Annotated in this window: 47 protein-coding genes, 1 tRNA gene and 1 riboswitch; of the genes, 29 read left to right on the top strand and 19 right to left on the bottom strand. The window is 69.8% G+C overall.

Annotation, left to right across the window (positions count from 1 at the left end; all coding sequences use genetic code 11):
* Positions 1-65: 65 nt before the first annotated feature.
* Entirely contained in the window at positions 66-497 is a 432-nt protein-coding gene (locus ACIA03_RS26795) for a winged helix-turn-helix transcriptional regulator (protein WP_396988285.1), read from the top strand.
* 18 nt (positions 498-515) lie between these two features.
* Here the strand turns inward: ACIA03_RS26795 and ACIA03_RS26790 are convergent, their stop codons facing one another.
* On the bottom strand, positions 516-977 hold the full coding sequence (locus tag ACIA03_RS26790; protein ID WP_396988283.1) for a DUF3817 domain-containing protein: 462 nt from the start codon (positions 975-977) through the stop codon (positions 516-518).
* Between the two features lie 65 nt (positions 978-1042).
* Between ACIA03_RS26790 and ACIA03_RS26785 the strand changes: the two genes are divergently transcribed.
* The 3 genes from ACIA03_RS26785 (at position 1043) to ACIA03_RS26775 (ending at position 2768) form a co-directional block, all read left to right on the top strand.
* Complete coding sequence (locus ACIA03_RS26785; RefSeq protein WP_396988281.1) at positions 1043-1594, top strand: Dps family protein; 552 nt, start codon at positions 1043-1045, stop codon at positions 1592-1594.
* A 9-nt stretch (positions 1595-1603) separates the two neighbouring features.
* Complete coding sequence (locus ACIA03_RS26780) at positions 1604-1999, top strand: hypothetical protein (RefSeq protein ID WP_396988279.1); 396 nt, start codon at positions 1604-1606, stop codon at positions 1997-1999.
* 94 nt (positions 2000-2093) lie between these two features.
* Positions 2094-2768 carry a DUF6766 family protein gene (locus tag ACIA03_RS26775; RefSeq protein WP_396988277.1) on the top strand — a complete coding sequence of 225 codons (675 nt, stop codon included), beginning with the start codon at positions 2094-2096 and terminating at the stop codon, positions 2766-2768.
* Between the two features lie 201 nt (positions 2769-2969).
* Here the strand turns inward: ACIA03_RS26775 and ACIA03_RS26770 are convergent, their stop codons facing one another.
* The gene (locus ACIA03_RS26770; protein WP_396988275.1) at positions 2970-4109 is read right to left on the bottom strand and encodes a glutamate--cysteine ligase; all 1140 of its coding nucleotides are present in this window, start codon (positions 4107-4109) and stop codon (positions 2970-2972) included.
* A gap of 35 nt (positions 4110-4144) precedes the next feature.
* Here ACIA03_RS26770 and ACIA03_RS26765 point away from each other — a divergent pair, with 35 nt between their 5' ends.
* Both ACIA03_RS26765 and ACIA03_RS26760 read left to right on the top strand, forming a co-directional pair.
* Positions 4145-4969: a class II glutamine amidotransferase gene (locus ACIA03_RS26765; protein WP_396988273.1), complete on the top strand. Its 825-nt coding sequence runs from the start codon at positions 4145-4147 to the stop codon at positions 4967-4969.
* 167 nt (positions 4970-5136) lie between these two features.
* Positions 5137-6297, top strand: coding sequence for a S1C family serine protease (locus ACIA03_RS26760; RefSeq protein WP_396988271.1), 1161 nt, complete (start codon positions 5137-5139; stop codon positions 6295-6297).
* A gap of 6 nt (positions 6298-6303) precedes the next feature.
* On the opposite strand, the gene ACIA03_RS26755 is transcribed toward ACIA03_RS26760, so the two are convergent.
* On the bottom strand, positions 6304-7818 hold the full coding sequence (locus ACIA03_RS26755) for an amino acid permease (protein WP_396988269.1): 1515 nt from the start codon (positions 7816-7818) through the stop codon (positions 6304-6306).
* Positions 7815-8030 (bottom strand): hypothetical protein, encoded by a 216-nt coding sequence (locus tag ACIA03_RS26750; protein ID WP_396988267.1) that lies wholly within the window; start codon positions 8028-8030, stop codon positions 7815-7817. Before ACIA03_RS26750 ends, ACIA03_RS26755 begins: the two co-directional genes overlap by 4 nt.
* 167 nt (positions 8031-8197) lie before the next feature.
* On the opposite strand from ACIA03_RS26750, the gene ACIA03_RS26745 reads away from it, so the two are divergent.
* The gene (locus ACIA03_RS26745; protein ID WP_396988265.1) at positions 8198-9076 is read left to right on the top strand and encodes a family 16 glycosylhydrolase; all 879 of its coding nucleotides are present in this window, start codon (positions 8198-8200) and stop codon (positions 9074-9076) included.
* Positions 9077-9083: 7 nt separating this feature from the next.
* On the opposite strand, the gene ACIA03_RS26740 is transcribed toward ACIA03_RS26745, so the two are convergent.
* The 4 genes from ACIA03_RS26740 to ACIA03_RS26725 all read right to left on the bottom strand — a co-directional run bounded on the left by ACIA03_RS26740 (position 9084) and on the right by ACIA03_RS26725 (position 12989).
* Positions 9084-9845, bottom strand: a complete 762-nt coding sequence (locus tag ACIA03_RS26740) for an ABC transporter ATP-binding protein (RefSeq protein WP_396988263.1) — start codon at positions 9843-9845, stop codon at positions 9084-9086.
* Positions 9842-10987, bottom strand: coding sequence for a FecCD family ABC transporter permease (locus ACIA03_RS26735; protein ID WP_396988261.1), 1146 nt, complete (start codon positions 10985-10987; stop codon positions 9842-9844). Before ACIA03_RS26735 ends, ACIA03_RS26740 begins: the two co-directional genes overlap by 4 nt.
* Positions 10984-12021: an ABC transporter substrate-binding protein gene (locus ACIA03_RS26730; protein WP_396988259.1), complete on the bottom strand. Its 1038-nt coding sequence runs from the start codon at positions 12019-12021 to the stop codon at positions 10984-10986. The genes ACIA03_RS26735 and ACIA03_RS26730 overlap by 4 nt, the downstream gene beginning before the upstream one ends.
* 53 nt (positions 12022-12074) lie before the next feature.
* A riboswitch (cobalamin riboswitch) is annotated at positions 12075-12262 on the bottom strand.
* Between the two features lie 28 nt (positions 12263-12290).
* Complete coding sequence (locus ACIA03_RS26725) at positions 12291-12989, bottom strand: NAD(P)H-dependent oxidoreductase (RefSeq protein WP_396988257.1); 699 nt, start codon at positions 12987-12989, stop codon at positions 12291-12293.
* Positions 12990-13167: 178 nt separating this feature from the next.
* Between ACIA03_RS26725 and ACIA03_RS26720 the strand changes: the two genes are divergently transcribed.
* The 4 genes from ACIA03_RS26720 (at position 13168) to rhaS (ending at position 17909) form a co-directional block, all read left to right on the top strand.
* A complete protein-coding gene (locus tag ACIA03_RS26720; protein ID WP_396988255.1) occupies positions 13168-14694 on the top strand; it encodes a sugar ABC transporter ATP-binding protein in 1527 nt (508 codons plus the stop codon).
* Positions 14691-15734 carry an ABC transporter permease gene (locus tag ACIA03_RS26715; RefSeq protein WP_396988253.1) on the top strand — a complete coding sequence of 348 codons (1044 nt, stop codon included), beginning with the start codon at positions 14691-14693 and terminating at the stop codon, positions 15732-15734. Before ACIA03_RS26720 ends, ACIA03_RS26715 begins: the two co-directional genes overlap by 4 nt.
* 76 nt (positions 15735-15810) lie before the next feature.
* Positions 15811-16872: an ABC transporter permease gene (locus tag ACIA03_RS26710; RefSeq protein WP_396988251.1), complete on the top strand. Its 1062-nt coding sequence runs from the start codon at positions 15811-15813 to the stop codon at positions 16870-16872.
* Positions 16873-16877: 5 nt separating this feature from the next.
* Positions 16878-17909, top strand: a complete 1032-nt coding sequence (rhaS, locus tag ACIA03_RS26705; RefSeq protein ID WP_396988249.1) for a rhamnose ABC transporter substrate-binding protein — start codon at positions 16878-16880, stop codon at positions 17907-17909.
* Positions 17910-17990: 81 nt separating this feature from the next.
* Here the strand turns inward: rhaS and ACIA03_RS26700 are convergent, their stop codons facing one another.
* The 6 genes from ACIA03_RS26700 to ACIA03_RS26675 all read right to left on the bottom strand — a co-directional run bounded on the left by ACIA03_RS26700 (position 17991) and on the right by ACIA03_RS26675 (position 24825).
* The gene (locus ACIA03_RS26700; protein WP_396988247.1) at positions 17991-19115 is read right to left on the bottom strand and encodes a glycerate kinase; all 1125 of its coding nucleotides are present in this window, start codon (positions 19113-19115) and stop codon (positions 17991-17993) included.
* A gap of 10 nt (positions 19116-19125) precedes the next feature.
* Positions 19126-19968 carry a sugar phosphate isomerase/epimerase family protein gene (locus ACIA03_RS26695; RefSeq protein WP_396988245.1) on the bottom strand — a complete coding sequence of 281 codons (843 nt, stop codon included), beginning with the start codon at positions 19966-19968 and terminating at the stop codon, positions 19126-19128.
* 79 nt (positions 19969-20047) lie between these two features.
* On the bottom strand, positions 20048-21232 hold the full coding sequence (locus ACIA03_RS26690) for a dihydrodipicolinate synthase family protein (RefSeq protein ID WP_396988243.1): 1185 nt from the start codon (positions 21230-21232) through the stop codon (positions 20048-20050).
* On the bottom strand, positions 21229-22380 hold the full coding sequence (locus tag ACIA03_RS26685) for a Gfo/Idh/MocA family protein (RefSeq protein ID WP_396988241.1): 1152 nt from the start codon (positions 22378-22380) through the stop codon (positions 21229-21231). Before ACIA03_RS26685 ends, ACIA03_RS26690 begins: the two co-directional genes overlap by 4 nt.
* A gap of 287 nt (positions 22381-22667) precedes the next feature.
* Positions 22668-23690: a LacI family DNA-binding transcriptional regulator gene (locus tag ACIA03_RS26680; RefSeq protein ID WP_396988239.1), complete on the bottom strand. Its 1023-nt coding sequence runs from the start codon at positions 23688-23690 to the stop codon at positions 22668-22670.
* A gap of 88 nt (positions 23691-23778) precedes the next feature.
* Positions 23779-24825, bottom strand: coding sequence for a LacI family DNA-binding transcriptional regulator (locus tag ACIA03_RS26675; protein ID WP_396988237.1), 1047 nt, complete (start codon positions 24823-24825; stop codon positions 23779-23781).
* A gap of 140 nt (positions 24826-24965) precedes the next feature.
* Here ACIA03_RS26675 and ACIA03_RS26670 point away from each other — a divergent pair, with 140 nt between their 5' ends.
* From ACIA03_RS26670 to ACIA03_RS26605, 14 genes are all read left to right on the top strand, one after another.
* Positions 24966-25301 (top strand): L-rhamnose mutarotase, encoded by a 336-nt coding sequence (locus tag ACIA03_RS26670; RefSeq protein WP_396988235.1) that lies wholly within the window; start codon positions 24966-24968, stop codon positions 25299-25301.
* A gap of 236 nt (positions 25302-25537) precedes the next feature.
* Entirely contained in the window at positions 25538-26707 is a 1170-nt protein-coding gene (rhaI, locus tag ACIA03_RS26665; RefSeq protein WP_396988233.1) for an L-rhamnose isomerase, read from the top strand.
* Between the two features lie 7 nt (positions 26708-26714).
* A complete protein-coding gene (locus tag ACIA03_RS26660) occupies positions 26715-28745 on the top strand; it encodes a bifunctional aldolase/short-chain dehydrogenase (RefSeq protein ID WP_396988231.1) in 2031 nt (676 codons plus the stop codon).
* Positions 28742-30217: a rhamnulokinase family protein gene (locus ACIA03_RS26655; RefSeq protein ID WP_396988229.1), complete on the top strand. Its 1476-nt coding sequence runs from the start codon at positions 28742-28744 to the stop codon at positions 30215-30217. The genes ACIA03_RS26660 and ACIA03_RS26655 overlap by 4 nt, the downstream gene beginning before the upstream one ends.
* A gap of 25 nt (positions 30218-30242) precedes the next feature.
* Positions 30243-33335 carry a glycosyl hydrolase gene (locus ACIA03_RS26650; protein ID WP_396988227.1) on the top strand — a complete coding sequence of 1031 codons (3093 nt, stop codon included), beginning with the start codon at positions 30243-30245 and terminating at the stop codon, positions 33333-33335.
* Positions 33336-33385: 50 nt separating this feature from the next.
* Entirely contained in the window at positions 33386-33613 is a 228-nt protein-coding gene (locus tag ACIA03_RS26645) for a helix-turn-helix domain-containing protein (RefSeq protein ID WP_396988225.1), read from the top strand.
* A 27-nt stretch (positions 33614-33640) separates the two neighbouring features.
* On the top strand, positions 33641-34426 hold the full coding sequence (locus ACIA03_RS26640; RefSeq protein ID WP_396988223.1) for a (Fe-S)-binding protein: 786 nt from the start codon (positions 33641-33643) through the stop codon (positions 34424-34426).
* Entirely contained in the window at positions 34423-35859 is a 1437-nt protein-coding gene (locus ACIA03_RS26635; protein WP_396988221.1) for a lactate utilization protein B, read from the top strand. The genes ACIA03_RS26640 and ACIA03_RS26635 overlap by 4 nt, the downstream gene beginning before the upstream one ends.
* On the top strand, positions 35856-36461 hold the full coding sequence (locus ACIA03_RS26630) for a lactate utilization protein C (RefSeq protein WP_396988219.1): 606 nt from the start codon (positions 35856-35858) through the stop codon (positions 36459-36461). The genes ACIA03_RS26635 and ACIA03_RS26630 overlap by 4 nt, the downstream gene beginning before the upstream one ends.
* A 252-nt stretch (positions 36462-36713) precedes the next feature.
* The gene (locus tag ACIA03_RS26625; RefSeq protein ID WP_396988217.1) at positions 36714-39479 is read left to right on the top strand and encodes a family 78 glycoside hydrolase catalytic domain; all 2766 of its coding nucleotides are present in this window, start codon (positions 36714-36716) and stop codon (positions 39477-39479) included.
* Positions 39480-39507: 28 nt separating this feature from the next.
* Positions 39508-40347, top strand: coding sequence for a hypothetical protein (locus tag ACIA03_RS26620; RefSeq protein ID WP_396988215.1), 840 nt, complete (start codon positions 39508-39510; stop codon positions 40345-40347).
* A gap of 97 nt (positions 40348-40444) precedes the next feature.
* Entirely contained in the window at positions 40445-40870 is a 426-nt protein-coding gene (locus ACIA03_RS26615) for a ribonuclease domain-containing protein (protein WP_396988213.1), read from the top strand.
* 243 nt (positions 40871-41113) lie between these two features.
* Positions 41114-43339, top strand: a complete 2226-nt coding sequence (locus ACIA03_RS26610; protein ID WP_396988211.1) for a transglycosylase domain-containing protein — start codon at positions 41114-41116, stop codon at positions 43337-43339.
* A gap of 90 nt (positions 43340-43429) precedes the next feature.
* Positions 43430-44392, top strand: a complete 963-nt coding sequence (locus ACIA03_RS26605; RefSeq protein WP_350831959.1) for a GNAT family N-acetyltransferase — start codon at positions 43430-43432, stop codon at positions 44390-44392.
* A gap of 46 nt (positions 44393-44438) precedes the next feature.
* On the opposite strand, the gene ACIA03_RS26600 is transcribed toward ACIA03_RS26605, so the two are convergent.
* Together ACIA03_RS26600 and ACIA03_RS26595 are read right to left on the bottom strand one after the other, a co-directional pair.
* Positions 44439-45284 (bottom strand): EAL domain-containing protein, encoded by an 846-nt coding sequence (locus ACIA03_RS26600; RefSeq protein ID WP_396988209.1) that lies wholly within the window; start codon positions 45282-45284, stop codon positions 44439-44441.
* Complete coding sequence (locus ACIA03_RS26595; protein ID WP_396988207.1) at positions 45274-47346, bottom strand: glycosyltransferase family 2 protein; 2073 nt, start codon at positions 47344-47346, stop codon at positions 45274-45276. Before ACIA03_RS26595 ends, ACIA03_RS26600 begins: the two co-directional genes overlap by 11 nt.
* A gap of 281 nt (positions 47347-47627) precedes the next feature.
* Between ACIA03_RS26595 and ACIA03_RS26590 the strand changes: the two genes are divergently transcribed.
* The 3 genes from ACIA03_RS26590 to ACIA03_RS26580 are packed head-to-tail and all read left to right on the top strand — an operon-like array spanning position 47628 to position 53301.
* Positions 47628-50504, top strand: coding sequence for a response regulator (locus ACIA03_RS26590; protein ID WP_396988206.1), 2877 nt, complete (start codon positions 47628-47630; stop codon positions 50502-50504).
* Positions 50501-50878 (top strand): response regulator, encoded by a 378-nt coding sequence (locus tag ACIA03_RS26585; RefSeq protein ID WP_396988204.1) that lies wholly within the window; start codon positions 50501-50503, stop codon positions 50876-50878. Before ACIA03_RS26590 ends, ACIA03_RS26585 begins: the two co-directional genes overlap by 4 nt.
* On the top strand, positions 50875-53301 hold the full coding sequence (locus ACIA03_RS26580; RefSeq protein WP_396988202.1) for a diguanylate cyclase: 2427 nt from the start codon (positions 50875-50877) through the stop codon (positions 53299-53301). Before ACIA03_RS26585 ends, ACIA03_RS26580 begins: the two co-directional genes overlap by 4 nt.
* A 39-nt stretch (positions 53302-53340) precedes the next feature.
* On the opposite strand, the gene ACIA03_RS26575 is transcribed toward ACIA03_RS26580, so the two are convergent.
* The 3 genes from ACIA03_RS26575 to ACIA03_RS26565 all read right to left on the bottom strand — a co-directional run bounded on the left by ACIA03_RS26575 (position 53341) and on the right by ACIA03_RS26565 (position 55295).
* Positions 53341-53414: transfer RNA gene (locus ACIA03_RS26575), tRNA-Ile, on the bottom strand.
* Positions 53415-53468: 54 nt separating this feature from the next.
* Complete coding sequence (locus ACIA03_RS26570; protein ID WP_396988200.1) at positions 53469-53714, bottom strand: hypothetical protein; 246 nt, start codon at positions 53712-53714, stop codon at positions 53469-53471.
* A 111-nt stretch (positions 53715-53825) separates the two neighbouring features.
* A complete protein-coding gene (locus ACIA03_RS26565; RefSeq protein WP_396988198.1) occupies positions 53826-55295 on the bottom strand; it encodes a protein kinase in 1470 nt (489 codons plus the stop codon).
* 133 nt (positions 55296-55428) lie between these two features.
* Here ACIA03_RS26565 and tyrS point away from each other — a divergent pair, with 133 nt between their 5' ends.
* Complete coding sequence (gene tyrS, locus ACIA03_RS26560) at positions 55429-56700, top strand: tyrosine--tRNA ligase (RefSeq protein ID WP_396988196.1); 1272 nt, start codon at positions 55429-55431, stop codon at positions 56698-56700.
* Positions 56701-57298 lie beyond the last annotated feature (598 nt).

The following is a 57298-nucleotide window of genomic DNA, read 5'->3' as shown; positions in this document are numbered from 1 at the left end:
TGGGTTGGTTTTTCCAACGTACTCGGGTTGGTTTGTTTTTCCAACTCGCTTAGGATCGAACCATGATGTCGGAGGTACGTGAGTGCTCAGTGGCGCGGACGCTCGAGCTCGTCGGCTCCAAGTGGACCCTGCTCGTCGTTCGTGAGCTGTTTCTCGGGAGCCGCCGGTTCGAGGAGATCGCTCGGTACACCGGAGGCCCGCGCGACATCCTCACCGATCGTCTGCGCAAGCTCGAGGCGCACGGACTGGTGACCCGGGTCCAGTACGAGCAGCGTCCGCCGAGGTTCGAATACCACCTGACCGACCTCGGACGGTCGCTCGCGCCGATCATCGCCACGATGCGCGAGTTCGGTGACCGTCACCTCGCCGGCGAGGACGGCCCGCCGGCCAGGTTCGAGCACTCCTGTGGCTCGGAGTTCCACCCCGTGCTGGCCTGCAAGGCCTGCGGGGAGGTCGTACGCCGCGACGAGGTCGAGATCGCCGAAGCCGCGAAGTGAGCCCCGAGGGGCGCGAGGTCAGCCGACCGGCGGCCCGGCGATGAGCGCGACCACGGTCAGCACCGCGACGCTCGCGAGTCCGGTGGCCAGGCCGCGCACCGGGTTGCGCAGGAACCACGCCAGCGGACGCTCGAGAGGGCGGCTGGGGGACTCGGAGACCAGCCGCCACGTCGGGGCGAGCAGGCCGCGGCGCTCGGCGTAACGCTCGAACCAGAGGGTGAACAGCGGCGGGATCGAGGAGGCGAGGCCGGCGACGAGGTGGCCGAACGACCAGCGCTGGTCGACCGCGACCGCCACGGTGGTCACGCAGTAGGTGATGAACACGATGCCGTGCAGCATCCCGAAGATGCTGACGCCCAGCTCGGTGGTCTCGGTGACGTACTTCAGGAACATGCCGGCCAGCAGCCCCGTCCAGGTCACCGCCTCGGCGGTGGCGACGATCCGGAAGATGCGGGCGGGCGAACCTGGGAGCGCGGACACGCGGCAAGTTTATTCGCACCCGTGTGCTGGCATGAATCTCGCGGTCGCCGGGTACTGATCCCGACATGACTGACACGCTGCACTACACGATTCCCGGGCTGGACGAGAGCGCCGCGCGAAAGACCATCGACCTGTTGCAGTCCCGCCTTCACGCCACGAACGACCTCCAGCTCACCCTCAAGCATGTGCACTGGAACGTCGTCGGTCCGCACTTCATCGCGGTCCACCAGATGATCGACCCTCAGGTCGACGCGGTGCGCGCGATGGCCGACGCCCTCGCCGAGCGCATCGCGACCCTGGGTGGCGCCCCGCGCGGCACGCCGGGGGCGCTGGTCGAGGAGCGCACCTGGAACGACTACAGCATCGGTCGGGCCACCACCCAGGAGCACCTCGCCGCGCTCGACATCACCTACCAGGGTGTCATCGGCTCCTACCGCGAGGCGATCAAGGCCCTCGACGACCTCGACCTGGTGACCCAGGACATCCTGATCGGCCAGGCCGAGCAGCTCGAGCTGTTCTACTGGTTCGTCCGCGCCCACCTGGAGGACCAGGGCGGCCAGCTGCAGACCAGCGGCGAGGCCACGGAGGCCGGTGCGGCACGGGCCGCCCACGACTGAGGAGCTCCGATGCGGTGGTGGTTCGTGGCGCAGGCACTGCTTCTCCCGATGATCCTCACCGGATGCGGCTCGGGGCAGGACGAGGCCGTGCGTGACCGCGCCGCTGCCTTCCAGGACGCGGTCTCCGCCCAGGACTGGGCGCGCGCCTGCGAGCTGCTGGCGCCGGAGACGCGATCCGAGCTGGAGGTCGCTGCCAAGAGCCCGTGTGCCGGCGCCCTGGCCGAGGAGGAGCTGCCGGCTCCGGGCCCCCTCGACCACGTGGACGTCTTCGGGACCACGGCCGAGGTCCGCTATCAGGGCGAGACGCTGTTCCTGACGCAGTTCGCCGACGGCTGGCGGTTGCTCGCGGCCGGCTGCACGCCGCAGCCCCCGAAGCCCTACGACTGCGCGCTGCACGGAGGCTGAGATGCGCGTCATGTACGTCGCCTACCTGGCGATCATCGGCATCGGACTGCTCTACACGTTCGCCCTCGCGCTGAGGCACGGGTGAGGAACAGCGATGCGCCGGTTCCTCAAGGAGAACTCGCTCAGCCTCGTCTTCGGGCTGCTCTTCCTGGCCGCCCTCGCCGGTCAGGCGTTCGCCGGCTGGCACCAGCTCAACGACGAGCTGTTCGCGGACGGACTGCACCAGATCTCGCTGGGGCGGTATCTCACCTCGGCCGACTTCGCCGTCGACGTGACGGAGAACTGGCAGAGCGAGTACCTCCAGTTCCTCCTCTACGTCGTGCTCACGGTCTGGTTGCTGCAGCGAGGCTCCCCGGAGTCCAAACCGCTGCAGGACGCCGGCAAGGAGTCGGACGAGAAGCAGAAGGTCGGGGCGTACGCACGTGCTGACTCGCCCCGGCTGGCCCGGGCCGGTGGTCTCCGGACCGCGCTCTACTCCCGTTCGCTCGGCATCACCATGGGCGCCATCTTCCTGATGTCCTGGCTGGTCCAGTCGGTGGCGGGGTGGGGTTCCTACAACGAATCCAGGCTGCGGCAGCTCCGCGACCCGATCCCGTGGGCCTCCTATCTGACGCACTCGGACTTCTGGGCGCGCACCCTGCAGAACTGGCAGTCGGAGTTCCTGGCGGTCGGCTCCATGGCCGTCCTCGCGATCTACCTCCGGCAGCGCGGATCACCGGAGAGCAAGCCGGTGGGTTCGTCCCACGAGGCCACCGGCGTCGAGGGCTGAGGAGCCGGTCAGGCGTCGTCCTGCGCCAGCAGCCGCAGCACCGGCAGCATCTCAGCCCACCTTCCCCCAGCTTTCCGGTATCCAGCGTTCGGATCCGCCATGCCCACCCCGTCCACGTACGTGGCGTGAGCACGCGATCGTCGAAGTCGAGATGGCCGAGCGGATCATCACAGCGGGTGCCTCCTGTCCAGGGTTCGATGCTCAGGTGAGTTCGGCGAGCCTGACCACGGTGCGGTCGAGGCGCCCTTCCTCGGCGTGGATCCGGCGCTGCTCCGAGGAGCCGGTGCCGCGGGTGAAGACCCGGCCGACTCCCTTCTCGACGCGCACCAGGTCTCCGGCGTCCCGCAAGGCCGTGCCGACGTGCTCGACCAGCTGCTCCACCACCTCCCGGGCGGGCCGCGGTCGGTGGGTCTTCGGATCGAGCAGATCGCCGGTGATCCCGTGACGGCCCGCCTGCCACATGGCGAGCCGGATCACCGCCACCGAGGTGGGATCGGCCGGTCGGCCCTGCGCCCACTCCCGGGCCCCGGTCTCGACCAGCGCCCGTGCCAGCGCGGCGACGAGCACGGCGTCACGGGGATCGAGACAGACGTCGGCGACCCGGACCTCGAGCGTCGGGTAGCGGCGGGAAGGCCGGGCGTCGAAGTAGGCCATGCCCTCGTCCAGGGGCACCCCCGTCCCGACGAGCAGACGCAGGTGGTCCAGATAGGCCTGGCCGCTGCCGTAGATCTCGGTCGGCCCGTTGGTCGGCCACCGCGTCATCGCCTGGGACCGGTAGCTCTCGTAGCCCGAGTCGCCGCCCTGCCAGAACGGCGAGTTGGCGCTCAGTGCGAGTAGCACCGGCAGCCAGGTGCGGATCCGGTCGAGCGCCCCCACGGCCTCGTCGTCGGAGTCGACCGAGACGTGCACGTGGCAGCCGCAGGTGAGCTGCTCGCTGGCGGTCAGCCCGAACTGCTCCGCAATCGCCGCATAGCGCTCGGAGTCGAAGGTCTGGGGACGCACCGGCAACGGTGTCGTACCGCTGGCCAGGATCAGCGCGCCCGCCTCGGTCGCGGCCGCGCGGGCCTTGTCGCGCCACCGCCGCAGGTCGAGCTCGAGCAGGGCGAGGTGCTCCTCCGCCGGAGTGTCGGTCTCGACCTGCTGCTCCTGCATCTCCGGTCCCACCGAACCGCCCGCCTCGCCCGCCCCGGCCTCGGTGTCGCCGTGGCGGCGAGCCACCCGGAGCACCTCGCTGGCGACCGAGCGAGGGGCGCCGGTCTCGGCGTCGACGAGGAGGAGCTCCTCCTCGACACCGACTGTCCTGACCTGGTCATGGGTACTGCTCGAAGAGTGTCTGTTCATCGCTCGCACCTGGCTGTGAGAGGAGCCGCCCGACGATGTGTCGCCTGTTCGGATACGTGACCGAGTCGCCGTGTGCCGTGGCCGACCTGCTCGGGGAGGATGGCCTGGCCGCGTTCACCTCGTTGACCAGCGTGCACGCCGACGGCTGGGGGATGGGCTGGCACACGCCCGAGGGCACCTTCACGACGACCTCGCCGCGCTCGGCGGACGTCGACGAGACCTACCGCAGGCTCGTGGAGACCCCGCTCTCCCGTGCGGGGTTCGTGCATCTGCGCTGGGCGACCGGTGGTCTCGACGTACGTCCGGAGAACACCCACCCGTTCCTGACCGACGGCGCGGCGTTCGCGCACAACGGGCACATCTCCCCGATCGCGGATCTCGAGGCGCTGCTGACCCCGGAGTCGCGTCAGCGGCTGCGTGGTGACACCGACAGCGAGCGCTACTTCCACTTCGTGCACCAGAACGTCGAGAAGTACGGCGACGAGGCCGAGGGGGTCACCCAGGCGCTGGCGACGCTGGTTCGGAAGTTCCCGCGGTGCAGCTTGAACGCGCTGATGCTCACCCCGACACACATGTTCGCGATCCACATCAACTCGCGTGCCGACTCGCCCATGCGGGCACTGCGCGAGCTCTTCGACGACGAGGGCGACATCCCGCCACGGCACACCACGGCGTACTTCGCGATGGACTACCGCCGGACCGACCACGGCCTCGAGATCGTCTCCAGCGGTCTCGACCAGCCCGGCTGGACGCCCGTGCCCGCCGACACCGCGGTGATGGTCGACCTGGCCACCCGCGAGGTCACCAGGCTGGATCCGATCGCACAGCTCGGCGCCGACGCGATCCGGGCCCGGGACTGAGAGCGAGGTGCGTTCGGCCATGCCCAGAGGTACCCCATCCGGCACCGCTTCATTCGGGTTCGTTCCGGGCCGCGCCGACTTTTCCCAGCCAGTCCGTGCCCTGCTCACAGGAACCCCACAGCCAGCCGGCGGAATCTTGAGGCATCAACCGCCTCAAGGAGGACCCGATGTCCCGCTCCCGCCGTATCCGCCAGTCCCTCCTCGCCGTCCTGGCGATCCCGCTCGTCGCGATCCCGGTCGCCGCCCCGGCGCTCGCGGTGACCGCGGTCGCGGCCGGCAGGACGTACGCCGCCGAGTCGGGCCCCTGGTCCGGCACCACCGAGACGTACGGCGGCGACGGCTATCAGGGCGGGATCGGTGGCTTCGGCCAGGGTGGGACCGTCGACCCCTACCGGCAGAGCCTCGGCACCTCGACCGCGACGGTCGACTCCGAGCCCGCGACAGACGCCGAGTCGACCGGCGTCGTGCTGGTCAACACCACCGTCGACTACGGCACCGCCCAGGGCGCGGGCACGGGCCTCACGATCACCGGCGACGGGATCGTGGTGACCAACCACCACGTCGTCGAGGGCGCCACCTCGATCACGGTGACCGACCCGAGCACCGGGGAGACGTACGCCGCGACCGTGCTCGGCTACGACGCCACCCACGACGTCGCGGTGCTGCAGCTCGAGGACGCCTCGGGGCTCTCGACCGTGGCCACCGACCGGGACGCGGCCACCCAGGGTGAGCAGGTGACCTCGGTCGGGAACGCCGAAGGACAGGGCGCGCTCTCGGCGGCGGACGGGACGGTCACCGACCCGAGCACCGCGATCACCGTCAACAACGAGGACGGGACCGCCTCCCACCTCAGCGCCCTGATCGAGACCGACGCCGACGTCGTCTCCGGCGACTCCGGCGGCGCGCTGCTGGACCAGGACGGTGAGGTCATCGGGATGAACGTCGCCGCGACCTCGGGCTCGGCCGAGATCTCCGGCTACGCGATCCCGATCGACACGGTGCTCGACATCGCCGCCCAGATCCTCGCCGGGAAGGAGTCGGGTGACGTCGAGATCGGTGGCTCGGCCGCGGCGCTCGGGGTGCAGGTCGACACTACGAGGTCGACGCTGGTCGTGGGTGTGGTCGAGGGCGGCGCCGCCGAGTCGGCCGGGATCGCCGAGGGCAGCACGATCACCTCCGTCGACGGGACCGAGGTGGCGAGCATCGACGACATCACCGCCCTGCTCGGGAAGCACGATCCGGGCGACCGGATCTCGGTCGGCTGGACCGATGCCACCGGCGAGGCGCACACCGCGACCGTCGCCCTCGGCGACGGCCCCGTCGGCTGACCAGGATCAGCTGCTCGGGCCCTCGCCATCGCGGGAGTCGCGGGACTCTTCGGCGATCGGGCGCTCGGCCCGGATCGGGATCGCGCCGGTGTAGCCCTCGCGCTCGAGAGCGATCTGCTGGACGCGGTCGCGGACGAGACGCCAGCCGATCATCAGCGCCGGGATGATCACGACGAGGGTCGCGACCGTCCAGGTGCCGATCGGGTAGTCGAAGCCCATCAGGACGAGCACGGTCGCGAGGAACACGAGGGTGGCGTAGCCGGTCCACGGCGACCCCCACAGCCGGAACTCGGGCCGGTACATGAGGCCGTTCTTCCAGCGCCGGTAGAGCTGGATCTGGCAGATCACGATGGTCGCCCAGGACGCGATGATGCCGAGGGCCGACATGTTCAGCACGATCTCGAAGGCCTGCCCGGGAACGATCGCGTTGAGGCCGACACCGAGGAGCGTGATGCTGCCGGTGAGCAGGATCCCGCCGAACGGCACCCCGTTCCTCGACATCTTCGCGGTGAAGCTCGGTGCGCTCCCGCTCATGGCCATCGAGCGCAGGATCCGGCCGGTCGAGTAGAGGCCCGCGTTGAGCGAGGAGAGTGCCGCGGTCAGGACCACGAGGTTCATGATCGTGCCGGAGTTGGCGATCCCGAGCTGGTCGAAGAACGTCACGAACGGGCTCTCGTCGGCCCGATAGGACGTGTAGGGCAGCAGCAGCGCGAGCAGCACCAGCGAGCCGACGTAGAAGACCGCGATCCGGGCGATCACGGAGTTGATCGCGCGCGGCATGACCTTCGCCGGCTCGGCGGTCTCGCCGGCCGCCGTCCCGACGAGCTCGACCGCCGCGTACGCGAAGACGACGCCGGAGACCACGACGACGAGCGGGAGGGCGCCGACCGGGAACAGCCCGCCGTTGTCGATGACCATGCCGATCCCGGTCTCGTGACCGTTGAGCTCGTCACGCCCGGCGAGCACGATCATCCCGAGCACGAGGAACCCGAGCAGGGCGACCACCTTGATGAGCGCCGCCCAGAACTCCAGCTCGCCGAAGAGCTTGACCGAGATCAGGTTCATCGAGAGCACGACCGCGAGCGCCACGAGCGCGATCAGCCACTGCGGGATGACCTCGAACGCGCCCCAGAAGTGCATGTACGTCGCGATCGCCGTGACGTCGACGATGGAGGTCATCGCCCAGTTCAGGAAGTACATCCAGCCGGCGGCGAACGCGGCCGGCTCACCCAGGAACTCCCTGGCGTAGGAGACGAACGACCCCGACGACGGCCGGTGCAGCACGAGCTCTCCGAGCGCGCGCAGGATCAGGAAGACGAACACGCCACACAGGGCGTAGACGAGGAACAGGCCCGGGCCGGCCTCGCGGAGGCGGCCGCCCGCGCCCAGGAACAGCCCGGTGCCGATGGCGCCGCCGATCGCGATCATCTGCAGCTGCCGCGGGCTCAGGCTCTTGTGGTAGCCCTCGTCCTCGTCGGTCAGGCCGGTCCGGTTGATGGTCTGGTCGTCGGTGTCGGTCATCGGCCTGCCCCCGGTCCGGAGTGAGGCGGCTCGGGCACGTCCTTGAACAGGAGCCATCCACCGACCACGGCGATGACCGCCGCGGCCGCGTAGCCGATCAGCGACCACCAGCCCAGATGCAGGTACGCCGTGACCCCGACGATCGCCAGGGCGAGGAACACCATCACCATGCCGATGATCGGCGTCCGTGGCCTGTATGGATCCCGTGCCATGCGATCACCTCACTGCGGAGGCCCCCGATGGCCTCCGTTCCGGTGACCAATTAGAGCGCATCGAGGGGCTTCTGGCGGTGACCGGACGTCGCCCGGCGTTTCCGTTCCCGTGGGCGTCGAATATCTGTAAGGTCGCTTTACAGTTAACCCCCATGAAGGAGCGTTCGATGCGTAGCTCGAGGATCCGCACCATCCGCACCACCCTGACCGCGACCGCCGCCATGGCCCTCGTCCTGGTGGCCCCGCTGGCCGCGCCTGCCGCGGTGCCCGGCGCCGAGACCGGCACCGAGACCGGCGGCGCGACCCGGACCGGAGAGGTCGAGGCCGCGGCCCTGACCTGGTCCGACGAGTTCGACGGGCCAGCCGGCAGTGCCCCCAACGGCGCCAACTGGAACTTCGAGACCGGAGGCGGGGGCTGGGGCAACAACGAGCTGCAGACCTACACCGACTCCCGCGACAACTCCGCGCTCGACGGCAACGGCAACCTCGTCATCACGGCGCGGCAGAGCGGGAGCGGCTACACCTCGGCCCGGCTCACCACCAAGGGCAAGGTCCAGCCGAAGTTCGGGCGCCTGGAGGCGCGGATCCAGATCCCGCGCGGGCAGGGCATCTGGCCGGCGTTCTGGATGCTGGGCGGCCAGTTCGACAACGTCGGATGGCCCAGCTCCGGCGAGATCGACATCATGGAGAACGTCGGCTACGAGCCCCACCTGGTCCACGGCACCCTGCACGGTCCCGGCTACTCGGGCGCCAACGGCATCACCGGCCAGTACATGCACCCGCAGGGCTGGTCCTTCGCCGACACCTTCCACACCTTCGCCGTCGACTGGCAGCCCGGCTCGATCACCTGGTCCGTCGACGGGGTCGCCTACCAGACCTTCACCACGGCCGACACCGGCGCCAACCCCTGGGTCTTCGACCAGCCGTTCTTCTTCATCCTCAACGTCGCGGTCGGCGGCAACTGGCCCGGCAACCCCGACGGCACGACCCAGTTCCCGCAGAGCATGGTCGTGGACTACGTACGCGTCTACGACTCCCAGCTCTGACCGCAGGTCACAGCGGGCCGAGGAAGCGGATGACGACGCCCTCGTCGTGATGCACGCGAGCGCGGACGCCGTAGACCTCCGAGATCAGCGACTCGGTGAGCACCTCGGCGGGAGGGCCGCCGGCCACGACACGGCCCTGGGAGAGCACGAAGACCTGGTCGCAGTAGGCGGCGGCGAGGTTGAGGTCGTGGAGCGCGACCAGGCAGGTCGTGGGCATCCGGCGGACCAGCGCGAGCAGCGCCAGCTGGTGACGTACGTCGAGGTGGTTCGTCGGCTCGTCCAGGAGCAGGATCTCGGGCTCCTGGGCGAGCGCCCGGGCGATCTGCGTACGTTGCCGCTCGCCGCCCGACAGCGTCGAGAAGCGCTGGTCGAGGCGGTCGGCGATGCCGGCGTGGGTGGCCGCCTCCTCGATGACGGCGCGGTCCCGGGCGCTGTCGGGCGCCCATGCCGGGCGGTGGGGGACCCGGCCGAGCGCGACGACGTCGCGTACCCGGAGATCCTGGCTGGTCGCCGGCTCCTGCTCGACGACCGCGAGCCGACGCGCCAGCCGACGCCGGGACATCCCGGCGAGCGGGCTGCCGTCGAGGCGTACGTCGCCGGAGGAGGGCGGCCGGAGCCCGGCCAGGATCCGGATGAGCGAGGACTTCCCGGAGCCGTTGGGTCCGAGCAGCCCGACAGTGGCGCCGTCCTCGACCCGGAGGGACACGTCGTCGACGACGAGACGGCCACGCGGCGCCCAGTGGACCCGGCCGGCCTCGAGCGCGGTCATCGCCGGGCCCTCATCAGCACGACGGCGAAGGCGGGCACTCCGACCAGCGCGGTCGCGACTCCGACCGGGAGCTCCTCGGGGTCGATCACCGTCCGGGCCGCGGTGTCGACCCAGATCAGGAAGATCGCGCCGAGCAGCGCCGTGGCCGGGAGCAGCAGCCGGTGTCCGACCCCGACCAGCGCCCGGGCGAGATGGGGCAGGACCAGCCCGACGAAGCCGATCGCGCCGGACGTGGAAACGATGACGGCCGTCATCAGCGCCGTCAGCACCAGCAGCACCGCCCGGATGCGCGTGACGTCGACGCCCAGGGATGCCGCCGCGTCGTTGCCGAAGGCGAACGCGTCCAGCCACCCGGCGCCCGCGACGCAGCAGAGCAGCCCGCCGAGCACGATCACCCCGCAGACGAGTACGTCGGTCCAGCTCGCCGAGGAGAGCGAGCCGAGCAGCCAGAAGAGCACCCCGCGCGTCTGCTCGGCGTCCGCCGCGGTGAACACGATGAACGAGGTCAGGGCCGAGAACAGCTGGGTGGCGGCGATGCCGGCCAGCACGAGCCGGTCGGTGGTGCCGCCCGCGAGCGAGGCGAGCAGCAGCACGAGTGCGAACGATGCCAGCGCACCCACGAAGGCCCCGGTGGAGAGCCCGATCGCGCCCGACCCGATGCCGAGCACGACGATCGAGACCGCTCCGGTGGAGGCGCCCGAGGAGATGCCGAGCACGAACGGGTCGGCGAGCGGGTTGCGCAGCAGCGACTGCAGGATCACCCCGCAGATGGCCAGCCCCGCCCCGCAGATCCCCGCCAGCAACGTACGCGGCAGCCGCAGGTCCCACACGATGCTCTGCTGGAGCAGGGTGAGGTCGGACGAGCCGATGCCCACCCGGTCGGCTACGACGCCGTAGACGTCGGCGACGCCCAGGTCCGAGGGCCCGACCGTGATCGCGCCCGCCACCGAGGCCAGCACCAGCAGGGGAGCCAGACCCAACAGGACGCCGGTGACCCCGATCGCCGAGGCGTCACCTACGTCGGCCGAGGCGTCACCTACGTCGGCCGAGGCGTCACGGCCGTGCCAGGTCGGCCGACCGGGGTGACGCTTCGGCCGACCGGAGTGACGCCTCGGCTCGGGAACTTGCGCCCGGAGCGTCATAGGCCCAGGTCGGCGAGCTGGTCGGCGACGTTCTCGACCGCGTACACGGTGCGGATGGAGGGGTTGAGCTCGGCGCCGGAGAGCGTCACGAAGCGGTCGTTGCGGACAGCGTCCATCCGGGCGGTGACCGGGTTGCTCTTCAGGTAGTCGATCTTCGCGCGGGCGGTCTCGGCGGTCTGGCTCTTGCGGGTCAGGTCGCCGAGGACGATGACGTCGGGGTTGCGTTCGGCGACGGTCTCCCAGTTGATCTGCGGCCACTCGTCGGTGGTGTCGTCGAAGACGTTCTCGATGCCGAGGGCGCGGCCGATGATGCCGGGGCCGCCACAGCAGCCGGCCAGATAGGGCGACTCGGAGTTGGCGAACCAGTACATCGCGCTCACCTCGCTCTCCGGCGCCTTCCTCTCGGCTGCCTCGAGGCGCCGAGACAGGTCGGCGACGAGCTTCTCGCCGCGCTCGGGTACGCCGAAGATCCGCGCCAGCTCGGTGATCTCCTGGTAGATCGTCTCGATCTCGAGAGGGTCCAGACGGGTGCCGTCGTCGTCGCCCTCGTTGTCCTTCACGCACTCGGCGGGGGAGAGGTAGGAGCCGACGCCCAGCTTCTCCAGGTCCTCGGGTGTGGTCACCCCGCCCTCGCCCAGGGTGCTGATGAACGAGGCGGTGACGAAGTCGGGCTCCGCCTCCAGGACGCGCTCGTAGGAGGGCCAGTTGTCGGCGAGCCGGGGAATACGCTCGTTGTCCTCGGCGAGCGAGTCGAGCACCGGGTCGGTCCAGACCGCGGTGCCGACCATCCGGTCGGCGAGGCCGAGCGAGAGCAGGATCTCGGTAGAGCCCTGATTGAGCGAGACCGCGCGCTCGGGCGGTGCCTCGAGCGTGATCTCGCGCCCGCAGTTGGTCAGCGTGAGCGGGAAGCCGGCGGTGTCGCCGCCCGCCTGCTGTGCTCCGGAGGGCTGGTCGGCGGCGCAGCCGGCCAGCGTGGAGCCGAGCACCAGAACGGTGCTCGCGGTGATCGTTCGGATGGTGCGAGGCAGGTGCACGTCGGTCCTCGAGCGGGTCGCGGGCTGGTGCGCGTCGCCCGTGCTGACCCGCAGCGGTCTGCTGCAGGGCCAGCAGGTCTTCGGACTCGGGATCGACCGGCGCGAGACGCCTTCCCAGGCCCGAGGGCCCAGTGGCACAGTGTCCCGTCCGTCACCCACACCGCTGCGCGTCAGTCCCGGACTCTCACCGGGTTCCCGTGCCGGGACTACGTCCCGAGCGGCTGGCCCGACGACCGTAGCAGGCGGCCCAACCTCTCCGAGGCACGACCTCAGCCCTCGCGGTGGGCGCTCAGCCCGTCCTCCCCGGGCGCGACCGAGTCGTGAAGCCTGATGGTGTGGTCGTAGTGCTCCTCGGCCATGGGGCGGTAGTCGATCCGCGGCTCCGTCATCACGCCCTCGAGACGTACGCTCAGGTCGGCCTCGATCCGCGCCATGACCTGGGCGTCGATGGTGTCGGCGTCGGTGATCAGGTGCGGGCGCAGCGGGTCCATCCCGGTGTACCAGAAGGTGCCGTGCAGCAGCGGCCACAGGACGTCCTCGATGTGGCCGCTGATCCCGCGCGGACCGAGGGTGGCGGCCCGGTCTCCGGCGGTGACGATCGTCAGCGCACGCTTGCCGGCCAGGCCGCCCTTGCCGTACTTGAGCGGCTTGCCCGTCTCCGGATCGGGTACGTCGAAGGCGAACCCCGACTCGAAGACCCGGTCGATCCAGCCCTTGAGGATGGCCGGCACGGAATACCACCACAACGGGAACTGCACGACGAGCAGATCAGCGGCCCGCAGCCGCTCCTGGTGGCGGCGTACGTCGGCTTCGCCGCGTTCCACCAGAAGTGGATTGAAACCTTCTCGATAGAGGTCGATCTCGTCGACGGTCCAGCCGGCGGCGACGAGAGCGTTCCGGCCCGCCTCTTGCAGCCGTCCGTTGAGCGACGACGCGTGCGGATGTGCCCATACCCAGAGTGCGTGCATGGGGCTCTCAACGCGGTCTGACGCGGCAGGATTCCCGTCCGGAAGGGGGCGGGTCCCGACCTGATGCGACGACAAAGTCCGTACCTCGCTCAAATTAGCGGCCGCAGAGTGTTGACGTATGTGATTGCCATCACTAGCGTAAACCACACTTGAAACCTTTCAATTCGAGGAGTTGCCCATGCCGGACACACCCGCCGCACTGGAGCTGCGGGACGTGGCCAAGTCGTTCGGCCCCGTACGCGCCCTCCGGACCGGTTGCCTTCGGGTCGAGGCCGGATCCATTCACGCGCTCGTGGGGGAGAACGGAGCCGGGAAGTCGACCCTGGTCAAGATCGTCGCCGGGCTCTACCGCCGCGACGCCGGCGACTACCTGCTCGCCGGGGAGCAGGTCGACTTCCGCAACACCGCCGAGGCCAAGCAGGCCGGCGTCGCGGTCATCTACCAGGAGCCGACCCTCTTCCCGGACCTCTCGGTCACCGAGAACATCTTCATGGGACGCCAGCCGACCAACCGCTGGGGCAGGATCGACCGCGCCGCGATGCGCGCCGAGGTCGTCGAGCTCTTCGCCCGGCTCGGCGTGCCGATCGAGCCCGACCGGCCGACCGAGGGCCTCTCGATCGCCGACCAGCAGCTGATCGAGATCGCCAAGGCGCTCTCGCTCGACGCCAAGGTCCTGATCATGGACGAGCCGACCGCGGCCCTGTCGGGCAACGAGGTCGACCGGCTGATGACCGTGGCGCGCACGCTGCGCGACCAGGGCTGTGCCGTCGTGTTCATCTCCCACCGCTTCGACGAGGTGTTCGCGCTCTGCGACACGATCACGGTGATGCGCGACGGCGCCTACATCTCCACCGACCCGATCTCCGAGGTCACCGAGGACGAGATCGTCCGGCGGCTGGTCGGTCGCGAGGTCGCCGACCTCTACCCGAAGCTCGAGGCCACCGTCGGCAAGCCCCTGCTCGAGGTCAAGGGCCTCACCCGCACCGGCCTGTTCCAGGACATCAGCCTCACCGTCCGTGAGGGCGAGATCGTCGGCCTGGCCGGCCTCGTCGGTGCCGGGCGCAGCGAGGTCGCCCAGGCGATCTTCGGCGTCGACCCCTACGAGAGCGGGGAGGTCACCCTCGACGGGCAGCCGGTCCCGCCGGGCGACCCGCGACGGGCGATCGAGATGGGTCTGGCGTTCGTCCCCGAGGACCGCCGCCAGCACGGTCTCGTCCTGGACGCGCCGATCTCGCGCAATATCACCCTCCCGACCAGTGGCCGGCTCGCCCGCACCGGGCTGATCAGCACCGGCATCGAGAACCGCTCGGCCGCCGACTGGGCCGCCCGGCTCGAGGTCAAGGCCGCGACGCTCGACACCCTGGCCGGCACGCTCTCGGGCGGCAACCAGCAGAAGGTCGTCCTCGCCAAGTGGCTCTCGACCCAGCCGAAGGTGCTGATCATCGACGAGCCGACCCGGGGCATCGACGTCGGCACCAAGTCCGAGGTCCACCGGCTGCTCTCGACCCTCGCCCAGGAGGGTCTCGGGATCCTGATGATCTCCTCCGAGCTCCCCGAGGTGCTCGGCATGGCCGACCGGGTGATCGTCCTCAGCGAGGGCCACCAGACGGCCGAGCTGAGCCGCGAGGAGGCGACCCCCGAGGCCGTCATGCGCGCGGCGACCGCCCACCACTCCACCACTCTGAACGTCAGCGAGGCATCATGACCACCACGCTCGACGCGCCCGCCCCCGCCGCGCCGCAGCCACGACACCGCTCAGCCAGCCGGCTGACCTGGTTCCTCAAGCAGCGCGAGACCGGCATCGCCGTCGCCTTCGCCCTGCTGCTCGTGGTGACCACCGCGGTGAACCCCAACTTCCTGTTCAGCACGGACGGCTGGCGCGACCTCACCCTGACCCCCGCGATCCTCGTCTGTCTGGCGATCGGCCAGGCGATGGTGATCGTCACCCGCAACGTCGACCTCAGCGTCGGCTCGACGCTCGGGCTGACGGCCTACCTCGCCGGGAGGCTCTTCCTCGACACCGGTCTCCCGGTGATCCTGGTGGTCCTGATCGCCGTCGCCGCGGGCGCCGTGCTCGGACTGGTCAACGGGGCCCTGGTCGCCTTCGCCAAGGTGCCGGCGCTGGTCATCACCCTCGGCACGCTCTACGTCTACCGCGGGATCATGCTCGAGTGGGCCGGGAGCGACCGGATCAACGCCTCCGACATCCCGCCCGGGCTGCTCGACTTCGGCACCGGATCGTTCCTGTTCATCCCCAACCTCGCCTGGATCTCGTTCGCGCTGCTGGCCGTCGCGATCTACCTGATGCGCTCCACGCGGGTCGGCCGCGAGTTCTACGCGATCGGCTCCGACCCCGACGCCGCCACCCTCTACGGGCTGCGTGACAAGCGCCGGGTCCTGCAGGCGTTCGCCACCTCGGGCGCGCTCGCCGGCCTCGCCGGGATCCTGTACGTCTCCCGCTACGGCACCATCAGCTCCGGCGTCGGCCAGGGCATCGAGCTCGAGGCCGTCGGCGCCGCGGTCGTGGGTGGCGTGGCCATCTTCGGCGGCAGCGGCACCGTCCTCGGGGCAGCCCTGGGGGCGTACCTCCTCGTCACCATCAACCGGGCGCTCCCGATCCTCGGCATCCCCGACTTCTGGCAGCAGGCCGTCGTCGGCGCGCTGATCATCGGCGCGATCGTCCTCGACCGCTACTTCGCCCGCCGTCAGCACGACAAGCTCCTTGCAGAGAGGGAAGAGGCATGAGTGAGCGCCAGCGAACGACAATGGGCCTCAGGCCGCCACGTCCGTACGCTTCTGTCCCCTCAACGGAGGTGGCGGCATGAGTCTCCTCGCCGAGAAAGCACAGCCGCGGACGTACGCAGCACACGCCAGGCCGTGGTGGCAGCGCACCCTGATGACCCGGGACTCGGCGATCATCGCCCTGCTCGTGGTGGTCTGGACGTACGCCTCGATCGCGATCCTCAACTTCTCCGACCCGATCACGGTCTACTTCCTGGTGCTCGACATCGCGCCGATCCTGCTGATCGCGCTGCCGATGACGCTGATCGTCATCACCGGCGAGATCGACCTGTCGGTGGCGAGCGTCGTAGGGCTCTCCAGCGTCCTGTTCGGGGTGCTGCACCGCGAGGGCCTGCCGATGGTCGTCGCGATGGTGCTCGCCCTGCTCGCCTGCGCGGTGGCCGGAGCGCTCAACGGCGTGCTCGTCACCCGCTACGGGCTGCCGTCGCTGGCGGTCACGATCGGCACCATGGCGCTCTTCCGCGGCATCGCGGTCGGCGCGCTCGGCACCACCGCGATCACCGACTGGCCCGACGCCTGGGGCGACCTCGTCCAGGCCCGGATCGGCGACACCCAGATCCCGCTGATGACGATCCCGCTGGTCGTCCTGATCGTGATCTTCGCGGTCGTCCTGCACTTCACGCCCTTCGGGCGGGGCATCTTCGCCGCCGGTCTCAGCAAGGACGCGGCCCGCTTCTCGGGCATCAACGTCGACCGTACGAAGCTGATCCTGTTCACGCTCAGCGGGCTGGTCTCGGGGCTGGCGGGCATCTACTTCACGCTCCGCTACGGCAGCGCGCGTGGCGACAACGCCACCGGCCTGGAGCTGCAGGTCGTGGCGGCGGTGCTGCTCGGCGGCGTGTCGATCTTCGGCGGTCGCGGGGCCATCCCCGGGGTGATCGCCGGTGTCGTCCTGATCGGCACGATCGGCAGCGCCCTGCGCCTCGACGGGCTCAGCGCCAACATCATCCAGATCATCACCGGCGTGCTTCTCATCGCAGCGGTCATCGCGGCCAGCGTTCTCGGCTGGACCGGTCGCATCGTCGGCACCTATCGCCGGCAACACAGCTCGGACGAACCATCCTCAAAGAAATCGGAGTGAGAGACATGACCAGCAAGTTCCGACGCGCAGGCAGTGCCGTCGCCATCGTTGCGGCCCTCGGCCTCGCCCTGTCCGCCTGCGGCGGCGGGAGCGGCAGCGGCAGCGATGGAGAGGGTGGCGGCGACACCAGCAGCATCACCTTCATCCCGAAGAACCTCGGCAACCCCTACTTCGACGCCTCCGACGCGGGCGGCAAGAAGGCCGCCGAGGAGATCGGTACGAAGTGGTCGCAGGTCGGCCCGACCGAGTCGACCCCCGACTCCCAGGTCAGCTTCATCAACACCGCGACCCAGCAGCGCGCCGGCGCGCTCGTCGTCTCGGCCAACGACCCGACCGCCATCGGCGACGCCCTCGAGGAGGCCCGCAACGCCGGCACCAAGGTCGTCACGATGGACTCCGACACCGAGCCCCAGTTCCGCGACGTCTTCGTCAGCCAGGCCGACGCCGCCGGCATCGCGAAGAGCCAGGTCGACCTAATCGCCGAGCAGATCGGCGATTCCGGTGAGGTGGCCATCCTCTCCGCGGCGGCCAACGCCACCAACCAGAACGAGTGGATCAAGCTGATGGAGGAGGAGCTGGCCGCGAACCACCCGAACATCAAGCTCGTCCAGACCGTCTACGGTGACGACGACGACCAGAAGTCGTTCGACAAGACCGCCGGCCTGCTGCAGTCCCACCCGAACCTCAAGGGCATCATCAGCCCCACCACGGTCGGCATCGCCGCGGCCGCGCGCTACCTGTCCGACTCGGAGTACAAGGGCAAGGTCGCGCTGACCGGTCTCGGCACCCCGAACCAGATGCGGGAGTACATCAAGGACGGCACCGTGAAGTCCTTCGCGCTGTGGGACCCCGAGCAGCTCGGCTACCTGGCCGCCTACGCCGCCGACGCGCTCGCCTCGGGCGACATCGAGGGCAAGGAGGGCGACACCTTCAAGGCCGGTGACCTGGGCGAGTACACCGTCGGCGCCAACGGCGTCATCGTCCTCGGCGAGCCGACGGTCTTCGAGGAGTCGAACATCGACGACTTCGACTTCTGAGTCCCTCGCGGGTGGTGTAACACGCTGTTCGTAGGACTACTCGCCCTATCGGAACGACCGGATAGACCTACGAACGACGTGTTACCCGAGTTCGCCGCCGAGCTGTGAGAGCAGCTCGGCGGCGTTCTGCATGCAGCGCTCGAGGTCGGGCTCCACGTCGGTCAGCGCGTGTACGTCGTCGGCCCCCGCCTGCGCTGCCTCGATGACGGACAGGGTGGTGCGGCCGCAGACGACGGCGGTGGCGATCCCCGCGTGCCGGGCCGCCTGGAGCACGCCCATCGGCGCCTTCCCCGACAGGGTCTGGTGGTCGAACGAGCCCTCCCCGGTGACCACCAGATCGGCGCCATCGAGGGCCTCGTGGAAGCCGACCAGTCCGAGCAGCAGCTCGACGCCCCGCTCGACCCGGCCGCCCAGCACCGCGAGGGCGGCGAACCCGACGCCCCCGGCGGCGCCTGCGCCCGGGGCGGCTGTGATCTCGGCCAGATCGCGGCCGGTCGCCTCGGCGACCTTGGCTGCGTACGTCCCCAGAGCCGCCTCGAGCAGCTCCTGGTCGGCCGGGCCGGCGCCCTTCTGTGCGGAGAACGTGGCGACGGCGCCGCGGGGGCCGAGCAGCGGGTTGTCGACGTCGCAGGCGACCACGATCTCGGTCTCCCGCAGGCGCGGGTCGAGGCCGTCGAGATCGACGCGCGCCACGTTCTGGAGCGTCCCGCCGCCCTCCCCGAGATCGGCACCGGAGGCGTCGAGGAGCCGGGCGCCGAGGGCACGGATCATGCCTGCCCCGCCGTCGTTGCTGGCGCTGCCGCCGAGACCGATGACGACCGTGCGGGCGCCGCCGTCGACGGCGGCCAGCACGGCCTCGCCGACGCCGCGGGAGGAGGCGGTGAGCGGGGCGAGGCGACCCTCGGGCAGGCGCAGCAGCCCGCACGTGTCGGCGAGTTCGACGACCGCCAGGTCGCCGCGGACGGCGTACCGCGCCGCGACCGGCTCGAGGGTCGGGCCGGCGACCTCGACCGGCACCAGCTCGAAACCGGCGCCGGCCAGTGCCGCGACGGTGCCGTCGCCGCCGTCGGCGATCGGCACGATGCGTACCTCGGTCTCGGGGTCGGCCGCGAGGAGCCCCGCGGCCACCGCCTCGTCGACCTCGCGCGCGGTCAGCGAGCCCTTGAACTTGTCGCAGGCGACCACGACCACCCGATGACCCGGCATCACAGGGGCATCACAGGTGGGGGAGGACGTGGTCGCGATAGCGCTGCGCCATGGTGGCGAGCACCTCGTCGGGGTCGCTGGCCCAGACCGCCTCGTTGAAGATCTCGACCTCGACGTCGCCCGCGTAGCCGGTCGACGCGACCATCCGGGTGATCGACGCGAAGTCGATGACCCCGTCGCCCATCATCCCGCGCGCCAGCAGCGCGTCGGCGGGGATCGGCAGGTTGAAGTCGCAGACCTGGTACGCCGCGATCCGCCCCTCCGCGCCGGCCCGCTCGATCTGGGCGGCGAGGTCGGGGTCCCAGAAGACGTGGAAGGTGTCCACGACGACCGCGACCGCGTCGACCGGATGCGGTGCGGCCAGGTCGAGCGCCTGGCCGAGGGTCGAGAGGACCGCCCGGTCGGCGACGTACATCGGGTGGAGCGCCTCCAGGACGAGCCTCACGCCGTGGTCGCGGGCGTACGGAGCCAGCTCGGCCAGCCGCTCGGCGACCCGCTCCCGGGCACCGGCCAGGTCCACGTCTCCTTCGGGGAGACCGCCGACGACCATCACCAGCGCGTCGGTGCCCAGCGTCGCGGCCTCGTCCACCGCCCGCTGGTTGTCCGCGAGCGCGTCCGCGATCCCAGAGGGATCGGACGCGGTCAGGAACCCGCCGCGGCAGAGCGAGGAGACGCGCAGCCCGGCGTCGCGTACGAGCTTGGCGGCCTTCTCCACACCCACCTCCTGCACGCGATCGCGCCACAGTCCCAGGGCCGGGATGCCGGCGCGGCCCGCTCCGTCGACGGCCTCGGCGAGGGTCCAGGAGTTGGTCGTCTTGGTGTTGAGCGAGAGCCGCTCGAGCCCGGTGGTCATCGGGCCGCCTCCGTAGCGCAAGCGCCAGGATACGGACGCGACCCGATGAAAGACCGAACGTTCGCTCGCTGACGCTCGCTCATTGGTCCACTCCTTGCACGGTGAGGAAGGCGCGTATGCGTGCGGCGGCTCGGTCGGGATCGGTGAGGAGCCCGGCGGCGTCGGCCAGCCGGAAGACCTCGGCCAGGTGGGGCACCGAGCGACCGGCGTGCAGGCCGCCGGCCATCGAGAAGCCGGGCTGGTGCCCGTTGAGCCAGGAGAGGAACGCGATCCCGGTCTTGTAGTGGTAGGTCGGCGCCTCGAAGATCTTCCGGCCGAGCGCCTGGGTGCTGTCGAGGAGCGTGCGGGCGCTGTCGGGGTTGCCGTTGTCGAGCGCCTGCAGCGCCGCCGAGGCGGCCGGGTAGATCGCCGCGAAGATGCCGAGCAGTGCATGCGAGAACTCGCCCTCGGCCGTGCCCTCACCCACGATCAGCTCGGGGTAGTTGAAGTCGTCCCCCGTGTAGAGCCGTACGCCGCCGGGCAGCGCCCGGCGCAGCCCGACCTCGTGCTCGGCGTCGAGGAGCGAGACCTTGACCCCGTCGACCTTGCCGGGGCGGGCCCGGATGACCTCGAGGAAGGTCTCGGTCGCCTCCTCGACCGACGAGGAACCCCAGTAGCCCGCCAGCGCCGGGTCGAACATGTCGCCCAGCCAGTGCAGGATCACCGGGCTCTCTGCCTCGTCGAGGAGGGTCGCGTAGACCTCGGCGTAGTCCTCGGCATCACGGGCGACCTTGGCCAGGGCGCGCGAGGCCATCACGATCGTGGTCGCGCCGGTGTCGGCGACGACCTTCATCTGCTCGCGGTAGGCGTCGACGACCGTGGCCAGACCTTGTCGGCCGTCGGGGACGGCGGACAGAGTGAGCTGGTCGGTGCCGGCGCCGCAGGCGATCGAGCCGCCCACGGTGGCCGCCTCGGCGGCCGAACGGCGGATCAGCTCGGCCGCGGCGGTCCAGTCGACCCCCATGCCGCGCTGGGCGGTGTCCATCGCCTCGGCGACCCCGAGGCCGTAGGACCACAGCTCGTGGCGATAGGCGAGCGTCGAGTCCCAGTCGATGTCCGCGGGGGCACCGGGCACGTTCTCGGCCAGGGTGCGGGGGACGACGTGGGCGGCGGCGTACGCGGTGCGGGAGGTGAACGGCGCGGCCGGCTTCGTCCACTCCCGGGGAGCGGCGAGCGTGTGCAGCTCGGTGCCGCCGTCGGGCAGGGGGAGGCGTACGGAGGTCACAGCTCGATCTCTCCGAGCTCGACGCGGCGGCCCTCGGCCGAGGAGGTGAGCCCGGCCTCGGCGAGCCGTACGCCGCGGACGCCCGCCATGAAGTCGTAGGGGTGGTCGCCGTCGCCCTCGACGTAGCGGATGAACTGCTCCCACTGCGCCTTGAAGCCGTTGTCGAAGGGCTGGTTGTCGGGGACCTCGTTCCACAGGTCGCGGAACCGGATCGACTCGACGAGATCGGGGTTCCAGACCGGCTTCGGGGTCAGGTTGCGGTCCTGGGTGACGCAGTGGTGCAGGCCGGCGACCGCGGAGCCGTGGGTTCCGTCGACGTGGAACTCGACCAGCTCGCCGCGGTTGACCCGGGTCGCCCACGAGGAGTTGATCTGGGCGATGATCCCGCCCTCGAGCTCGAAGATACCGTAGGCGGAGTCGTCGGCGGTCGCTTCGTAGCGCGTGCCCTTCTCGTCCCAGCGCTCCGGGATGTGTGTGACGACCTTGGCGGTGACCGCCTCGACCTTGCCGAAGAGGTTCTCCAGGACGTAGTTCCAGTGGGGGAACATGTCGGTGGTCATGCCGCCGCCGTCCTCCTTGCGGTAGTTCCAGCTCGGTCGCTGGGCGGGCTGCAGGTCGCCCTCGAAGACCCAGTAGCCGAACTCGCCGCGGACGCTGAGGATGCGGCCGAAGAAGCCGGACTCGACCAGGCGGCGGAGCTTGAGGAGGCCGGGCAGGTAGAGCTTGTCGTGGACGACGCCGCTCTTGATGCCGGCGTCGGCGGCCAGCCGGGCCAGGCGCAGCGAGCCCTCGACGTCGTCGGCGATCGGCTTCTCGGTGTAGACGTGCTTGCCGGCCGCGATCGCCTTCGTGATGGCGGCTTCGCGGACGAAGGTCTGCTGCGAGTCGAAGTAGACGGTGTCCTCGGCGTTGCCCAGTGCCTCGTCGAGATCGGTCGTCCAACGGTCCAGATCATGTTCCTTGGCGATGTCCTGGAGCTTCTCGGCATTGCGCCCGACGAGGATCGGGTCGGGCTGGATCCGGGTGCCGTCGGAGAGCTCCACGCCGCCCTGTTCCTGGATCGCCAGGATGCTGCGGACCAGGTGCTGGCGGTAGCCCATACGTCCGGTGACGCCGTTCATGATGATGCCGAGCCGTCGTGTCGCCATGTGAGGGTTCCTCGTCTGCTGAGAGTGCTGGAAGCGATGGGGGAAAGCGCTTTCCGTCACGGTATGGCAAATGTGACGCCGGTCGCAAGAGGGCGTTCCGCCCAGCACCCATCGCCGACCCGGCGCGTCTGTCGCACGTCAGGGCGTCGAGTCGGCGCAACTGTCCCGCGTCAGGGCGCCGAGTCGGCGCGTTTGTCTCGGTTCAGGGCGCCGAGTCGGCGCCGGGCAAAGTGGGACAGTTGCGCCGACTCGGCTCGAGATCGTGGGGCAGATGCGCCGAGTCGACGTCAGGTGCGCGGGGGAGTGCTCTCGCGCAGCACGACCTCGCCGTGGACGGACTGCTTGCGCAGCTCCGCGGACGGCTCGCTGAGGACGAGCTCGAGTGCCCGCCGGCCGATGTCGGCCAGCGGGAGACGTACGGTGGTCAGGCCCGGGGTCACGTCCCGGAGCGTGGCGATGTCGTCGAAGCCGGCGACCGCCAGCCCGTGCCCGACCTCGACGCCGGCCTGTCGGCAGGCGGCCAGGGCGCCAAGCGCCATCAGGTCGTTGACCGCAAAGACGCAGTCGACCTCCTGGTCGTTCTCGAGCAGTCGGGACATCGCCCGGTGGCCGCCGTCGCGGCTGAACTCGTCGGCGACGTACGCCGGCTCCGTGCCGGTCGTCTCGAGCCAGCCCTCCGCGAACCCGGCGTGGCGCTCGGCCGAGACCAGCAGGTCCTCGGGCCCGGTGAGCACGGCCGCGCGGCGATAGCCCAGCTCGACCAGCCGCTCGGCCAGCGCCTTGGCGCCGCCGTGGTTGTCGATCACGACGGTGTCGACCGGCAGGCGCGGCTGGCTGATCGCGGCCGCCCTGCCGCCGCCGTCGAGGTAGGAGGTCAGCAGGCCGGCGACCTCGCCGGTGTGGCGTACGTCGGCCGTGTCGCTACCCGCCAGCACGATCGCCCGGCTCCGTTGGCGCCGCAGGGCGGCCAGGAACTTCTTCTCGCGCTCGGGCTGTCCGCCGGTGTTGCACAGCATCACCAGCAGACCGTGCTTCTCGGCCTCGTCGGCCAGGCCGCCGGCGATCGTGGAGAAGTAGGGGTCGGAGATGTCCTTGACCAGCAGCCCGACCGTCTCGGTCGAGCCGCGCGCCATCGCCTGAGCGTTGGCGTTGGGGGTGTAGCCGAGCTTGTTCGCCGCTGCCAGGACACGCTCCTGCAGCTCGGGGCGCACCACCCGGTCGCTCCCGTTCAGCGCGCGCGACGCGGTTGCCAGCGAGACACCTGCCTCGCGGGCGACATCGCTCAGGGTCGCTGCGCGTTCTCCGGCCAACTGACTCTCCTTCGGCTTCCGCTCCTGGAGCCTAAGGCATCCAGCGCTGACGTACGCCGCGCTCCGCGTCTCCTCGCCGGGTCTGCGGTCAGGAGGGACGGCCGAGGGTGGAGGCGCGGGCGACGAGCTCGGGGGTGAAGACGACCTGCTCGTGCTGGTGGGCGGGGTTGCCGACCTCGTCGAGGAGCAGCTCGGCGGCGCGGCGGCCGAGGTCGTGGCGCGGCTGGCGTACGGAGGTCAGCGGCACAGCCGCGGCGGCGGCGAACTCGATGTCGTCGTAGCCGACGATCGCGAGGTCACCGGGCACGGTCCTGCCGCTCGAGATCGTCTGCTGGAGCAGTCCGAGGGCGAGCAGGTCGTTGGCGCAGAACGCGGCGGTGGGGCGGCGCCGAGCGGGCAGCCCGACGAGCCGCTCGCCGGCCGCGCGCCCGCAGGCGACGGTCGGGGCCTCGCAGGAGAGCGTGATCAGGTCCTCGGGGGGAAGGCCGGCCTCGGCCCAGGCCTGCCGGGCGCCCTCGCCGCGGTCGCGGACCTGTCCGATCGACTCCGGCCCACCGACGTACGCCACCCGCTTGTGGCCTTCATCGATGAGATGCTCGACGGCCAGCCGTCCGCCGAGGACGTCGTCGACCGCGACGGAGCAGAACGAGGAGCCCGCACGGGTGCGGTCGACGATGACGACCGGGGTGCCGCGCTCGATCAGCTGGTCGATCTGGGGGTCGTCCGGGTCGACCGGGGTGATCAGGATGCCCTGGACCCGCTGCTGCTGCAGGTGGGCCAGGTGGGCGCCCTCGCGTGCCGAGCGGCCGTCGCTGTTGCACAGGAACAGCGAGAGTCCGGCCGCCTCGGCGGCCAGCTCGATGCCCTGAGCGACGTCGGTGAAGAACGGGTTGCCGGCGTCGAGCATGACGTAGGCCAGCGACTGGGTGCTGCCGGTGCGCAGGGAGCGTGCGGACTCGTTGCGCACGAAGCCGAGGTCGGCCATCGCCCGCTCCACTCGCTCGCGTGTCGTGCGGCTGACCCGATCGGGGCGGTTGAGCACGTTGGACACCGTGCCGAGGGAGACGCCGGCGGTGGCCGCGACATCCTTGACCGAGGCGCTGCGCGGTGAACCCGCAGCCGGAGTGATCGCCACCTGGGCTCCTTCCTGAAACGTTCAATCGCAGCATAGGCCGGTGGGCAGGGATGTGGCGAGCAGGCACGCGTCTGCCGGTTGACCGATTGCGGTCAGGCTCACTAGCGTCCGGATTCTAAATCGTTTCACCGGAGGTTGCCATGGAGCGCGTCTGCTTCCAGCTGCAGGTCAAGCCCGAGCGCATCGAGGAGTACAAGAAGCGCCATGCCGCCGTCTGGCCCGAGATGCTCCAGGCGCTGAAGAAGACCGGGTGGCACAACTACTCGTTGTTCCTACGGCCCGACGGGCTGCTGATCGGCTATGTGGAGACGCCTTCCATCGAGGCTGCCCGGGCCGGCATGGCCGCGACCAAGGTCAACGCCCGCTGGCAGGCCGAGATGGCGGAGTTCTTCGAGGACCTCGACGGCGTCGCGCCCGACGAGGGCTTCCTCCGCCTCGAGGAGGTCTTCCACCTCGAGGACCAGCTCGACAGCTGACCCCGAGGAGTCGGTTCTTGACGCCGAGGGGTCAGTTTCTGACCTCGAGGCGTCGAATTCTGTACGCGGAATGGGCCCGCGGCCAGGAACTGACTTCTCGCGGCCAGAAACTGACTCCTCGCGGTCGACGCTGAAACGAAACGAACCTCGCGCACCACTTGACGCAAGTGACGTGCGCCACTAACGTCGGATGCGCGCTTTGAAACCTTTCAACTCGCAGATAGAGAGGCTCTCCGATGACGACGTTCGACCAGATCTCGGGCGACCTGGCCGCCCTCGAGATCGAGGTCCCCTCGTGGGCCTACGGAAACTCGGGGACCCGGTTCAAGGTCTTCGGCACCCCGGGCACGCCGCGCACCCCCGAGGAGAAGGTCGCCGACGCGGCGACGGTCCACCGCTTCACCGGCCTGGCGCCGAGCGTCGCGCTGCACATCCCGTGGGACAAGGTCGACGACTACGCGGCCCTGCGCGCCTACGCCGAGGACCAGGGGATCGCGCTCGGCACGATCAACTCCAACACCTTCCAGGACGACGACTACAAGCTCGGCGCGCTGACCCACACCGACGCGAAGATCCGGCAGAAGGCGATCGACCACCACTTCGAGTGCATCGAGGTGATGAACGCGACCGGCTCGCGCGACCTGAAGATCTGGCTCGCCGAGGGCTCCAACTACCCGGGTCAGGCCGACATGCGCGGCCGCCAGGACCGGCTTGCCGAGTCCCTGGCCACGATCTACGAGCGCCTCGGTGAGGACCAGCGCCTCGTCCTCGAATACAAGTTCTTCGAGCCGGCGTTCTACCACACCGACGTCCCCGACTGGGGCACCTCGTTCGCCCAGGTCAGCGCGCTGGGTGACCGGGCCGTCGTCTGCCTCGACACCGGCCACCACGCGCCCGGCACCAACATCGAGTTCATCGTGATGCAGCTGCTGCGGCTCGGGAAGCTCGGCTCCTTCGACTTCAACAGCCGCTTCTACGCCGACGACGACCTGATCGTCGGTGCGGCCGACCCGTTCCAGCTCTTCCGGATCCTCGTCGAGGTGGTCCGTGGCGGCGGTTTCAAGCCCGTGGCCGAGGGCGGGGTCGCGTTCATGCTCGACCAGTGCCACAACATCGAGAAGAAGATCCCGGGCCAGATCAGGTCCGTGCTCAACGTCCAGGAGATGTCCGCACGGGCGCTGCTCCTCGACACCGATGCTCTCGCCCAGGCGCAGGAGGACGGCGACGTACTCCTGGCCAACGAGATCTTCATGGACGCCTTCTACACCGACGTACGCGCCGACCTCGGCGGGTGGCGAGAGGACCGTGGCCTGCCCGCGGACCCGATGCGCGCCTACCTCGCGAGCGGCTACCAGGAACAGATCGAAGCTGCCCGTGTCGGCGGCACCCAGGCCGGATGGAACTGAAATACTCATGACCACTGCAGAAGAACTGATCGCGCGCTCGAACCGTCTCGGCGCCGACCCGAAGAACACCAACTACGCCGGCGGCAACACCTCCGCCAAGGGCACCGCGACCGACCCGGTGACCGGCCAGGACGTCGAGCTGCTCTGGGTGAAGGGCTCCGGCGGCGACCTCGGCACCCTGAAAGAGAGCGGCCTCGCCGTGCTCCGGCTCGACCGGATGCGCGCGCTCGTCGATGTCTACCCGGGCGTCGAGCGCGAGGACGAGATGGTCGCCGCGTTCGACTACTGCCTGCACGGCAAGGGTGGCGCGGCCCCCTCGATCGACACGGCGATGCACGGCCTCGTCGACGCCGCCCACGTCGACCACCTCCACCCCGACTCAGGTATCGCGATCGCGACCGCCGCGGACGGCGAGGCGCTGACCACGACGATCTTCGGCGACCAGGTCGTCTGGGTGCCGTGGCGCCGCCCCGGCTTCCAGCTCGGTCTCGACATCGCCGAGATCAAGGCGAAGAACCCGCAGGCGGTCGGCTGCATCCTCGGTGGCCACGGCATCACCGCTTGGGGCGACACGTCCGAGGAGGCCGAGAAGAACTCGCTCTGGATCATCGACACGGCAGCCGCCTACATCGAAGAGCACAGCAAGGCCGAGCCGTTCGGCCCCGCGCTCGAAGGCTATGGTCCGCTGGTCGAGGCCGAGCGGCGTACGAAGGCCGCGGCTCTCGCTCCCACGATCCGCGGCATCGCCTCGGCGGACCAGCCGATGGTCGGCCACTTCAACGACTCCGAAGTCGTCCTCGACTTCCTGGCCAGCGAGGCCCACCCGCGCCTGGCCGAGCTCGGCACCTCCTGCCCCGACCACTTCCTGCGCACCAAGGTCAAGCCACTGGTGCTCGATCTCCCGGCCACCGCCTCCGTCGAGGACAGCATCGCCCGCCTCAAGGAGCTCGCGGTCGGCTATCGCGAGGACTACCAGGCCTACTACGACCGCCACGCTGACGCGAACAGCCCCGCGATCCGCGGCAAGGACCCCCTCATCGTCCTGGTCCCCGGCGTCGGCATGTTCTCCTTCGGCAAGAACAAGCAGACGGCACGGGTCGCGGGGGAGTTCTACGTCAACGCGATCAACGTGATGCGCGGCGCCGAGGGGCTCTCGACGTACGCCCCGATCGACGAGTCGGAGAAGTTCCGGATCGAGTACTGGGCGCTCGAGGAGGCCAAGCTCCAGCGGATGCCGGCGCCCAAGCCGCTCGCGACCAGGGTCGCCCTCGTGACCGGCGCCGCCTCCGGCATCGGCAAGGCGACCGCCAAGCGCCTGGCCGCCGAGGGCGCCTGCGTCGTGATCGCCGACCTGGACCTGGTGAAGGCAGAGGCGGCCGCCGCTGAGATCGGCGGAAGCGACGTCGCCGTGGGCCTCGCCGCCGACGTCTCCGACGAGGCGGCCGTGCAGGCGATGCTCGACGCCGCGGTGCTCGCCTTCGGCGGTGTCGACCTGGTCGTCAACAACGCCGGCCTGTCGCTGTCGAAGTCGCTGCTGGAGACCACCGAGCGCGACTGGGACCTCCAGCACGACGTGATGGCCAAGGGCTCGTTCCTGGTCTCCAAGGCCGCCGCGAAGGTGCTGATCGAGCAGGAGATGGGCGGCGACATCGTCTACATCTCCTCGAAGAACTCGCTCTTCGCCGGGCCCAACAACGTCGCGTACGGCGCGGCCAAGGCCGACCAGGCCCACCAGGTCCGGCTGCTGGCCGCCGAGCTCGGCGAGCACGGCATCAAGGTCAACGGCATCAACCCCGACGGTGTGGTCCAGGGCTCCGGCATCTTCGCCGGCGGCTGGGGCGCCAAGCGCGCCGAGGTCTATGGGGTCAAGGAGGAGGAGCTCGGCAAGTTCTACGCCCAGCGCACCCTGCTCAAGCGCGAGGTGCTCCCGGAGAACATCGCCAACGCCGTCTTCGTGCTCTGCGGCCCGGACCTGACCCACACCACCGGTCTGCACGTCCCCGTCGACGCCGGCGTCGCCGCGGCGTTCTTGCGATGAGCCCACATGTCAGGGTCGCGGCGGTCGACCTGGGTGCCACCTCCGGCCGGGTGATGTCCGGCCGGATCGGTGGCGACCGGGTCGAGCTCGACGAGCTGCACCGCTTCCCCAACGGAGCGGTACGCGTCCACGGCTCGCTCTTCTGGGACGTGCTCGGCATCCATCGCGAGGTGCTCGCCGGCATCCGCGAGGTGGCCCGGACCGGGCCGCTGGACGGCATCGGGATCGACTCCTGGGCCATCGACCACGGGCTGCTCGACCACGACGGCCAGCTCCTCGGCCAGGTCTTCAGCCACCGTGACGCCCGCGTCGAGGGGATCGCGGAGAAGGTCATCGCCCAGATCGGCGCGGCGACGCTCTACGGCATCACCGGGATCCAGCAGCTGCCGTTCAACACGATCTACCAGCTCGTCGCGGCCCGCGGGACCACCGCGCTCGACTCCGCCGAGACGATGCTGCTGCTGCCGGACCTGCTCGGCTACTGGCTGACCGGTGCGATCGGCGCGGAGCGCACCAACGCCTCGACGACGCAGCTCTACGACGTCCGTCAGGGCGTCTGGGCGGTCGACCTGTGCCAGGAGCTCGGGCTTCCCGAAGGGATCCTCCCGCCCCTTCGGGACCCGGGCTCCCTCCTCGGCCCGCTGCTGCCCGGCGTCGCCGACGAGCTCGGCGTCACCACCGACGTCCCCGTGGTCGCGGTGGGCTCCCACGACACCGCCTCGGCGGTCCTCGGCGTCCCCGCGGCCACGAAGGAGTTCGCCTACATCTCCTCGGGCACCTGGTCGCTGGTCGGCCTCGAGCTCGACCGGCCGGTGCTGACCGAGGACGCCCGGCTCGCCGACTTCACCAACGAGGTCGGCGTCGACGGGACGATCCGGTTCCTCAAGAACGTGATGGGCCTGTGGGTCCTGTCCGAGTCGCTGCGCTCCTGGAGCGAGCGCCGCTTCCAGGGCGCTGAGCTGGGCCCGCTGCTCGCGGCTGCTGCGGAGCTCGGGCCGCTGCGTACGGTCGTCGACATCAACGACCCGCGGCTGCTCTTCCCGAGCACCTCGGCCGACCCGATGCCGGAGCGGATCGCCGCGCTGGCCGCCGAGTCCGGCGAGGCGATCCCGCGCTCGCCGGCCGCGATCACCCGCTGCATCCTCGACAGCCTCGCGGTCGCCTACCGTCGCCACGTACGCGCCGCGGCCGCCCTCGCGGGCACCTCACCCGAGGTCGTCCACGTGGTCGGCGGCGGCTCGCAGAACGAGCTGCTCTGCCAGCTCACCGCGGACGCCTGCGGCCTGCCGGTCCTCGCCGGCCCGGTCGAAGCGGCCGCGCTCGGCAACGTCCTGATCCAGGGCAGGTCCCTCGGGGTCGACCTGCCCGACCTGCCCGCGATGCGGGATCTCGTCCGCCGCTCCTACGACGTACGCCGCTTCGAGCCGCGCGACGGCCTCGACTGGGCCGCCGCCGAGGCCCGCATCTCCTGATCCACCCACCCCGAAGGCGACTCCCATGACCGACTCCCTCCCCAACCCCCGGCTCAGCCGCCGCGCGCTCTTCGGCGCCGCAGCCGCCACGCTCGGCACCGCTGTCGTCGCCGGCGCAGTCGGCAGCAACCCCGCCCAGGCCGCCGAAGCCGCGACCACCGCCGGCCTTCCGAACGCCTTCACGAAGGCGTTCCGCAAGCCCGGCACCGCCACCGCAGCGGGTTTCCGCTGGTGGTGGCCGCACGGCCTGGTCGACCCGGTCGAGATCGCCCGTGAGGTGGACCAGGTCGCCGACGCCGGCTTCGGCGTGCTGGAGGTCGCCGACGTCACCCACAGCCTGCGCGCCCGCAACATCGACATCGACGTCGCGGCGTACGGCTGGGGGAGTGCCCCGTGGGTGGCCGGCGTGAAGGCGGCGCTCGCGCAGGCCGCGAAGCGGGACGTCCGGATCGACGTCACGGTCGGTCCGTCATGGCCCGCCGCGGTCCCGACGATCACTCCCGACGACGACGCGGCCTGCACCGAGCTGGTGCACGGGCAGGCGACAGTCGTCGCCGGGTCGACGTACGACGCACGCCTGCCCGAGCCCGTGGTGGAGCCGGCATCCTCCGTGACCCGCTCGGAGCTGGTCACGGTGCAGGCGCACCGCATCACCGGCTACGTACGCGACCGCAACAACAACATCACCAGCACGATCCTCGACCCCGCCTCCTACGTCGATCTGAGCGGCGACGTCGACGGCGAGCACCTCACCTGGACCGCGCCGGCCGAGCCTGCCGGCGCCACCTGGGTGCTGCTCGCCACCTGGCAGCGCGGCTCGGGCCAGGAGCCGGAGGCCGGTCCGCACACCTCGCCCCGCGCCTACGTGGTCGACCACTTCAGCCGTCGCGGCGCACAGAAGGTGATCGACCTGTGGGAGGACCGCGTGCTCGACGGCGAGCTGCGTACCCTGTTCCGCGCCGCAGGCGGCTACCTCTTCGAGGACTCCCTCGAGATCGAGACCGACGCGACGATCTGGACCCGCGACTTCCTCGACGAGTTCGAGGCGAAGCACGGCTACGACCTGCGGCCGTGGCTGCCGTTCGTTCTCGAGAAGGACGAGAAGTACCAGTTCTCGCTCGCGGCCGCGGACCCGGCCACGGCCGACAACCTCCGCACCAACGAGATCCGCGACGACTACAACATCGTCCTCTCCGACCTCTACCGCGACCAGCACCTGCGGCCGATGCAGGAGTTCGCGAGGTCGCTCGGCATGGGCATCCGGATCCAGCCGTACGGCCTGGAGACCGACACCATGCAGCACGCGGCCGTGGTCGACGTCCCGGAGACCGAGTCCCTGGGATTCAAGAACCTGGACGACTACCGAGTGATGGCCGCCGGTCGCGACCTGGCCGGCCACACGGTCCTCTCCTGCGAGGCGATCTGCTACAACGGCGCGGCCTACAACACGACCTGGGGCGCCAACAGCACCAGCCCGACCGCCCAGAACCAGGCGCTGTTCACCATCAACAGCATCTTCGTGGCGGGCGTCAACCAGCTGATGGTCCACGGCTTCCCCTACGTCAAGGCGCCCGACGTCACCTGGCCGGGCTTCGCCGCCTTCTCGCCCTACTACAACAACGCGATCGGCTTCGGTGAGGCGTGGGGACCGCGCACCCCGCAGTGGCAGCACGTCCCCGGCATCGCGGCCTACCTCGCCCGCACCCAGCTGGTCCTGCAGACGGGCGCGCCGAAGTACGACGTCGCCTTCTGGCGCCACAAGGGCTGGGCCTCGACCGGCATCGGCCCGCAGTGGATCACCAACAACGGCACCAAGCTCGGCTGGTCGCACTCGTTCGTGAGCGCCTCGCTGCTGGCGCTCGACGGCGTCGACTTCGCGAACGGCCGCCTGGCGCCCGACGGCCCCGCCTACAAGGCCGTCGTCGTGGGCCCGGACTCGCTGCGCAGCAACGCGTTCACCATGGACATCGACGGCGCGAAGCGGCTGCTCGCACTCGGCCGCAAGGGCTTGCCGATCGTGCTCATCGGGGACTGGTCGCAGGTCACCGTCGCCGGGCGCGACAGCGAGGCGGCCACCGCTGAGGTGCGCTCGCTGATGGCCCAGATCGGCGCCCTGCCGACCACCCGCAGCGTCCCCGAGGCCGAGGTCGGCAACGCGCTGGCAACTCTCGGTGTCGTACGCGACGTCGAGCACGCCGACTCCACCGTGATGCACGTCCGACGCGTCGCCGGCGAGGTCGACCTCTACTACCTCGCCAACGCGAGGCACGCCGAGAACCGGCGGCTCAACCCGGTGCAGCAGGATGTCTGGCTGACCGCCACCGACCGCGCCGCCGTGCCGTGGCTGCTGGACGCGTGGAGCGGTCAGATCACCCGGATCGCGGCCTACGAGCGCGCCGGCGACCGGATCCGGGTCCGCGTCGACCTCGTTCCCGGGCAGTCCACCGTGGTCGCCCTCGCGGCCCCGGGTGCGGGCGTGGCCCGCTCCGTTCTCCCCGTCGCCACCGCTGGTCAGACCGTGGTGGCGCGGGGCGCCAACGTCGCGCTGCGCACGACGACCGCCGGCAGCTTCGAGCTGACCAAGGCCGACGGACGCACGGCGAAGGTGGTCGTCGACCGGGTCCGTGAGCCCGTCACCCCGGCCTCCTGGAGCCTCGAGCTCGAGGACTGGAAGCCGGCGAACCAGGCCGACCCGAAGGACCTCGCCACCTCGAAGGAGGTCGTCACCCGTGATCTCGCGGCGCCTCAGGCCTGGTCGAAGGTCGTCGGTCTCGAGGACGTCTCCGGCATCGGCCGCTACCACACGAGCGTCGACCTCGGCACCGACTGGACCCCCGAGGACGGCGCCTTCATGGAGCTCGGCGACGTCAACGACACCTTCCGCGTCCGGGTCAACGGCGAGCTGCTGGCGCCGTGCGACCCGATGGACTCGGTCGTCGATCTCGGCCACGCCCTGGTCGCCGGCGCCAACACGATCGAGATCGAGGTGGCCTCGACGCTGCTCAACCGGCTGCGCACGGTCACCCCGTCGGTATACGGCGCGGCGACCCGGCAGAGCTACGGGCTCACCGGGCCGGTGCGTCTGGTGCCCTACGTCGAGAAGGTGGTCGCCGGATGAGCGCGGTGTCCCGCCAAGCGATCAGCGTCATGCTGAGACAGGAGTGAACCGTGGCAGCCTCGGGCGGCGTACGACCCTCCTCTTCCACGGACCTTCCCGAGGACGAGGTGGAGGTGCTGGCGTTGTTCGCCCGGGGCCACACGATCGAGCGGATCGCGCGGGAGCTGGGGATCTCCGAGCGCACCGTACGGCGCCGTCTCCGGGCGGCCGCGGATGCGTTGGGAGCGGGGACGAGCGTGGAGGCGGTCGTTCGGGCCGTACGCACCGGACTCATCTGACAACTGATTTGATGCTGAACTGATTTGATGGACACCACTGACGAAGGAGGCCGCCGGATGCGAGTCGCGCTGATGGTCACGTGCATCAACGACGCGCTCTACCCGAGCACCGGGAAGGCCGTCGTACGCCTCCTGCGCCGGCTCGGCGTCGAGGTCGAATTCCCGCAGGCGCAGACGTGCTGCGGGCAGCCGATGGTCAACACCGGCTATCTGGACGAGGCGGTCCCGGTGGTGCGTACGTTCGTGGACGCCTTCGCCGGCTACGACGCCGTCGTGACGCCGTCCGGGTCGTGCGCGGGTTCGGCGCGGCACCAGCACTCGATCGTGGCCCGCCGCTCCGGCGACGAGGCCCTGGAGAAGGCAGTCGCGGAGGTCGGCCCGAAGGTCTACGAGCTCTCCGAGTTCCTCGTCGACGTGCTCGGCGTGACGGACGTGGGCGCCTACTACCCGCACGAGGTGACCTACCACCCGACCTGCCACTCGCTGCGGATGCTCGGGGTCGGCGACCGGCCGCGCCGGCTGCTCGAGGCGGTCCGCGGGATCCGGCTGGTCGACCTGCCCGGCGCCGACCAGTGCTGCGGCTTCGGTGGCACCTTCGCGGTCAAGAACGCCGACACCTCGATCGCGATGGGGGCCGACAAGGCCCGCCACATCCGCGAGACCGGCGCCGAGATCGTGGTCGCCGGCGACAACTCCTGCCTGACCCACATCGGTGGCGTGCTCTCCCGGCAGCGCTCGGGCGTACGCACCGTCCATCTCGCCGAGATCCTCGCCTCGACGGAATCGAGCCCTGCGGAAGGAGCGGCCCGATGACCGGCACGTTCGTCGGCATGCCGGCCTTCCCGACCGCCGCGCGCGAGGCCCTCGCCGACTCCCAGCTGCGCCACAACCTCGCCCACGCGACCGGCACGATCCGTGCCAAGCGCGCCAAGGTCGTCGCCGAGGTCCCCGACTGGGAGGAGCTGCGCCTGGCCGGCGCCGCGGTCAAGGAGTCGGCCCTCCGTGATCTCGACAACCAGCTCGTACGCCTCGAGGAGACCCTCACCGCCAACGGCGCGACCGTCCACTGGGCCCGTGACGCCGCCGAGGCCAACGCGATCGTCGCCTCGATCGCCAAGGCGCACGCCGCGGAGGAGGTCGTGAAGGTCAAGTCGATGGTGACCCAGGAGATCGGGCTCAACGAGGCGCTCGCCGCGGAGGGCATCGCGGCCTGGGAGACCGACCTGGCCGAGCTGATCGTGCAGCTCGGCGACGACCTGCCATCGCACATCCTCGTGCCGGCCATCCACCGCAACCGGGCCGAGATCCGCGAGATCTTCCGCTCCAGGATGGCGGCTGCGGGCCGCCCGGCGCCGGAGGATCTGACCGACGAGCCGGCCGTGCTCGCGGCCGCCGCTCGGGAGCACCTGCGCGAGAAGTTCCTGCGCGCCAAGGTCGGGATCTCCGGTGCCAACTTCGCGGTCGCCGAGACCGGCACGCTCGTCGTGGTCGAGTCGGAGGGCAACGGCCGGATGTGCCTGACCCTGCCCGAGGTGCTCGTCTCGGTGGTCGGCATCGAGAAGGTCGTCTCCCGCTGGGACGACCTCGACCCGATGCTCAGGCTGCTGCCGAGATCCTCGACCGGCGAGCGGATGAACCCCTACACCTCCACCTGGAGCGGGATCACCCCCGGCGACGGCCCGCAGGAGGTGCACGTGGTGCTGCTCGACAACGGCCGCACCCGCGCGCTGGCCGACGAGGTCGGTCGTCAGGCGCTGCGCTGCATCCGCTGCTCGGCGTGCCTCAACGTCTGCCCGGTTTACGAGCGCACCGGCGGCCATGCGTACGGCTCGGTCTACCCGGGCCCGATCGGCGCCATCCTCAACCCGCTGCTCAAGGGCGTCGGGCACGACGAGCAGACCGACTCGCTGCCCTACGCCTCCTCGCTGTGCGGCGCCTGCTTCGAGGCTTGCCCGGTACGCATCGACATCCCCTCCGTCCTGGTCGACCTGCGCGCCCAGGTGGTCGACGCCCACCGAGGTGGCGTGCCGAAGCCGGAGGCCGTGGCGATGAAGGGCGCGGCGTACGTCCTGGGGCGCTCGCGCCGCCTCTCCGCCCTCGAGCGCCTCACCGGTGTGGGGATGCGGTTCGCGCGCCGCTTCGGACCCACCGCGTGGACCGGCGCGCGCGACCTGCCAGAGGCGCCGGGGGAGAGCTTCCGGGCGTGGTGGAAACGGACGAACGGTGGACGGAAGGACGACACATGACCGACGCACGAACCGAGATCCTCGCCCGGGTCCGCGAGGCATTGGCCGGCTCGGCGCTCGAACCCGCCGAGCCCCGTGTCCCGCGGGACCTCGCGCCCGTCGCCACCCCCGGCGTCGTCGACCTCTTCGTCGAGCGCGTTGCCGACTACCGAGCCGTGGTCGAGCGCTGCGGAGCCGATGACCTCGAGGACCGGATCGCCGCCGCGCTGCCGGCAGGTCAGGTGGTCGTCCCACCCGGCCTCTCGGTCCACGTCCCCGACGCGATCGTCGACGACGGCACCCTCACCGCGGCCGAGCTGGACCGGATCGCCGCCGTGGTCACCGAGGCCCGGGTCGGCATCGCCGAGACCGGCACGATCGTCCTCGACCACGCGCCCGACCAGGGCCGCCGAGCCATCTCCCTCGTCCCCGACACCCACATCTGCGTCGTCCGCGAGGACCAGATCGTCCCCGACGTCCCCGACGCCATCGCCCTCCTCGACCCCGCCCGGCCGCTGACCTGGATCAGCGGCCCCTCGGCGACCAGCGACATCGAGCTCGACCGCGTCGAGGGCGTCCACGGCCCCCGCACCCTTCACGTCCTGATAACCCACCCCGAGTAGTCACTTCCTGACGCCGAAACGTCAGTTTCTGACCGTGAAGCGTCGTTGTATGGCATCGAGGAGTCGATGTCTGTGCGCGAGGACCACCCCCGGGAAATCGACCCCTCGCGCTCGATATTCGACGCCTCGGCGTCAAGAACTGACGCCTCGACGAGACTGACCGGATCCGGCCATCGGGCTTCCGGGGTTGTGACGGGGGTCATAGTCTTCGGAGTGCTTTGAAACGTATCAGTCACGCTCCGGAGGACCCGCATGAAGCTCCGCCTGGTCGCGATCGTCACCAGCGCCCTCGTCGTCACCAGCCTCTCGGCGGCGGTGACCCCGCCCGCCGCGTCCGCCGACACCGCGCCTGCCGCGCCCGCCGGCCTGACCGTCGACGACCTCGCTCACCCACTCAACACCGACCTGACCCCACGGTTCGGCTGGCTACCTCAGGACAGCGACGCCAACGAGGTGCAGAGCGCCTACAAGATCGAGGTACGCGACGCCGCCGGTGAGATCGTCTGGGACTCCCGCAAGGTGTCCTCCGCGCAGCAGTCCTACGTCGACTACGCCGGTGAGACCCTCGAGCCCGGCAGCAGCTACACCTGGCGAGTCATGACCTGGGACCGTCGCAAGCTGCCCTCGCGGTGGTCCGAGAGAGCTGCCTTCGAGACAGGCCTCGGCGACACCGACTGGGCCGGCGCGAGCTGGATCAGGCGACCGCCGGGCACCGCGGAGAACCCGGCCCAGGAGAAGGACGAGTGGACCCTGGCCCGCACCGAGGTCGAGGTGCCGCAGGGCAAGCTCGTCAGGGCCCGCAGCTACCTGGCCGCCAGCCACACCGCCGAGCTCTACCTCGGCGGCGAGCAGGCCGACCGGATGAGCAACTTCGGCTACCCGAGCGAGGGCTACTACCGGGCCGCGGACGTCACCGACCTGGTCACGCCCGGCGAGACCCTCGCTCTCGGCCTCAAGCTGCACTGGTTCAGCGGTGGCCAGGGCCGCGCCGCGGGCATCCCCGGCGTACTTCTGAAGCTCGAGCTGACCTACGCCGACGGGGAGACGACCACGATCGTCACCGACGGCTCCTGGAAGGTCCGCCGGGGCCCGTACGTCACCGTCGGCACCCGCAACGGCGAGGGCCTCTGGATCGAGCACCTCGACGGCCAGGCCGCCGAGACGATCGGCGACTGGACCGCGGAAGGCTACGACGACACGACGTGGAACGACGCGGTCGTCCTCGGACGGCACCCGGTGGCACCGTTCACCCACCTCGAAGGCCAGCAGACCAGGCTCACGGAGACCCCCGTCCACCCCGAGCGCATCCTGCAGGCCGAGGACGGCACCCCGGTCGCCGACTTCGGTCGGATCATCCCGGCACGCCCCGGAGTGCACTTCGAGAACGGGGTGGCCGGACGCCAGGTCCCGATCCGGGCCGGCTACGCGCTCGCCGACACCGGCCGGGTGTCGACCACGAGCCTCTCGACGCAGAGCACGAACATGTCCTTCCCCTACACCCAGGCCGCCGGAGCGCAGGACTACCAGGCGGTCGGCCACCTCGGCTTCCGCTACCTGGAGATCCCGGGCGCGGGGGAGGAGATCACGGCCGACGACGTGACCGCGACCGTCGTCCACACCGCCTACGACGAGGACGGCGCCGCCACCTTCGAGAGCTCCGACGCGACCCTCGACGCCGTCTGGGACCTGATGGACCGCTCGCTGCGCTACTCGGTCCAGGAGACCTTCGTCGACACCCCGACGCGCGAGCAGGGCCAGTTCCTGCACGACACGGCCAACATCTCGATCGGCCTGATGTCCTCCCAGCGCGAGCGCGTCGCGTCCCGCCAGGCGATCCGGGAGTTCCTGCTCAGCCAGGAGCGCTACTGGAGGACCGGCAACGACGTCGGCCGCTACAACGCGGTCTACCCCAACGGCGACGGCAAGCGCGACATCCCCGACTTCACCGAGGTCGTCCCCGACTGGATCTGGCGCTACTACCTGGAGACCGGCGACAAGGCCGTCCTCGAGGACGCGTACGACAACCTCACCGCCACCGCCGGCTACATCCGCCGCCACATCGCCGCCAGCGGCCCGACCCAGGGCCTGGTCACCAATCTCTCCGGCGGCTCCGGCCAGTACCTGTACGGCATCGTCGACTGGCCCGCCCACGGCCGCTTCGGCTACGACATGACCACCGCAGCCAGGACCACGGTGAACGCGCTCGGCGTCGACGTGCTCCGCAAGGTTGCCCTGATCGGCGAGGAGCTCGGCCGACCGGCCGAGGAGCTCGCCGCCCTCGACTCCGACGCCGACAAACTGGCTGCGCGGATGAACCAGACCCTGCGCAGGGCCGACGGCACCTACGTCGACGGCCTGCTCGCCGACGGCTCCCAGTCCGCCCACGCCGGCCAGCACGCCACCTCGTACGCCATCGCCTTCGGCATCGCACCGGCCGAGGACGTCCCCGCGCTCGGCGAGCACCTCGCGGCCATGGGGATGAAGCAGGGGCCGATGACCGCCCACGTGCTGCTCGAGGCCATGGCGAAGGCCGGTGCCGGCGCCGGCGTCCTCGACCTGCTGACCGACGAGGACGACTACGGCTGGGCCGGCTGGCTCGCTCGCGGAGGGACGTTCACCCCCGAGGCCTGGGAGCTGAGCGGGTCGGCCAACAGCGCCTCCCACGGCTGGGGCTCGCGAGGCATCATCGACATCACCGAGTCGGTGCTCGGCATCCGCACCACCGCCCCGGGCGCCGCCGAGGTCGAGATCGCCATCCCGGCCACCGGCCTGACCCATGCCAAGGGCTCCGTGGTCACCCAGCGTGGCCGCGTCGCATCCGCCTGGACCCGGACAGCCGACGGGATCACCCTCCACGCCACGATCCCGGTCAACGTCACCGCGGTCGTACGCCTCCCCGAAGGCTCCTACCTGGCCACCGGCCCCGGCGGGGCCGCCCCGGAGCGCCTCGGCACCCGGAACGGCATCACCTCTTACCGGATCGGCTCCGGTGCGTGGACCTTCACGAAGGCAGCGTGAGCACCGATGACTCCGCTAACCTGCCGCAGTGCGCCGAATCGCCGCGCTGGCCGCGGCTCTCTTGATCGCGTCGCTGCCGGCCGCCTGCGGCACGACCGAGCCGCAGCAGACGGCCTGGCCCGGCGGGCTGACCGCCTACGTCGACCAGACCCGGCTGCAGCGCAACACCGGTGAGGCGTTCGTACGCCTCGTCAACGACACCGGCTCCTCGATCGAGGTCTCGCACCTCGAGGTGAGCAGCGACCGTTTCCGGGCCCGCTGGACGGGCTCGGAATCGGTCGACCCCGAGATGGACTTCGACTTCGACATGCCCCGCGGAAAGTGCGGCGAGGGCGGCGACGCCGACCTGACCATCACCTGGCGAGAGACCGGGAAGGAGGAGTGGCGCACCAGCACCGGCACCGCCGAGGACAGGTACGGCAACATCGACCGCCTCCTCGACCGTGACTGCGCCGAGCGCACCCTGAGCGAGGCCGCCGACATCACCGTCGGCGAGCCCCGGACCGAGGGCTCGGGCAAGCAGAGCGTCTTCGTCCTCCCGGTGACCTTCACCCCGACCGAAACACATCCGGAGGTCACCTTCGACGGCTGGGAGGGCACCGTACTCTTCCAGCTCGCCTCCGAGACACCCACCTGGCCGCGGGCGACGCCCCATCCGATGACCGGCGACCCGGTCACGCTGGAGCTGCGGGTCCTGCCTGCCCGGTGCGACCCGCACGCCCTGGCCGACGACAAGGTCGGCAGCCTCTTCCGCGTCCATGTCGGTGGTCCCGACGTCCCTGACGGCGCCAGCTATTTCCTCCTGCTCGACAAGGAGCAGAAGCGCGCCCTCTACGACTTCCTGCCCGGCTACTGCGGCTGGGAGTGAGGCAAGAGTTCACCGGTTCGTGACCTCGGGATCCCCCATCCGGATGTGTCAGGTAGCAGAATTACCAACCGTCCGTAACGCACACTCAGGAGGATTCATGTCCGGGAAGAACCGCTCCGTGCTCACCATGATCAAGCTGCTCCTGGCAGCCCTCGTCACCACGACCGGCCTGTTCGGCGCCAGTGTCGTCTCCGCGCCGGCCGCCCAGGCCGACTGGGCAGCCAGCTGCACCCACAGCGGCTGCGCCGAGGCGCTCAGCTCCAACAGCACCTGGAAGTCGCTGGGCTACCCGTCCTCGCGAGGTTGGTACGACTGGCCGCCCACCGGCACCTGCAACTTCGCCGGCGGCACCTACAACAACTACGAGGGCGAGCTGCCCTCGGGCCACTCCTACCTCGAGTTCGACGTGACCCCGCGCGAATGCGGTGCGCCCCGCCAGTCCTACCGGATCATCCTCGACCGCACCACGGGTGACGTCTACTTCACACCCGACCACTACGGCACCTTCTACTTCCTGACCTGATCCTTTCTCTGTGACGGCCTCTGACCTGGGCGAACACCGTGCCGCCGGCCCAGGGCAGAGGCCGTTTCGTACGTCTCGTGCAACCTGATGAGCCGCTGAAACGTCATGGACACGGAGCCGAGGATCACGAACGGTCAGGAACCCGGCCGTACTCTAGGGACGTTTGTGACCGCGGGAGGGAACACTTTGAGCTGGCAGGGCAATCCGCCTTACACACCCACGCCGAAGCCGAAGAAGAACCGGGTGAGGAAGGTCCTGAAGGCTTTCTTCGTCCTGATTCTGGTGGGCGCGCTGATCGGCACCCTGGGCGTGATCGTGGCCTACAACGCCATCCCGATCCCCAGCGCCAACGCCGCCTACGAGAAGGAGACCTCCTTCGTCTACTACCGCGGCGGCAAGGACGAGCTCGGGCGTTACATCGCCGACTCGCAGGACCGCGACTCGCTGCCCTTCGACGAGATTCCGCAGCTGATGAAGGACGCCGCGGTCGCCGCCGAGGACCGCACGTTCTGGAAGAACAGCGGCATCGACATCAAGGGCATCCTGCGCGCGGTGGTCAACAACAACACCGGCGGCACCCAGTCCGGGGCCTCGACGATCACCCAGCAGTACGTCAAGAACCTCTACCTCACCCAGGAGCGCACCTACACCCGCAAGGTGAAGGAAGCGGTGATCTCGTTGAAGATCAGCCGGCAGGAGTCCAAGGAGGACATCCTCGCCGGCTACCTCAACACCATCTACTTCGGCCGCGGAGCCTACGGCGTCGAGGCCGCCTCCAACGCCTACTTCGACAAGCCGGCCGCGGACATCACCCTCCAGGAGGCCGCGACGCTGGCCGCGATCCTCAACGACCCCAACGACCTCGACCCGAGCAACGGCGAGGAGGCGGTCTCCGCGCTGGAGGGCCGCTACCGCTACGTCATCAACTCGATGGTCAAGCTGGGCATGGTCGACGCCGCCGAGGGCGAGAAGGCGAAGGCCTCGCTGCCGAAGTTCAAGAAGCCGCGCTCCGACAGCCGCTACGGCGGCCAGAAGGGTCACGCGCTCAAGCTGGTCCGCGACGAGCTCCTCAAGCTCAAGGACGAGCAGGGCAACCAGCTGCTCACCGAGGACGAGATCAACGGCGGCGGCCTGCGGATCACGACCACGCTGACGAAGAAGACGATGAAGACCGTCGAGCAGGCGGTCAACGACGTACGTCCGGAGGACAAGAAGGCCTACATCGCGGACGAGAACCAGAAGGGCGACGAGCTCCATGTCGGCGCCGCGACGGTCGACGTGAAGACCGGAGCGCTGCGTGGTTTCTACGGCGGCCAGGACTACCTCGACTCGCAGACCAACTGGGCCGCGACCGGCGCGATGGCCGGCTCGACGATGAAGGCCTTCACTCTCGCCGCGGCGCTGAAGGCGGGCTACTCGCTCAAGGACAGCTGGGACGGCAACTCGCCCAAGGAGTTCGACGCCCTGCCCGGCCACCCGATCCGCAACTCCGGCCAGGACGCAGCCAACCCGAGCGGTCACAGCTATGGGTCGAACATCAGCAGCCTCATGGCGATGGAGCAGTCGGTCAACACCGCCTTCGTCGAGATGTCCGACTCGCTGCCCAACGGCAGCAAGGACGTCTACGACATGGCGCTGGCGGCCGGACTCCCGCCGGCGAACGCCGACTCGGCCCACCCCGGTATCCCGATGACCACTGGTGACTTCGAGCCGGAGGACTTCCTCCTCACCCTCGGCAAGAACCGGACCAGCCCGATCAACATGGCCAACGCCTACGCCACGATCGCCAACGGCGGCGTCCACAACGACGTCTACGTCGTGTCCAAGGTCGTCGACGCCGACGGCACCGTCCTCTACGAGCACGACGACTCGGCGAAGGGCGAGCGCGCGATGTCGGAGGACGTCGCCGACGACACCTCCTACGCCCTCCAGCAGGTGGTCTCCAGCGGCACCGGTCGGGCGGCCAGCGCAGTGGTCCAGCCCGCCGCAGGCAAGACCGGCACCGCGACCAATGACAAGGACGAGGTCTCCTCGGCCTGGTTCGCCGGCTACACACCGCAGCTGGCGACCGCTGTCGCGTACAGCCGCGGTCTCGGCAGCGGTGCCCTGGACGGCTGGCTCGACACCTACTTCGGCGCCGACTATCCCGCCGACACCTGGGTCGAGATCATGGGCCCGCTGACCGACGAGCTCGACTACGAGGCGTTCCCCGAGCCGGCATGGCTCGACGGCGACGCACCCGAGTCCGGCCACGCGCCCTATGTGACGCCGAGCCCCGACCCGAAGCCGAGCAAGAAGCCGTCGCCGTCGAACACGCCGACACCCACGCCGACACCCACCCCGACACCGACTCCGACCCCGACCCCGACGCCGACCCCGACACCGACGCCGACCCCGACACCGACCAAGTCGCCGGGCCCTCCTGACCCCAACCCCGAGGACCCGTCGACCGAGCCCGGGCCGGTCTGAGGCGGCTCCGGTCGACATCAGATGACGTGTCAACGCTTGCTGGGGGGCCTCACTTCCCGCGACCTTGCCCGACACGGTTAGATAGAGCCCGTGTCTGTGATCGCCCCCGTCGACGTCCACGATGACACCGCTCTGAAGGCTTGGTACGCCGTGGAGGCGGCATCGATGGCCTTCGATCGACCCTACGCGTCACATCGCACCTTCGAGGCGCTCGCCAACTCCGTGCGCACCCCGCACGACCATGGCCGCCGCGTCCTGCTCGCCGCGAAGGAGCAGGGCGAGACGATCGGCATCGCCGAGCTCGACCTCCCCGAGGAGGAGCGGAGCCACGTCGTCGAGCTCGGCATCCACGTCCTCCCCGTGCACCGCTGGCGCGGGGTCGGCACCGAGCTGTGGCGAGCCGCCGATGACGTACGCCGCACCAGCGGTCGCACCCTGACGACCGCCGAGGTGACCATCCCCCCGAAGTCTTCCCTGGCCTTCGCGCGGGCGCTCGGCTTCAAGTCCGTACGCCGCGAGGACCATCTCGCTGCCGACCTCCCGCTGCCCCACAAGCCCTTCAACGTGCTCGGCTACGAGATCCTGATGTGGGAGGACCGCACGCCCGAGGACCTGCTCGCCCAGTTCGTCGGCCTGCGCAACCAGATGGGCAAGGAGATGCCGGGCAAGTCCGAGCAGGACATGATCGCCCACACTGCCGATCGCATCCGCTCCGCGGAGAAGAGCACCGCCCGCTCCTACGACCGCATCACCGCCGCCGCCCGCGAGATCCTCACCGGCGAGCTGGTCGGCTACTCGGTCATCTTCCTGGCCCACGGCAGCGACGAGGCCATCCAGGACGACACCTTCGTCAAGTCCGCCCACCGCGGCCACAAGCTCGGCCTGGCCCTCAAGGTCGCCACCCTCGCCGCCGTCCAGCGCGACCACCCCGAGCGCACCAGCATCCACACCTGGACCGACCCGTCCAACGACGTGATGCAGCGCATCAACAAGCAGTTCGGCTTCCGCAAGATCGAGCTCATGCACGAGGTCCAGCGCACCGATCGTTGGTAGGCCGCGTGGGGCTCGAGACCCGCGATCGAGGAAGAGTCAGCCCAACTCACGAAGGATCGCGGCCGGCGGCCGGCGATGCATGCTGTCGCGAGAGCCGACCGTTCAGCTCCTGTGCGGGGACGGGGTAACCGAGGAGGTACCCCTGGGCGGCCTCCGCCCCCAAAGATCGGAGCAGGGCCAGCTGGTCCTCGCGTTCGACGCGTTCGCCGCAGACGGTGAGGCCGAGCGAGTGCGCGACGTCGACGAGCTCCTGCAGCGTCCGGCGGCGTGAGGGTGTGGTCGGGTCGATGTAGGTGCAGTCGACCTTGATGCTGTTCAGCGGGAGCCGGGAGAGCTGGTCGATGGTGTTGTGGCCGGTGCCGACGTCATCCAGGCTGAGCCCGACGCCGAGTCTTCGCAGTTCGTGCAGGTTGTCCACGGCGGATTCGTCGATGGACACGGTCTCGGTGATCTCGAGTACGAGCTGGGCGGGGTCGATGTCGTGGGCGTGGAGGGCGGCCGCCACGTCGTCTCGGATCCGTGGGGTGTTGATGTGCCGCCCCGAGACGTTGACCGAGACGACCAGCCGCCGGTGTCCGTTGCTGTTGTTCCAGTCCGCGAGCTGGCTGGCGGCGCGGTCGATCACCCAGGCGCCGACCCGACAGATCAGGTCGGATGCCTCCGCGACGGGGATGAACTCGGCGGGTGGGACGAGTTCGGTGTCGGGGCGGCTCCACCGCACCAGCCCCTCGTACGCGTAGATGGAGTCGGTTCGTAGGTCCAGGATCGGCTGGTAGTGCAGCACGAGCTGGTCGTGCTCGATGGCATGGGCGATGGCATGGGCGATGGATGCCTGGAGGCCACCATCGCCGGGGCTGCGGTTCGATGCGCCGCTGGTGTCATCAGTGGGCATGGGCTGACTCCCGTTCGGAGATGAGGCGGCCGAGGGCTCTCGACCGGTGGCGTCGCCGCACGGCGGCGACGGCGGGGATGCCGGGTGGGATGCCGTTGATGGCGCCGGCGGGGGTGTGGAACAACCACAGCGACATGGTGCGGAGGGCCGCCCAATCGTCGTCGGCCACCCGGAGAGCCACGACCGACCCGGCGTCGCCCGGGAGGTCGCTGCGTCGAACCACGTGCATACGCACCGAGGAGGCCTGGGGCAGCACGAGCTCCACGACGTCGGTGAGCGGCGGGCTGGCGGGCAGGCGTACGGCGGCGCCGCCGACCGAGATGTCGACCAGCTCGCCGCGGGTGCCGTCGATGGATACCGGTGCGCGGAGCGCGATGCGGTGTGCGTTGCGGCGGGTGGTCGCGTACGCCGGCGAGAGGACTCGTACGGCGCCGAGCACCAGCCCGATCCCGGCGAGCAGGAGCCAGGCGGCGGAGGCCACGGTCGCACCGTCCGTCGCGCGCCACGGAACGAGCCCGAGGGCGCCGGCCAATGAGTAGCCCAGGACTGAGAAGACCGCGACGATCAGCACGATGACCACTCTCGGGACCTTTCCGCGGGCCCTCTCCTCGGCGCCGGCCTTGGGGGTGACAGCGAACTCGAGGGTGCGGCGGGTGAGCAGCCACCACAGGCAGGAGATGCCGACGGGTACCCGGAAGATCCGCAGCGCGAACGACGTCGGCAGGTGCAGGTGGTGACGGAACAGCTGGCGGACGCCCCACATGCGGAGCACGAACATCGCGAGGAAGACTGCGGCGAAGGCGGCCGGTCCGGCTGTGGACGTCTGGGCTCCGCTGAGCAGGATGGCAGCGGGGATGAGGAAGATGACGACGGTGGCGACGCCTTCGAGCCACCACAGCGTGCCGCTGAGGTACTCGTAGTAGTTGCGCCATGACATCCACCGCTTGGCCGCCCAGAGGCGCTCCTTGGCCAGGACCTGCATCGAGCCCAGCCCCCACCGACGCCGCTGCAGCAGATACTGCTCGGGGGTCTGTGGCGCCAGCCCCACGGCAAGCGTCTGGTGGTGGTAGACGGTCTTCCACCCCGCTCGGATCAGACCGAGCGTGGTGTGCATGTCCTCGACGATGGTGTCGGTGGCGATGCCACCGACCTCACGCAGCGCCCGGGTGCGAAGCAGCGAGGTGGAGCCGCACCAGAACGGCCCCGCGCCGTCATGGTTGCGGGCCGCCATCTGCACGTGGAAGAAGATGCCCTGCTCGCCGGTGACCCCGTCGTCGTCGAATGCACCGGAGTTGTAGAACGTCTGCGGCCCCTGCACCAGCGCGATGTCAGGGTCTTCGAACCAGCCCAGCGTCGCGGTGAGGAAGGTCGGAAGCGGCACGTGGTCACAGTCCAGGACCGCGATGACGTCGACGTCCTGCCCGTGTTCAGCCTCCCGTGCGATGAGGTCGAGCGCATGGTTGAGGTTGCCCGCCTTGGCGTGGTCGTGCACCGGGCGACGTACGTAGCGGGCGCCGTACTCCTCACACAAGGATCGGACCCAGTCGCGGTCACCGTCGTCGAGAACCCAGGTCTCGTGGACGGGCTCGAGAGCGCGTGCGGCCGCGATCGTCGGCGCGATCACCTCCACCGGCTCGTTGTAGGTCGGGATGAGCACGGCGACGCGGATGCCCTCGGGCGCCTCGGTCACCGGGGGCGGGGCGCGACTGTCCAGGTTCCACAGCGTCACCAGGCGGAGGATCAGCCCCAGGAGGGGAAGTCCCTCGAAGGCCACGAGCAGCCACGCGGCCGTCCTGTCCCAGCCGCCTGCGGGAATGGTGAACACCACCCGCCACGTGAGGTAGACCAGCAGCGCGCCGATCGCCGTCAGGCCGCCCACATGTGCCAGCAGCCGGGACCGTCGTCGCTCGGGTCGGGGTGCGCCGAGCAGGACCGCCCACCCCGCGAGGCTGGCGCCGGGTTCGACGGTGGCGGCCGACGCCCCGACTCGTGTGATCCGGGCTCGCCGGGCTTGGGAGGCACGCCCTGACCCGTTGTCGTCCGGCGATGTTGATCCGCTCATCCCGAGACTCCCTCATTGTTGGCTTACGCACCATGTTAAGAGCGAAACCGCAGAGATGCAGCGAATAGCGCTATTCCCTCTGTCTATGACCCGGATGCGCTGTTTTGGGCCGGAATATGCCGAAATATGGCCGGATATGCGGATTAATCGCGATTAACCGATGTATTCACGGCACTGCGTTCCGATTCCCCAGCCTGGCGACAAGTTGCGGAGATCGTGCCAAGATGGCAGTTGGAAGACCAATGTGTCGCCATTGTCGAGCTGGACGTGAGCGGGGGTCCATGATGTCTCGGGCTGGGTCGTGGCAGCGGTTCCGCACCGCCTGCATCATCTTCGCGGTGGCCGCCGCGGCGTTGGCCGTGTTCGGGGTCGGGGGTCTCGGCAGCGTGACCGCCGTCCGAGCGGCGTCCGATGGCAGTTTCGTGGTCTTCTCGGCGGTTGCCGCCGTCGCCTGTTTCCATGCCGCAGGGGAGGAAGGGACCGGGAGGCGACTGCCGTGGTGGCTGCTCGGTTTCGCAGCGGCGTGCTACGCGGCCGGCAACGCCATCTGGTTCTACTACCAGGTCCTGGCACCTGAGGCCCAGACCTTCCCGGGCCCCGCCGACGTCTTCTACGTGGCGGTGGTGCCGTTCGCCCTCGCCGCGATGCTCACGCTGCCGGACCGTCCACTCTCCGCCGCGGCACGGGTGCGCGCGATCGCAGACGGACTGATCATGGGCACCGCCCTGCTGTTCATCAGTTGGATCCTGCTCGTCGGACCGCTCGTCGCACAGCTCGGCGAGGTCACCTGGACCTATCTGTTCGTGTACCTGTACTACCCGTTGACCGACATCCTGATCATCACGATCGCGGTCACCCTGGCCACCCGGGCCACCGGAGCCCGGCGCCTCCCGATGCTGCTGGTCGGCGCCGCGTTCGTGGCAATCGCGTGCGCCGACACGGGCATCGGCTACCTGGCGCTGAATGGCCGAGAGGCGGCCGGAAGCGGCCTCGACCTGGGCTGGACGATCGGATACATGCTGCTGGTCCTGGCGGCACTGGTCCCGCCCAGGGAGGACACTGCGGGGCAACCGACCCGGCGGACCCTGCTTCCCGAGCTGCTGCCGTACGTGCCGGTCGGTGTCGTTCTGGTCGTCACGGCCAGCAACCCGGACCGCTTCGGTGACCGGGTACTGGCCCTGCTCCTGGTCACCGTCGCGGCGCTGCTGGTCGTGCGGCACATGCTGACGCTGGCGGACAACGTCCGGCTGACCCGCGGCCTGGAGGGACTGGTCGAACAGCGGACCCATGACCTCGAGCAGCTCACCATGCGTCACCAGTCGATCCTCGACAGTGCCGGGGAGGGCATCGTCGGGCTCGACCTGTCGGGCCGGGTGACGTTCGCGAACCCGGCGGCCGGTGCGCTGCTCGGTCGTTCTCCCGCCGACCTGTCAGGCGCCCGGTTCCACGAGGTGACCAGGGCGACCAACGAGGCCGGTGAGCCGATCGCTGCGGCCGGTGACCTGGTCGCCTCGGCGTTGCAGGACGAGGTGGTCCGCACCGTGACGAACGCGACCTACCAGCGGGCGGACGGCTCCGACTTCGCCGTGGAGCTCACCGTCGCGCCGGCCCGTGCCGCGAGCGGTGTCGCCGGCGGCGTACTCATCTTCCGCGACGTCACCGAGCGACGGACGATCGAGCGGATGAAGGACGAGTTCGTCTCGGTGGTCAGCCATGAGCTGCGCACCCCGCTGACCTCGCTACGCGGTGCCCTCGGCCTGCTCCAGGGGGGTCTGCTGGAGGGGACGCCACCCAAGGTGCAGCGCATGGTGCAGATCGCGGTGGGGTCCACCGACCGACTGATCCGCTTGATCAACGACATCCTGGACGTGGAGCGCATCGCGGCCGGCAAGGTGACGCTCGATCGGCGGAGCGTCGCCGCCGCAGACCTGGCCGACCGGGCGGTGGCCGAGATGCGTGGCCTCGCACAGCAAGCCCAGGTCCAGGTGCAGGCCGAGGAGATCACCGGCAGCGCCGACGCCGATCCCGACCGGATCGTGCAGACCCTCACCAACCTGCTGAGCAACGCGATCAGGTTCTCGCCTCCTGGGGGCACCGTCCGGTTGGGAGCCGTGGAGCAGGACCATGAGCTGCTTTTCAGCGTCAGCGACGAGGGCCCCGGCGTCCCATCGGACCAGCTCGAGGCGATCTTCGGCCGGTTCGCGCAGGTCGACGCCTCCGACACCCGCGAGAAGGAGGGCTCGGGTCTGGGGCTGGCCATCTGCCGCGGACTGGTCGAACAGCACGGTGGGCGCATCTGGGCGCACAGCGAACCGGGCCATGGCGCCACCTTCTACTTCACGCTGCCCGCTGCGGATCCCGCCACTGCCATCGCACCGTCCCCTGAGGAGCGGCCGGCGATGCCCACCGTGCTGGTGTGCGAGGACGACCCGCAGACTCGCGCCGTGATCGGCGAGATGCTTCGGTCTCACGGGTACGCCGTGGTCGGTGTGGCCTCGGGCGAAGAGGTGGTTGCGCGCACAGCCGAAGTGGCCCCGGCTGCGGTGCTCATGGATCTGACCCTCCCCGGCATCGACGGCTGGACCGCTATCGCTCAGCTGCGAGCGGACGCCCGGACCGGCCATGTCCCGGTGCTCATCGTCAGCGGCTCCCCGCCGAGCACCTCACTCGGCAGGTCCTCGCTGGACGTGGCCGCCTGGCTGAGCAAGCCGCTCGACATCACGTCCTTGCTGACCGCACTGAGAGAGGCCATCTCAGGCGACAGACCCCAGCCCTGCGTGCTCGTGGTGGAGGACGACCAGTCGCTCGCCCAAGTGCTCACCACCCTCTTTGCCGAGCACGGCGTGCTGGCCGTGCCGGCGCACACTGCTCGCGACGCATTGCGGCTCGGACGCGACCTCGTCCCCGACCTGTTGCTCCTCGATCTGCTGCTGCCGGACAGCGACGGCTTCGCGCTCGTGGACTGGCTCCGCCAAGACCCTCGCCTGTGCCGGGTCCCCGTGGTGGTCTACACGGCGCTGGACGTCGACGAGTACGACAAGGAGCGGCTGCGCCTGGGGCCGACCGAGTTCCTCACCAAGGCGAGGAACAACCCCGAGGAGGTGGAGCAACAGGTCATGAAGCTGCTCGCCACGGTGGTGACGGGGGCGAGCTCATGAGTCGCCGTGTGCTGCTCGTCGACGACGACGACGCCATCCGTGAGGTGGCCATGGCAAGCCTCGAGCTGGTCGGCGGCTGGGAGGTGGAGGCCGCCGCTTCGGGGCTGGACGCGCTCGACCGTTGCGCGGCCGATCCGCCCGACGCCATCCTTCTCGACGTCATGATGCCCAGGATGGACGGTCCGACGACGTTCGCCCGGCTCCAAGCCGACCCTCGCACCCGCGACGTCCCTGTCGTGCTGCTGACCGCCAAGGTGCAGCCCAGCGAGCGACGACGTTGGGAGGCACTCGGCGTCGCCGGCGTACTGAGCAAGCCGTTTGACCCGCTCACACTCTCCGCCCAGGTGGCAGAACTTCTGGGGTGGGAACCGTGACCGCCCGGTCGGACTCGTCCGGCTCCGCCTTCAGCCAGGCGCGAGCCCGACTCGACGAGCTTGCCGCGCGAGCCCGGGTGAGCCTCGCGGAGAGCCTGGCCACGATCGAGGCGGCAGTCCGGGTCCTCGAGGCCGGAGCCCTCGACGAGGAGACCGAGCGGCAGGCAGAGCGCGCCGCCCATCGGATCGCAGGAACGGCCGGAACGGTCGGCCTGCCGGACGCAACCGAGCCGGCCCGAGCGATCGAGCAGGCGTTCGCCGGCCATGCCCGGGCCGACGACGCCCGCCGGATGGCGCGCCACGTCGCCGAGTTGCGCAGAGCGCTGGCTCCCGCCGACACGGAGTCGTTCACCGCGGCCGCGTCACACCCGACCAGCCGGCTCCTGGCGATCCATGCCGCTCCGTCGTTGGCGGCCAGGATGGGGTCGGTCGCGACGTCACACGGCCTGGCCGTGACCGAAGACAGGGCCGAGGAGAACGTCGAGGCGGCAATCGTCGACCTGGACGTGCCCGACGCCGAAGCGATCATCCAACGTTGCGGCGCGGCGCGCCCGGCCGTCCCTGTCGTCGTCCTCGCGGAGACCACGTCCGTGACGGACCGGCTCCGTGCCGCGAACGCGGGTGCCCACCTGGTACTGCCTCGAGACGGACCTGCCGCCGAACCGATCGAGGCAGTCACCTCGCTGCTCGGCCAGCGGCACCACGACCGCCTCCGTGTGCTCGCCGTCGATGACGACCCCCTCAACCTCGCCCTGCTGCGCGAGACGTTGGCAACCGAACCGGTCGAGGTGAGCACGCTCGAAGACCCGCGCACCTTCTGGGGCACACTCGAACGCGAACGGCCAGACCTCGTGGTCCTCGACGTCGACATGCCGCATCTGGACGGCATGGAGCTGTGTCGCACCATCCGCACCGACCCGCGCTGGTCGGGCCTGCCGGTCCTGTTCCTGACCGCGAGCACCGGACCCGCGGCAGTCGACGCCGTCTTCGCCGCCGGTGCCGACGACTACGTGCCCAAGCCGTTCAACCCCAGCGAGCTACGGGCCAGGATCCGTAACCGGCTCGAGCGCGCCGAGATGTACCGGCGGCTCGCCGACACCGACCCACTGACCGGCGTGGCCAACCGGCGCCGGCTCGAGCGCGACTTCCACCGGCTGTGCGGCCTTGCCCGACGACACAACCAGCGGTTGTCACTGGCCCTGCTCGACATCGATCACTTCAAGAGCGTCAACGACACCCATGGTCACGGAGTGGGAGACCAGGTGCTGGTCCGTCTGACCGACCACCTGACCGCGGAGTTCCGTGGCGAGGACGTGGTGGCTCGGCTAGGTGGCGACGAGGTCGCGCTGCTGGCCTTCGGAATGTCAGCCGCCGACGCACAGCGGCGGCTGACAAGCGTCCTCGGCTCACCAGGACTTGTCATCAGCCCGCCGGAGGCACAGGAGCCGCTGACCATCAGAGTCAGCGCCGGCGTCGCAGACGTCGATGTGCACGACGACACGCTCGAAACGGCGCTCAGGACCGCAGACGCCGCACTGTACGACGCCAAGCGCTCCGGGCGCGCGCGGGTGGGCATCGCGAACCGAGAGAGCCATCAGCACGAGCCGGCGACGGCAGCGGGTGGCAAGGCGTCACTGCACATCGACCCGGCAGTGCGGGACTACTACGCCACGATGGTCGAACGCGAGCGGCTCGAGATCACCGGCCATGGCAGGCTGGAACGTCTTCGAACCCAAGAGCTGCTCACCAGGATGCTGCCACCCGCACCGGCGCGGATCCTCGACGTCGGCGGGGGCACGGGCGTCCACGCGCGATGGCTGGCCAACGCCGGGCACGAGGTGCATCTCATCGACATCGTTCCCGAGCACGTCGTGGAGGCACTCAGCCACGGATCGGCCTTCACCGCGGCACTGGGCGACGCACGCCAGCTCGACGAGCCCGACGACTCCGCGGACGCGGTGCTCCTGCTCGGCCCGCTCTACCACCTGCTCATCCGGACAGAGCGAGTCCAGGCGCTGCGCGAGGCACAGCGGGTGCTGAGGCCGGGCGGCACGCTCGCCGCGTCCGTCGTCAGCCGGCACGCGGCCTTGCTCGCCTACGCCACACGTGCCGAGCAGGACGCCGAACGTCTCGACCTCGCCATCAATACCGTGGCCCACGGAGGGTACGACCCGAAGCTCGGCTTCACCACGGCGTACTTCCACACACCGGACGAGATCGCGAGCGAACTGCATGCGGCTGGCTTCCGCGAGGTCCGCGTCTTGCCGATCGAGGGGCCCCTGTGGACCAGCGTCAAGACCTGCACCGACCCACTCCACCTGGACCGCCTGACCGAAAGCGCGGTGCTCTGCGCCCGCGCCCTCGAAGACGATGCCGCGATGCTCCCGGCCAGCGCACACCTGCTGGCCATCGGCCACGCCTGAGACCTCCTCGGCCGAGGAGGTCCGTCGGGGCCGTAGCAGTAGGCCGTGCGGGGCTCGAACCCGCGACCCAAGGATTATGAGTCCTCTGCTCTAACCGACTGAGCTAACGGCCCGGGCAGATCCTAGCGGGCGTGTCCGCCCGACTCTCGCTCGACCAGCGGAGCGGCTCAGCCGTTCCGAAGAACCTGATAGATGGTTTCGGACGACGGAGCCGGGCGAGGTACGTCGTTCCAGCCGATCTCGGTCGCCTTGGCAGCGATCGCGGACCTGACCTGGGCGGCGTCCACGTCATCCTCGAAGAACGCGATGGACATTCCGTTCCCGGTCGCCGGGTCGACCAGGTGATAGGCGCCCAGAACGCCGGGAACGGACTTCGCGGCATCGATCACCCATTGCCGGTCATCGTCAGGCATGGGTTCCCACACGGCGACTCGAGCGAACACGGCTACCTCCGATTCGGCGACTGGCCTGCCGAGGATGCCCCCGGCCTCACGATGTTAGGACGAGTGGCCGTGATTCGGCGATCAACCCTCGGAGTCGATGAGGTATCGGCCGTCGGTGTAGACGAGCCCCAACGTCACCGTGCCGCCATCCTGGCGGCCGTCCTTCATCGTGTACTTGTAGGTGTACGTCACCTTGAGCGGGTCGACGCTGGGGGAGACCGAGACGACGCTGGTGCTCGCGACGGAGCCCCACCAGTCGCGGTAACCCTCGATCCCGCCGCTGCTGGACTGGAACGCCGGGGTCAGCATCGAGCTGAAGGCACCGTCGGGGTTCGCGGGTGCGGTGGCGAGGTAGTTGCGGATGAACGCGTCGATGCCCTCGGCGGTCGCGCCGGCGGTCGCGCTCGCCGAGGGGCTCTCGCTCGGGGTCTCGCTGGCGGTCTCGCTGGGGGTCGAATCCTCCGATGGCTCGTCCGACTCCTCGTCGGCGGCGTTCTCGGTCTGCTCGTCGGTGGCCTCCGACAGCGGCGAGGCAGAGCTGACCTGCTTCGGCTTGGCAGACGGCTCGTCCCCGCGGTTGGCCCAGAGCGCCCCGCCGAGCAACAGCACCATGGCTACGGCCACGGCGACGAGCGCCACCGGCCACCACCTGCGCCGGCCGGCGGCGGCAGGCTTCGACGCCACCGCGCTCGCGGGCGTCGCCGTCTCCGCAGAGACCGGCGCCGCGACCGCGGCAAGGGTCTGCGTACGCAGCGCCACCGGCTCCAGCTTCTCGGCCGCAAGCCGTCCGGCCAGGAAGTCGACGACGTCCTCGGCCGACCACCGGTCGGCGGGGTCGTACGCCATCGTGTGCTCCAGCAGCGGCGCGAGCCGACCGGCCAGCGGCGTACGCGGCGGCTCCTCGTGCACCACCCGATACAGCGTCGCGAGCGCGTTGTCCCCGATCCCGTAGGGAGGCTCGCCCGCCAGCGCCTGGAAGAGCGTGGCCCCCAGCGACCACATGTCGCTGGCCGGGCTGGCCCGCCCGCCGGTGGCGATCTCCGGAGCCAGGTACGCCGGTGAGCCGGTGACCTGCCCGGTCTGGGTGGTCTGGGAGTCGACGCCACGCGCGATCCCGAAGTCGGTCAGCTTGGCACGGTCGGCACGGCCGACCACGATGTTGGCGGGCTTCACGTCGCGGTGGACGATGCCGGCGGCATGCGCTGAGCGCAGAGCGGAGGCGATCTGACCGATCAGTCTTGCGGCGTCCTCGACGGCCAACGGTCCGTCGTCGCGCACCATGTGGGCGAGAGTCTTCCCCTCGACGTACTCCATCACCAGCCACGGCTTGTCGTCGTCCCGCACGAGGTCGAAGACGGCGACGACGTTCGGGTGGACCAGCCGCGCGGCGAGCTGTGCCTCACGTTCGACGGCGGCATCCGAGACACCGTCGAGCGCGACCAGCTGTTTGAGCGCGACCGAACGCCCCAGAACTTCGTCGGTGGCGAGCCAGACGGCCCCCATCGCTCCCCGGCCGAGCTCCCTCTCGAGCCGGTACCTCCCTGCGATCACCCAGGTCCCCTCAAGTCTCGTCGCGAACGCCAGTGGTCAACTCTAGGGGGTATCGCCTACTACTCTTGCTTCCGGGACAACCCGTTCCGGGCCCCGGAAACACCTTCTGAGAACGATCTGAGAAAGGCACCACGTGTCCATCGATCCCACACTCCTCGACGATCTCGAGTGGCGAGGTCTCATCGCCGACTCGACGGACCGCGACGCGCTCCGAGAAGCGCTGTCCGGCGGGAGTGTGAAGTTCTATATCGGGTTCGACCCCACCGCGCCGAGCCTGCACATGGGCAATCTCCTCCAGATCACGATGGCGATGCGCCTGCAGAAGGCCGGCCACACGCCCTACGTCCTGGTCGGTGGCGCCACCGGCATGATCGGTGACCCGCGCGACTCGGGGGAGCGCACCCTCAACTCGGCCGACACGGTCAAGGAGTGGGTGGAGAAGGTACGTAAGCAGATCGAGCCCTTCGTCTCCTTCGACGGTGACAACGCCGCGACGATGGTCAACAACGCCGACTGGACGGCGTCACTGTCGGTGATCGACTTCCTCCGTGACATCGGCAAGCACTTCCCGGTCAACCGGATGCTCGCTCGCGACACGGTCAAGAAGCGCCTCGAGGACGGCATCTCCTACACGGAGTTCTCCTACATCCTCCTGCAGTCCATGGATTACCTGAACCTCTTCCGTACGCACGGGGTGACCCTTCAGTTCGGCGGTTCGGACCAGTGGGGGAACATCACCGGCGGTGTCGAGCTGGTCCGGCGGGTCACCGGCGAGACGGTTCACGCCTACACCACTCCGCTGGTCACGAAGGCCGACGGAACCAAGTACGGCAAGACAGAGGGCGGCGCGCTCTGGCTCGACCCGACCATGATGTCGCCCTACGCCTTCCACCAGTTCTGGCTCAACGTCGAGGACGCCAAGGTGGGGGAGATGCTGCGGGTCTTCACCTTCCTGTCCCACGAGGAGATCGAGACCCTGGAGGCGCAGCACGCGGAGAAGCCGTTCCTGCGTGTGGCCCAGAAGGCGCTCGCCGATCACATGACGACTCTCGTCCACGGGGCCGGGGAGACCGAGCAGGCCAAGCAGGCCGCAGCCGCGCTCTTCGGCGGCGGCGACCTGGCAACCCTGAGCAGTACGACGCTGGCCGCCGCGATCACCGAGGCCGGTGCCGTCGAGCTGGAGCGCGGTGACGAGCTGCCGACGTACGTCGACCTCCTCATCGCCGCCGGCCTCGTCTCCTCCAAGGGGGAGGCCCGCCGCACGATCTCCGAGGGCGGGGCGTACGTCAACAACGTCCGTGTGGAGGACGCTGAGGGGTCGCTCGACGAAAAAGAGTTGCTCGGCGACGGCTGGGTGGTCCTGCGCAGGGGCAAGAAGAAGTTCGCCGGCGTGCGCCTCAAGTAGCCGCTGACCTGCGAGAACGCCCCAGGGAAGGTGACCGCCTTCCCCGGGGCGTTCCTCGATTTGGCAAGGGCGTCACGGAGGCGTAATGTTCATCTGGTCGCCGGGGTGCGGCGGGAAGCAAGCTCGAGTCTTCGAGCGGGTTTCCGGCCCCTGAGTTGGCCGCCAACATTCTCGAGCATCAGCTCGGTTCAGAGTCTCCGTCAGATCCTCGGATCAGACCACAGAGTCACGACGAATCGCAGCGAGATTGTCTTGTGCTGTGTTGGTGTGGATGTCGCTTTTATCCGAATATGGTGTGAATTCGCCGAATTGGAGATGAAAGCGGGATCCGATAAAGTCCTCCAGGACTGAGGCGGATAAGGCTTCGAACTTTCAGCGAGAAAGCGCGGAACGCGCCGAATTGCGAAAGCGAGAATAGCTCCGCTAAAGTCGGGTAAGACGAAGCAGAAACACAACTGTTAATCCAGCGGAAAGCGCGGAAACGCGCCGAGTTGGAAAGCGAAAGTGGCTCTGATAAAGTCTGCGAGGCAGAACCGGCCGAGGGGTCTGGAGCTGGCAAGGAAACGCGAGAGCGGCGAATTGCGAAAGCGAAAGATAA

Origin of the sequence: Nocardioides sp. NPDC051685 (genome assembly GCF_044453405.1) — a bacterium.
Classification (GTDB): Bacteria; Actinomycetota; Actinomycetes; order Propionibacteriales; family Nocardioidaceae; genus Nocardioides.
The sequence above is the reverse complement of the archived record's forward strand: the minus strand, read 5'-3'. Positions and strand labels throughout refer to the sequence as shown.

What these genes read in the sequence shown, in the direction of transcription:
- ACIA03_RS26670 (WP_396988235.1), top strand. Translation starts at nt 24,966, where the DNA reads ATGGAGCGCGTCTGCTTCCAGCTGCAGGTCAAGCCCGAGCGCATCGAG.
- ACIA03_RS26735 (WP_396988261.1), bottom strand. Translation starts at nt 10,987, where the DNA reads ATGACGCTCCGGGCGCAAGTTCCCGAGCCGAGGCGTCACTCCGGTCGG.
- ACIA03_RS26650 (WP_396988227.1), top strand. Translation starts at nt 30,243, where the DNA reads ATGACCGACTCCCTCCCCAACCCCCGGCTCAGCCGCCGCGCGCTCTTC.
- ACIA03_RS26745 (WP_396988265.1), top strand. Translation starts at nt 8,198, where the DNA reads ATGCGTAGCTCGAGGATCCGCACCATCCGCACCACCCTGACCGCGACC.
- rhaS (WP_396988249.1), top strand. Translation starts at nt 16,878, where the DNA reads ATGACCAGCAAGTTCCGACGCGCAGGCAGTGCCGTCGCCATCGTTGCG.
- ACIA03_RS26590 (WP_396988206.1), top strand. Translation starts at nt 47,628, where the DNA reads ATGATGTCTCGGGCTGGGTCGTGGCAGCGGTTCCGCACCGCCTGCATC.
- ACIA03_RS26765 (WP_396988273.1), top strand. Translation starts at nt 4,145, where the DNA reads ATGTGTCGCCTGTTCGGATACGTGACCGAGTCGCCGTGTGCCGTGGCC.
- ACIA03_RS26625 (WP_396988217.1), top strand. Translation starts at nt 36,714, where the DNA reads ATGAAGCTCCGCCTGGTCGCGATCGTCACCAGCGCCCTCGTCGTCACC.
- ACIA03_RS26770 (WP_396988275.1), bottom strand. Translation starts at nt 4,109, where the DNA reads ATGAACAGACACTCTTCGAGCAGTACCCATGACCAGGTCAGGACAGTC.
- ACIA03_RS26715 (WP_396988253.1), top strand. Translation starts at nt 14,691, where the DNA reads ATGACCACCACGCTCGACGCGCCCGCCCCCGCCGCGCCGCAGCCACGA.
- ACIA03_RS26640 (WP_396988223.1), top strand. Translation starts at nt 33,641, where the DNA reads ATGGACACCACTGACGAAGGAGGCCGCCGGATGCGAGTCGCGCTGATG.
- ACIA03_RS26600 (WP_396988209.1), bottom strand. Translation starts at nt 45,284, where the DNA reads ATGCCCACTGATGACACCAGCGGCGCATCGAACCGCAGCCCCGGCGAT.
- ACIA03_RS26595 (WP_396988207.1), bottom strand. Translation starts at nt 47,346, where the DNA reads ATGAGCGGATCAACATCGCCGGACGACAACGGGTCAGGGCGTGCCTCC.
- ACIA03_RS26785 (WP_396988281.1), top strand. Translation starts at nt 1,043, where the DNA reads ATGACTGACACGCTGCACTACACGATTCCCGGGCTGGACGAGAGCGCC.
- ACIA03_RS26685 (WP_396988241.1), bottom strand. Translation starts at nt 22,380, where the DNA reads ATGGCGACACGACGGCTCGGCATCATCATGAACGGCGTCACCGGACGT.
- ACIA03_RS26660 (WP_396988231.1), top strand. Translation starts at nt 26,715, where the DNA reads ATGACCACTGCAGAAGAACTGATCGCGCGCTCGAACCGTCTCGGCGCC.
- ACIA03_RS26635 (WP_396988221.1), top strand. Translation starts at nt 34,423, where the DNA reads ATGACCGGCACGTTCGTCGGCATGCCGGCCTTCCCGACCGCCGCGCGC.
- ACIA03_RS26720 (WP_396988255.1), top strand. Translation starts at nt 13,168, where the DNA reads ATGCCGGACACACCCGCCGCACTGGAGCTGCGGGACGTGGCCAAGTCG.
- ACIA03_RS26775 (WP_396988277.1), top strand. Translation starts at nt 2,094, where the DNA reads ATGCGCCGGTTCCTCAAGGAGAACTCGCTCAGCCTCGTCTTCGGGCTG.
- ACIA03_RS26780 (WP_396988279.1), top strand. Translation starts at nt 1,604, where the DNA reads ATGCGGTGGTGGTTCGTGGCGCAGGCACTGCTTCTCCCGATGATCCTC.
- ACIA03_RS26570 (WP_396988200.1), bottom strand. Translation starts at nt 53,714, where the DNA reads ATGCCTGACGATGACCGGCAATGGGTGATCGATGCCGCGAAGTCCGTT.
- ACIA03_RS26585 (WP_396988204.1), top strand. Translation starts at nt 50,501, where the DNA reads ATGAGTCGCCGTGTGCTGCTCGTCGACGACGACGACGCCATCCGTGAG.
- ACIA03_RS26710 (WP_396988251.1), top strand. Translation starts at nt 15,811, where the DNA reads ATGAGTCTCCTCGCCGAGAAAGCACAGCCGCGGACGTACGCAGCACAC.
- rhaI (WP_396988233.1), top strand. Translation starts at nt 25,538, where the DNA reads ATGACGACGTTCGACCAGATCTCGGGCGACCTGGCCGCCCTCGAGATC.
- ACIA03_RS26740 (WP_396988263.1), bottom strand. Translation starts at nt 9,845, where the DNA reads ATGACCGCGCTCGAGGCCGGCCGGGTCCACTGGGCGCCGCGTGGCCGT.
- ACIA03_RS26700 (WP_396988247.1), bottom strand. Translation starts at nt 19,115, where the DNA reads ATGCCGGGTCATCGGGTGGTCGTGGTCGCCTGCGACAAGTTCAAGGGC.
- ACIA03_RS26615 (WP_396988213.1), top strand. Translation starts at nt 40,445, where the DNA reads ATGTCCGGGAAGAACCGCTCCGTGCTCACCATGATCAAGCTGCTCCTG.
- ACIA03_RS26795 (WP_396988285.1), top strand. Translation starts at nt 66, where the DNA reads ATGTCGGAGGTACGTGAGTGCTCAGTGGCGCGGACGCTCGAGCTCGTC.
- ACIA03_RS26725 (WP_396988257.1), bottom strand. Translation starts at nt 12,989, where the DNA reads ATGCACGCACTCTGGGTATGGGCACATCCGCACGCGTCGTCGCTCAAC.
- ACIA03_RS26755 (WP_396988269.1), bottom strand. Translation starts at nt 7,818, where the DNA reads ATGACCGACACCGACGACCAGACCATCAACCGGACCGGCCTGACCGAC.
- ACIA03_RS26760 (WP_396988271.1), top strand. Translation starts at nt 5,137, where the DNA reads ATGTCCCGCTCCCGCCGTATCCGCCAGTCCCTCCTCGCCGTCCTGGCG.
- ACIA03_RS26655 (WP_396988229.1), top strand. Translation starts at nt 28,742, where the DNA reads ATGAGCCCACATGTCAGGGTCGCGGCGGTCGACCTGGGTGCCACCTCC.
- ACIA03_RS26750 (WP_396988267.1), bottom strand. Translation starts at nt 8,030, where the DNA reads ATGGCACGGGATCCATACAGGCCACGGACGCCGATCATCGGCATGGTG.
- ACIA03_RS26630 (WP_396988219.1), top strand. Translation starts at nt 35,856, where the DNA reads ATGACCGACGCACGAACCGAGATCCTCGCCCGGGTCCGCGAGGCATTG.
- ACIA03_RS26695 (WP_396988245.1), bottom strand. Translation starts at nt 19,968, where the DNA reads ATGACCACCGGGCTCGAGCGGCTCTCGCTCAACACCAAGACGACCAAC.